The organism is Aeromonas sp. FDAARGOS 1402 (assembly GCF_019046925.1).
GTDB lineage: Bacteria > Pseudomonadota > Gammaproteobacteria > Enterobacterales > Aeromonadaceae > Aeromonas > Aeromonas caviae.
In genome coordinates this window covers 3005192-3062862 of sequence record NZ_CP077201.1, presented here as the reverse complement: position 1 = coordinate 3062862, position 57671 = coordinate 3005192, and the positions used below count along the sequence as shown (strand labels likewise).

Sequence of the window (57671 nt, the reverse complement as noted above, 5' to 3'; positions counted from 1 at the left end):
TGCCGACGAAGGCCTGCAACGCTGTCAGTGTCATCACGCCGTAGCGGCTGGAGAGCTTCTTGAATACCACGGAATAGGTGGCGGCGCAGAGCATGGCGCCCATCTCCAGGCTATTGCCGAGCAGGGCGTTGGGGGCGAACTCGTCGGCGCCCTCCCCCAACCCCAGCAGGGCGATGCCAACGATGGCGATGGCAAAGCCCAGCAGCTGGCGGCGACTCACCCGCTCTCCAAGCAGCACGAAGGCCACCAGAGCCACCATCAGGGGAAGCAGGGCACAGACCATACCGGCCTGGCCGGCACTGGTGTAACGCAGGGCGTTGACTTCAAGAAGAAAGTAGAGGCAGGGCTCAAGCGCCCCCATCAGGGCCAACCAGCGCCAATCCCCCTTCTGGTAAGTGACGCGGCCAAGCTGGCGGTAGCAGAGCAGCCAGCAACAGGACGCCACCCCCATCCGCATGAAGAGCACTTGACCGAAGGACCAGATTTCCAGCACATGTTTGAGGGCGATGAAGGAGCTGGACCAGAGCAGCATGGCCAGGGTCAGCGTCAGGACGGGTAAAGGGCGCACAATGCCTCCATGAATTGGGCATTCGAATAATAACCATACGGCCTTGCGGTTGTCTAAAGGCACCTAACATCAGATAATACGGCCGCCTTCATACCGGATAACCCATCTTCAATGACTGAGTACCTGCTTTTACTGGTCGGCACCGTGCTGATCAACAACTTCGTGCTGGTGAAGTTCCTCGGCCTTTGCCCCTTCATGGGTGTCTCCGGCAAGCTGGAAACCGCCATCGGCATGGGTCTGGCCACCACCTTCGTCATGACGCTGGCCAGCGCCTGCTCCTATCTGATGGAGCACTATATCCTGATCCCGCTGGAGATCGCCTACCTGCGCACCCTGGGCTTCATTCTGGTGATCGCCGTGGTGGTCCAGTTCACCGAGATGGTGATCCGCAAGAGCAGCCCGACCCTCTATCGCCTGCTCGGCATCTTCCTGCCGCTCATCACCACCAACTGTGCCGTGCTCGGCGTGGCGCTGCTCAGCATCAACGAGCGCCACAACTTCATCCAGAGCATCATCTACGGCTTCGGGGCCGCCGTCGGCTTCTCCCTGGTGCTGATCCTTTTTGCCGCCATGCGTGAGCGGCTGGTGGCCGCCGACGTGCCGGCACCGTTTCGTGGCGTCTCCATCGCCATGGTCACCGCTGGCCTGATGTCGCTGGCCTTCATGGGCTTTACCGGCCTCATCAAGATATAACGCTATGATTCACATACTCTTTGCCATTCTGGTGCTGGCCCTGCTTGCCCTGGCCTTCGGCATTATTCTCGGCTTTGCCGCCGTCAAGTTTCATGTGCAGGCCGATCCCATCGTCGATCAGCTCGATGCCCTGTTGCCCCAGACCCAGTGCGGCCAGTGCGGTTACCCGGGCTGCAAACCCTACGCCGAAGCCCTGGCCAATGGCGACAAGATCAACAAGTGCGTGCCCGGTGGCGACGCCACCATGCGCAAGATTGCCGACCTGATGGGGGTCGAGCCCCAATCTCTGGACGGCGGTGAAGACGCGGCAATCCCCGTCAAGAAGGTGGCCTTCATTCACGAAGACATGTGCATCGGTTGCACCAAGTGCATCCAGGCCTGTCCGGTCGACGCCATCCTGGGTGCCACCAAGGCGATGCACACCGTCATCGCAGCCGAGTGCACCGGGTGCGACCTCTGCGTCGACCCCTGCCCGACCGACTGTATCGAAATGATCCCGGTGCCGACCACGGTCGACAACTGGAAATGGGATCTGGCCAAGGTCGCCATTCCGGTCAAGATAGTGGAATAAACAGCGGAGTAACCATGCAGCATCTGCTCGAACGCATCAAAGCCGGCACTCTGTGGGATTTTCACGGCGGCATCCATCCCCCCGAGAACAAGCACCAGTCCAGCCTGACCCCCGTCGTTGACGCGGGCCTTCCCCCCCAGCTCATCATTCCGGTGCGCCAGCACGCGGGTCCGGCCGGCGAACTGCTGGTGCGGGTGGGGGACAAGGTCAAGAAGGGGCAACCCCTCACCCGTTTTGACAAGGGGCGCATCGTGCCGGTGCACGCTTCCACCTCGGGCACCATCACCGCCATCGAACAGCACACGGTGGCGCACCCCTCCGGTCTTGACGATCTCTGCATCCTCCTCACCCCGGACGGAGACGATGCCTGGGGCGAGCGCACACCCCAGCCTGACTACTGGAACCTGGAGCGGGGGGAGTTGCTCGAGCGCATCCAGCAGGCCGGCATCGCCGGGCTCGGCGGCGCTGTCTTCCCGACCCACAGCAAGCTCGACGGCCGTGGCCAGCTCACCGAGATCCTCATCGTCAACGGGCTGGAGTGCGAACCCTACATCACCACGGATGACAGGTTGATGCAGGAGTACGCCGACGAGATCATGGACGGCATCCGGGTACTCAAGCACCTGCTCAAGCCCAAGCTCACCCTGATCGGGGTGGAAGACAACAAACCGGCGGCCATCGAGGCCCTGACCCGCCATGCCAGCGACGCCGACGTGCTGGTCAAGTCGGTACCGACCAAGTACCCCTCCGGCGGCGCCAAACAGACCATAGAGCTGCTCACCGGACGCCAGGTGCCCAAAGGAGGCCGGGCGGTGGACATGGGCATCATGGTGCTCAACGTCGCCACCGTCTTTGCCATCAAGCGCGCCATCATCGATGGGGAGCCGCTCATCGAGCGCATCGTCACCCTCACCGGCGACGCCTTCAAGAAACCCGGCAATGCCTGGGTGCGTCTGGGCACGCCGGTACGCTGGCTGCTCCAGCGTTTCGAGCTGCAACCGGAGGCGGATCAGCGGGTCATCATGGGGGGCCCCATGATGGGCTTCACCCTGCCCCACGCCATGGTCCCTGTGGTCAAGGCCACCAACTGCCTGCTCTCCCCCACCCGCGCCGAGCTGCCGCCCCCCGGCCCGGAACAGGCCTGCATCCGTTGCAGTGCCTGCGCCGATGCCTGCCCCGCCACCCTGCTGCCCCAGGAGCTTTACTGGTACAGCCGCGTCAAGGAGTATGACAAGGCCGAGAAGCTCAACCTCTTTGACTGTATCGAGTGCGGCGCCTGTGCCTGGGTCTGCCCGAGCGAAATCCCCCTGGTGCAGTACTACAAGATCGCCAAGGATGACATCCGCGAGGCCCGTGCCGAGGCCGAGAAGGCCGAACGTGCCAAGCAGCGCTTCGAGGCCAAGCAGGCTCGCTTCGAGCGTGAGAAGGCGGCCCGCGAAGCCCGCCACGCCGAAGCCGCAGCCCAGCGTCGCCAGGCCATGACGACGGCCGGGGGCGAAGATCCGGTCGCCGCCGCCCTGGCCCGCATCAAGGCCAAACAGGAGACGGCCCAGGTGGCCGTGAGCGAACCCGCACCGGACAACGAGGCCATGATTGCCGCCCGTGAGGCGCGCAAGCAGGAGGCCATCGCCCGTCGTGCCGCCAAGGCCGCCAATGGCGAGGGCAATGAACTGACTGACACCCCGGCACCAGGGGAGCAACCTCCCAAGGCAGAGCTGGATCCCAAGAAGGCCGCCATCGCCGCTGCCCTGGCACGGGCCAAGGCCAAGAAAGCCGCCCAGGCGCAAGGTGACGGGCCGGTGGTCGCAGGTGAGACATCTGTGAACACAACCGAACACGCCATTGAGGCCCCGGCCGCCGCATCCGAGCCCGCCGCCGAGGTGGACCCCAAGAAGGCGGCCATTGCCGCCGCCATCGCCCGGGCCAAGGCCAAGAAGGCTGCTCAGGCGCAAGGTGATGGGCCTGTGGTCGCGGGTGAGACATCCGTGAACACAACCGAACACGCCGTTGAGGCCCCGGCTGCCGCATCCGGGCCCGCCGCCGAGGTGGACCCCAAGAAGGCGGCCATTGCCGCCGCCATCGCCCGGGCCAAGGCCAAGAAAGCCGCCCAGGCGCAAGGTGATGGGCCGGTGGTCGCGGGTGAGACATCCGTGAACACAACCGAACACGCCGTTGAGGCCCCGGCCGCCGCATCCGAGCCCGCCGCCGAAGTGGACCCCAAGAAGGCGGCCATTGCCGCCGCCATCGCCCGGGCCAAGGCCAAGAAAGCCGCCCAGGCGCAAGGTGACGGGCCGGTGGTCGCAGGTGAGACATCCGTGAACACAACCGATAACGCCATTGAGACCCCGGCTGCCGCATCCGAGCCCGCCGCCGAGGTGGATCCCAAGAAGGCGGCCATTGCCGCCGCCATCGCCCGGGCCAAGGCCAAGAAAGCCGCCCAGGCGCAAGGTGACGGGCCTGTGGTCGCGGGTGAGACATCCGTGAACACAAGCGATACCTCCACCGCCGAGGCCCCTGCCGCCGCATCCAGGCCCGCCGCCGAGGTGGACCCCAAGAAAGCGGCCATCGCCGCCGCCATCGCCCGGGCCAAAGCCAAGAAGCTGGCGGCCGAGGCTGCCTCCTCCCCTTCGACCGACAAGAGCCACTGATCCATGTTCAATATCGCGAGTGCGCCCTTTGCCCACAACCGCAAACAGACCCAGACCCTGATGGTGCTGGTGATCCTGGCCTGCCTGCCCGGCTTCCTAGCGCAGACCTGGTTCTTCGGCTGGGGGACCCTGATCCAGATCCTGCTGGCGCTGGTCACGGCCCTGGGTTCGGAGGCCCTGGTCCTTCGCCTGCGCGGCCGCCCCGTCAAACCGGCCCTGCTGGATGGCAGCGCGGCGCTCACCGCCGTGCTCATCGGTCTCTCCCTGCCCCCCCTGCTGCCCTGGTGGATGCTGGTGCTGGGCACGGCGTTCGCCATCATCATCGCCAAGCATCTCTATGGCGGGCTCGGTCAGAACCTGTTCAATCCTGCCATGGTGGCCTATGTGCTGCTGCTGGTCTCCTTCCCGGTCCAGATGACCAGCTGGCTGCCCCCTTCCAGCATCGCCGCCTACGACATCGGCTTCGCCGATGCGGCCTCGGTGATCTTCACCGGCTTCAGCCTCGACGGCTACAGCATGCTGCAGCTCAAGCAGGGGGTGGATGGCCTGACCATGGCCACGCCGCTGGATACCTTAAAGACCGGGCTGACCCAGGGGCTGACCGCCACCGAAGTGATGACCCACAAGGTCTTCGAGGGCTGGGGTGGCATCGGCTGGAGCTGGGTCAACCTCGGCTACCTGCTGGGAGGCCTCTTCCTGCTCCAGCAGAAAGTGATCAACTGGCGCATTCCGACTGCCGTGCTGGGCGCATTGCTGCTCGCTGCCACCCTGGGCTATCTGGCCACCCCGGATGCCACCGCCACCCCCATGCTGCACCTGTTCAGCGGTGCCACCATGCTCGGGGCCTTCTTCATCGCCACCGATCCGGTGAGTGCCAGCACCACCGCAAAGGGGCGCCTCGTCTACGGTGTGCTCATCGGCGTGCTGGTCTATGTCATCCGCCGTTTTGGCGGCTATCCGGATGCCTTCGCCTTCGCCGTGTTGCTGGCCAACCTGTGCGTTCCCCTGATTGACAGTCTGACCCGCCCCAAGGTCTATGGAGCCCGTCGCAAATGAACCCACATCTGAATTGCCGCAGACGCGAGACAGGGAGCCTCCCATGTTGAAAAGCATGCGCAAGAATGGCCTGACCCTGGCCCTCTTTGCCCTCGGCTGCACCGCCATGGTGGTGCTGACCAACGAACTGACCCGGGATCGCATCGCCCACCAGCAAGAGCTGGAGAAGCTGCGCACCCTGCAGGCCCTGCTGCCCGAGGGGAGTTATGACAACGATCTGGTGGCCAGCTGCAAGCTGGTCAGCAGCCGGGAATACCTGGGCAGCAATGAGCCCATGCCCCTCTATACCGCCACCCTCAAGGGGGTGCACACCGGCTACGCGCTGGAAACCGTGGCCCCCGATGGTTACAGTGGAGCCATTCGCATGGTGGTCGGCACCGATGCAAAAGGGGCCGTCAGTGCGGTCAGGGTGCTGGCCCACAAGGAAACCCCGGGACTTGGTGACAAGATAGAGCTGAAGAAATCCAGCTGGATCGACAGCTTCACCGGCAAGTCCCTCACGGCCGACAACGACGCCACCTGGGCGGTGAAGAAGGATGGCGGCGAATTCGACGCCTTCACCGGGGCCACCATCACCCCGCGGGCCGTGGTCAAGGCGGTGAAAAATTTGCTGAGGCTGCAACAGGAGCACCCCGAACTGCTGCACGATGCCCCCTCCTGCCATACCAACCCCTAACGCCGGAGCACACGCAATGGAACAAGTCGACGTGATTGACACGGCCAGCCAACCCGCCGGGGAAAGTGGCCGCCGCGAAGAGCTCAAGGAGCTGATGCTGCAGGGACTGTGGAAGAACAACCCCTCCCTGGTGCAGGTGCTGGGACTCTGCCCCACCCTGGCGGTCTCCTCCACCTTTACCAATGCGTTGGGGCTCGGCCTTGCCACCATGGTGGTACTGGTCTGCTCCAACCTCGCCGTCTCCCTGGTGCGCAACTGGGTGCCCAAGGATATCCGCATCCCGGTCTACGTGATGATCATCGCGGCCCTGGTGACCAGCGTGCAGCTGTTGATGAACGCCTACACCTACGGCCTCTATCAGGCGCTCGGCATCTTCATCGCTCTCATCGTCACCAACTGCGTCATCATCGGCCGCGCCGAAGCCTATGCCTCCAAGAACCCGCCCCTGCTTGCCGCTCTCGACGGCTTCATGATGGGGCTGGGCTTTACCCTGGTGCTGCTGGTACTGGGGGGCCTTCGCGAGATCATCGGCATGGGCACCCTGTTTGACGGTGCCGAGCTGCTGCTGGGTGACTGGGCCAAGTCATTGCGCGTCGAGCTGTTCCACGCCGACGCCAGCCTGCTGCTGGCGATCCTGCCCCCCGGCGGCTTCATCGGCCTCGGTTTGATGATCGCCGGCAAAAACGCCATCAACGACTGGATGGGCCGCAAGCAGAGTGCCGAGAAGGCCCACTGCACCGTGCCGGCGGTGGGCGCCCGCACTACCCAGCTCTGAGACAAGAGAGAGCCATGAACAACCAGAAACGCAGGCTGATCCTGGAGCGGTTGCGCGATGACAACCCCCATCCCACCACAGAGCTCAACTTCACCACGCCCTTCGAGCTGCTCATCGCCGTGCTGCTCTCGGCCCAGGCCACCGACGTGAGCGTCAACAAGGCCACCGACAAGCTCTATCCGGTGGCCAACACCCCCCAGGCCATGCTGGAACTGGGGGTGGACGGGGTCAAGGAGTACATCAAGACCATTGGCCTCTTCAACACCAAGGCCGAGAACGTCATCAAGACCTGCGCCATTCTGCTGGAGCGCCACGGCGGCGAGGTACCGGAGAATCGCGAGGCCCTCGAGGCCCTGCCCGGCGTCGGCCGCAAGACGGCCAACGTGGTGCTCAACACCGCCTTCGGCTGGCCCACCATCGCCGTCGACACCCATATCTTCCGGGTCTCCAACCGCACCGGCTTTGCCGTGGGCAAGAACGTCGATCAGGTGGAGGAGAAGCTGCTCAAGGTGGTCCCCGCCGAGTTCAAGCTGGACGTGCATCACTGGCTCATCCTGCACGGGCGCTACACCTGTCTCGCCCGCAAGCCCCGCTGCGGCTCCTGCATCATCGAAGATTTGTGCGAATACAAAGAGAAGGTCTATCCCGAGAGTTGATCTGCAGGCCTCTGCGGATCCGGTCTCGGGCCATGGATTCAAGGCAGTACCAATCCACCAACCCGGAGAATTGAGCAATGAGAATTCTGCATACCATGTTGCGCGTCGGCGATCTGCAACGTTCCATCGACTTCTACACCCGAGTGCTGGGCATGACACTGCTGCGCAAGAGCGAGAACAGCGAATACAAGTACACCCTGGCCTTCGTCGGCTACGGCGACGAGAAGGATGAAGCCGTCATCGAGCTCACCTACAACTGGGGGGTGAGCGAGTACGATCTCGGTTCCGCCTATGGCCACATCGCCCTGGAAGCGGACGACATCTATGCCACCTGCGAGGCACTGCGCGCCGCCGGCGCCAAGATCACCCGCGAGCCGGGCCCGGTGAAGGGCGGCACCACCGTCATCGCCTTCGTGGAAGACCCGGACGGTTACAAGATTGAGCTGATTGCCAAGAAAGACGCCGGTAACGGCCTGGGCGCCTGAGCCCACGCCGCCTGGCGGTGAGAAAAACAACGGGGCCCAGGGCCCCGTTTTTATTGGCTGCAACCACCGTCAGGCCAGGCGGAAGCGCCCCATGCTCTGGCGCAGACCCGCCGCCAGCTGGCTCAGCTCCAGACAGGCTTTGGCGGTGTGATCCGCGCCGGTCGCGACCTCGTTGGAGGAGTCGTTGATGCGCGCCACGTTGCGGCCCAGTTCATCGGAGACCGCATCCTGCTCGCCACAGGCACTGGCAATCTGGATCGCCATGTCGGCTATCTGGGCCACCGCCTCTTCAATCTGACGAATGCCCACGCTGGTGCGTTCGCTCTGGCTCACGCACTGGCGGATCATCTCGCAACTCTGGCCGGTCACCGACTTCGCCCGGTTGGCACGAGCCTGCAGGGTCTCGATGATGGCGACGATTTCGCCGGTGGAGGCCTGGGTACGCCCCGCCAGGGTGCGCACCTCGTCGGCCACCACCGCAAAGCCGCGCCCCTGCTCACCGGCACGGGCCGCCTCGATGGCGGCATTGAGTGCCAGCAGGTTGGTCTGGTCGGCAATGCCGCGAATGACATCCACCACCAGGTTGATCTGGGCGGACTCTTTCTCCAGTTCACTCACCAGGTTACCCGCCTGCTCCATCTCACCGGCCACCCGGGTGATGGCATCCAGGGCCCCCTGCACATCCTGACTGCCGCGACGAGCCAGGGCATTGGCGGAGCTTGCCGACTCCGAGGCCACCTCGGTGTTGCCCGCCACATCCGCTACCGTCGCCTTCATCTGGGCCATGGCGGTGGCAACCTGGGCTATCTCCTGCTGCTGGCTCTGGATCCCCTGGGATGATTGCTCGGAGACCGCGCTCACCTCCTCGATGGCGGCCCCCAGCTGGGTCACGGCGGCGGCCACCTCCTCGATGAGCCCACGCAGGTTGTCCTGCATCTTGAGGGAGGCGCTGGCCAGCATCCCCAGTTCGTCCTGCCCGATGTGCTGGCGATCCAGCCGATGGGTCAGATCCCCCAGGGCGATGGCATTGGCCTGGGCCACCACGGCTTGCAGGGGCAGACAGATCTGGCGGGTGAGGAACCAGGTCATGACCCCCATGAAGATCAGCAGGGTCGCGATGCTCACCACGGCAAAGGTCATCACCATGGTGACGCTGCCAAGCAGGCTGCCACGGTTCTCTTCCACAAAGCCAAGATTCACCTTCACCAGGGCACGCACCGCCAGCTCCAGCTCGGTGTAGAGCCCGTTCGAGCGAAACAGCGCCTCCCTGGCCTCATCCCTGCTGCCCTGGAACAACAGGGCATCCACCTGGTTGACGGCCCCCAGATATTGCAGCCACTGCTGCTTGACGCGGTTGAAGGCCTGGCGTTCATGCTCGGCCCCCACGGTTGCCTCGTAGGCATCCATGACCTGCTGCACCTTGCCCAGGCTCTCCTGGATGCGGGCGCGGCGAACCTGCCTGTCGACGGCATCTTCCACCATCAGCAGGGCAAACTGGGCACGGCGCACATAGGAGACGTCATAGAGCAGGTTGTCCACCGAGAGCACGCTTGGCAGGGTGGAGTCGGTGAAGTTCAATACCCGATCCCGAATGTCCCGCAGTTCGGTGGCGAGAAACAGGCCGAAGACGGCGTTGATGACGGCAATGACCGCAAAGACGGCGGCAATCTTCTTGCCGATGGAGAGATGCTTGTAAGACATGTTGGCTGGTGATCCTCGACTGCAGATGTGCAGTGACACAATGATCACATCCGTGTAAGCGGTGACCCGAGACTCCTGACGGGAAATGACGATGGGAGCGAAGAGAGGGGATCCCTTGCTTCCCGCTCGCCCCACGCCGGGCCTTGTGCCCGCCACGAGGCTGCCAGCACAGGAGCGACCAGCTCGACGCAAAACTTGAGCCGATTGCCACAATCGGTCCGCCGTCATGGACAAAGCAGGGGCCAGGTTATGTAATGACCGCTCGTCTCTCCCCATTCCTGTCTTCAGAGGCCCCATGGACAACGTATCGACCCTCTCCCCTTCCTGGTCTGTCCAACTGCGCGAGCAGATAGCAGATCGCCCCCTCATCGCCCTGGGGCTGCTGCTCGCCCTGGTCGCCGTGCTGCTGCTCCTGGTGCAGAGTCTCGTCATGCTGGCAGCAGGAGAGATCACGGCCGGGGTACGCTATGGCCTCATTGGCGGCGCTGCGGGTTTTGCCGCCACGGCGCTGGGCGCCCTGCCTGCCCTGTTCCTGCGCGCCGTTCCCCAACGGGTGGAAGATGCCATGCTGGGGTTCGCCGCCGGCATGATGCTGGCGGCGAGCGCCTTCTCCCTGCTGCTGCCGGGGCTCGAGGCCGCCGAGGGGATCACGGGTGACGGCTTCCTCGCCGCCGCCGTGGTGGTGGCCGGTATGACCCTCGGGGTGCTGCTGATGCTGGGACTGGATCAATTCACCCCTCACGAACACGACAAGACCGGCCCCTGTGGTCCCGGCCATGAGAGCTGCTCACGGGTCTGGCTGTTCGTCTTCGCCATCGCCCTGCACAACCTGCCCGAAGGCATGGCCATCGGGGTCAGCTTCTCCCAGGGGGACATGACGGTGGGACTGCCCCTCACGACCGCCATTGCCCTGCAGGACATTCCCGAAGGACTGGCTGTAGCGCTGGCCATGTGCGCAGCCGGTTTTCGCCCGCCGGTGGCCGTGCTGGTCGCCATCGGCAGCGGCCTGCTGGAACCGCTCGGCGCCCTGCTCGGGGTCGGACTCGCCAGCGGCATGGCCATCGCCTACCCCATCGGCCTCGGGCTCGCGGCTGGTGCCATGCTGTTTGTGGTCTCCCACGAGGTGATCCCGGAAACCCATCGTAACGGCCACCAGACCCACGCCACCCTGGGTCTCATGGCAGGCTTCGCCCTGATGATGACCCTCGACACCGCGCTCGGCTGATCACCCCCCTCAAGCCCCGTACGCCCGGTGACGACAGCGCGAACCCCTTGAAATAAGAGGGGGAAATCGCCTAATGTTGAGCCCCCGGCGCCCTTTGACTGGTTGATGTACGGCGCCTGAATCCCATCGGAAGCCTGCCCGGATGACCCTCAGGATAATCCTGCTGCTGTGTCTGCTTGTCCTCACCGCCAGGGCCATTGGCGCCACCGAGGTCTTTCATACGGCCGCGCAGCAGGCGTCGTCCCCCAAGTACGTGACGCTCCCCGACGGGCATGTCGGCGGGATCTGCGTCGATCTCTTCCGGCTCATGGAAGCAAGGGAGCCAGCCCTTCGCATTGAGGGAGATCAGCGCTTCCTGCCGCTGCGACGGCTGGAAAAGAAGGTGCAGCACGGCCAGCTGGACTTCATCTGCGGCGTGGGGGAGAGCCCGGCCAGGCGGGATCACTTCATCGTCCTGACTCCCGCCATCTTCACGGTGCGCTACCACCTGGCGGTGCGCCGTGACGATCCCGTCGAGATACGCAGCTGGCAGGATGTCAGGGCCCTCGGCCAGGCGGGCATCATCCTCATCAACCATGGCAGCGGCGCCATCGCCCGGCTCCAGGATATCGGCGGTCTCATCATCGACAGCGGCGGGATCAGCAACCAGGCCAACTACGAGAAGTTGTTGATGAAGCGCGGCCGTTTCGTCTACTACCGCTCCCCGGGGTTTGAGTCCGACTTGCGCGAACAGGGGCTGGCCGACAAGATCCGCATCCTCCCCACCGTGATGGAAGAGACTCCCTTCTACATCCTGTTCCATCGCCACAGTGCCCCCGAGCGCCTGACCCTGTTCGCCAACACCCTGCAACGGCTCGCAGACAGTGGTGAACTGGCCGCCCTGGCCAGACGCTACCCCTGACCCCCCATCCGCGCCATCGCAATGCTCGGCGCCACCGCCAAGTTTTGCTATCATCCACGCCAACTTTTTCGGCCCAGCGGCCATCGAGACGAGGTAGATGATGAAAGTAGGTATTATCGGCGCCATGGAGCAGGAAGTGGCCCTGCTGCGCAGCCAGCTGAGCGAGCCCACCACCCTGCAACTGGGCGGCTGCGAGTTCTATCAGGGCAAGCTGGCCGGTAAAGAGGTGATCCTGACCCGCTCCGGCATCGGCAAGGTCGCCGCCAGCGTCGCCACCAGCCTGCTGCTGGAGAAGTTCGCTCCCGATTGCGTCATCAACACCGGTTCCGCCGGCGGCTTCGCCCAGGATCTGCACATCGGTGACGTGGTCATCGCGAGCGAGATGCGCTTCCACGACGTGGACGTGACCGCCTTCGGTTACGAAATGGGCCAGATGGCCCAGCAGCCCGCCGCCTTCCCCTGCGACGAAAAACTCATCGCCCTGGCACAGGCCTGCATTGCCGAGCAAGGCAAGCACCAGACCAAGGTCGGGCTCATCTGCACCGGCGATCAGTTCATGTGCAAGCCGGACGCCATCGCGAAAGCCCGTGCCGACTTCCCGCAGATGCTGGCGGTGGAGATGGAAGGTGCCGCCATCGGCCAGGTGTGCCACATGTTCAAGGTGCCCTATCTGGTGGTACGGGCCATGTCGGACATCGCCGGCAAGGAGCAGGTGGAATCCTTCGATGCCTTCATCGAGGTGGCGGGTCAACACTCCGCCGAAGTGATCATCGCGCTGCTCGGCAAGCTGTGATCGACGCCCCCTCCTGGGATGCTCTGATGACCGCCCTCGCCTCCACGACGGCGGGCATCATGGTGGGGGCCGCCCTGCTGGAGGCCCTGCTGCCCTGGCCCGCACGCTTTCGACCCGGCGCAGCCGTGCCTCTGCTCACCCGCCTCGGCCAGAAGGTCTATCGCCCCGACGGCACGGCACGCCAGCAGAGCCAGGCCGGGCTCCTTGCCCTGCTGGTGGTCTGGGTGCCCTGCGCTGCCGGTCTCTGGGCGGTGCGCAATCTCTCCCTGTCCGAGCCCTTGTTCGACCTCCTGTTCCTGCTGCTGATGCTCGAATCCCGCCCCTTGCGGGAACTCGCCCGGGGGAGCCGCGCCCTGGCGACCCAGGAGACGCTGGTCGTGGCGAGGCTGCAGGTCGCCCCCTGGCTCAAGCGGGAGACCGGCAAGCTCTCGGTGATGGGGTTGAACAAGGCGGTGAGCGAGACCTGTGTACTGCGCCTCGTCGGTCAGTGGGGCGCCCCCCTGCTGGGCTTCGCCCTGGCCGGGGTACAGGGTGCCCTGCTGGTGCGACTCGCCCAGTTGACCCATCTGGCGTGGAACCCCAAGCAAAGCGCGTTCGTCCACTTCGGCCGCCCGGCTGCGGCGCTCTATCAGGGTTTCTGCGCCCCCGCCATCCTGTTGCTGGCGCTCCCCCTGTGCCTGACCCAGGTGCGCGGGCTGGGCAACAGAGTGCGACCTGCGCTGCATTGGCCCCATCCCGCCATGGGGGTCCTGCTCGCGCTGCTGGCCCGGGCCACGGGCAGCCGACTCGGCGGCCCCCGCTACTATCAGGGTCAGCTAGTGCGCTTTCCGGTATTTGATGAAGGGAGCGAACCCGATGCCAACCTGCCCCTGCGCCTGCTGCAGCGTCTGCAACTGACCGGCTGGGGCTGGCTCGGGCTCTCGCTGCTCCTGACATTGATGGCGCTCAATCATGGCTGATCGCGTTTCCCTTCGTGCCCTGGGCCTGTTTGTCTGCCTGCTGGGCACCTCACTGTGCGCCATGGCCACCCCGCCGCAGCGCATAGTGAGCCTCACTCCCCATCTGACGGAACTGCTGTTCGATATCGGCGCCGGGGATCGCGTGGTCGCCACCGACGATGCCTCCGATTACCCCGCCGAGGTGACCAACCTCCCCCGGGTGGCCAACTATCGCAGCATCAACCTCGAGGCGCTGCTGGCCCAGAAGCCGGATCTGGTAGTGGCCTGGCGCTCCGCCCAGGCCCGCATGCTGGGCCCGGTCGAGCGCCTCGGCATCCCCGTCTTCTACTCGGAGCCCACCGACTTTGCCTCCCTGGCTACCGAGATGCGCAGCCTGGGGCATCTGCTCGGGCTCACGCCCAGAGCCGACGAGCAAGCCCGCGCCTATCTGACCCGGCTCGACGCCCTGGCGGCGCGCTACGGCGAGCCCAAGCCCCTGTCTGTCTTCTATCAGCTCTGGTACCCGCCGCTCACCAGCGTCAATAATTCGACCTGGCCGGGGCAGGCCATCACCCTCTGCGGCGGACGCAACATCATGGCGACGACGGGAGCAGCCTACCCCCAGGTCGGGCTGGAGCAGGTGATCAAGGCCAATCCCGGGCTTATCCTGGCTGGCGGCCGGGATCCTTCCGTGCTGGATCACTGGCGGCAGTGGCCCATGCTGGACGCCGTCAAACACCAGCGGCTCGCCCTTATCAACGCCGATGAACTGCACCGTTTCACCCCCCGCGCCCTCAACGCGGTGGAGCAGATATGCGAGGCGATCGCCGGGACTAGCGCGCCAACTCCTTGATACCGCCTTCGTCACGGCGATGCTCTCTCCCATATCGCTGGTTATGGCATAAAATATGCTTTTGAATCTAACAGACACTCACTTCATAACGGGACCATGACATGTTCAACGGCAAAACGATCCTGATCACCGGGGGAACCGGCTCCTTTGGCAAGAAGTTCATCGAGGCTGTCCTCTCCCTCTACACGCCGAGCAGATTGATCGTCTACTCCCGTGATGAACTCAAGCAGTTCGAGATGCAGCAGCGTTTCAATCACCCCTGCATGCGCTATTTCATCGGTGACGTACGGGATGCCGAACGCCTGGACATGGCCATGCACGGCGTGGACTTCGTGGTGCATGCCGCCGCCCTCAAGCAAGTGCCTGCCGCCGAATACAACCCCATGGAGTGCATCAAGACCAACGTCGGGGGCGCCGAAAACGTCATCAAGGCGGCCCTCAACAACGGGGTCGAGAAGGTGATCGCCCTCTCCACCGACAAGGCGGCCAATCCGGTCAACCTGTATGGCGCCACCAAACTCTGCTCCGACAAGCTGTTCGTCGCCGCCAATAATATGGCGGGCAAGCACCCCACCATTTTCTCCGTGGTACGTTATGGCAACGTGGTCGGCTCCCGGGGCTCTGTGGTGCCCTTCTTCGATCGCCTGATCAAGGAAGGGGCCAGCAGCTTGCCCATTACCCATGCCGAGATGACCCGTTTCTGGCTCACCCTGCAACAGGGGGTCGAGTTCGTGCTGACCAACTTTGCCCGCATGAAAGGGGGGGAAGTGTTCGTTCCGAAGATCCCGTCGGTACGCATCACGGATCTCGCCAGCGCCATGGCGCCGGACTTGCCCCAGGAGATCATCGGCATCCGTCCGGGCGAGAAGTTGCACGAGGTGATGTGTCCGGCTGACGACTCCTACCACACCTATGAATTTGACGACTATTACGTCATCGCTCCCAGCATCACCTTCAATCACCGTAGCGATGACTTCTCTGTCAATGCCATAGGAGAACAAGGTTGCAGCGTGCCTATAGGATTTGAATACAACTCTCTCAATAATCCCGTCTTCATGTCCCAGAGTGAGTTGCAGCAGCTCAACAAGGAGGTATTGGCGGAATGATCCCCTATAGTAAACAGGACATTTCGACGGCAGATATTGCCGCAGTCAATGCAGTACTAAGCTCCGACTTCTTGACTCAAGGCCCGAAAGTCGCCGAATTCGAACAGGCACTCTGTGCCTACACAGGGGCCAGGTATTGTCTGGTGGTCGCAAGCGGTACAGCGGCCTTGCATCTGGCGGTCGCAGCAATGGAATTGCCCGAGGGTAGTGAAGGTATCACTACACCCATTACCTTTGCCGCCACGGCCAACAGCATGGTTTACTGTGGTATCAACCCGGTATTCGCAGATATAGACCCCATCAGCTATAACCTATCCCCCAGCTCAGTATCGGCCCGTATAACTTCAGCCACTCGGTTACTCAGCCCTGTTCATTTTGCAGGTCAACCTGCGGACATGCCGGCTCTTTCCCTCATCGCCAAACAACATGGTCTAAAAATCATCGAGGATGCGGCCCATGCGATTGGCTCCTGCTACGCCGATGGTAGTCCGGTTGGCAGTTGTCGCTATTCGGATGCCACCATCTTCTCATTTCACCCTGTAAAAACTCTTACTTGTGGTGAAGGGGGTGCAGTGATGACGAATGACCCTACCTTGTATCAGCGCATGTTGCTGCTACGCAGCCATGGCATTACCAAAGATCCTGCTCTAGTCAGCCAACAACCGGGGCCCTGGTATCACGAGATGCAGACCCTAGGCTGGCATTACCGCATGACTGACATGCAGGCGGCCCTGGGCTTAAGCCAGTTGCAACGCCTAGATCTGTTCAAGGCGCGCCGCCGTACCCTGGTAGCGCAATATAACCAGGTACTGGCAGAACTTTCCTGGCTTAAGACTCCCCAGGAAATGGAGGGGCTCTCCTCTTGTTTCCATCTCTATGTGGTAGAAATCGATTATGCAGCTATTGGTAAGAGTCGAAGCCAGGTCATGGATTCATTGATGGCTGACGGCATTGGCACTCAGGTTCACTATATTCCTGTGTATCATCATCCTTGGTATCGTGAGCAATATGGAGACAAAACAGGATCATGTCCGGTAGCAGAGCGTTATTATCAGCATTGTCTCTCTTTGCCTCTCTATTTCACTCTGAGTGACGAAGAGCAGAGCCATGTAATCCAAGCTATACAACGCTTGGCCCGCTAGTCAGAAAATACTGTGTATCACTCTCGACAGCCCGACCTCTATGACATGGAAACTCCTATGACCACAGCACAGACCCTGGCCATCATCCCTGCTCGGGGAGGAAGCAAACGCATTCCGGGTAAGAATATCCGTCCTTTTGCTGGTGTTCCTATGATTGTGCATTCAATTAGAGCTGCACAGGACGCGGGCTGTTTTGATCAAATCATCGTCTCAACCGATGATGAACTGATCGCAGAAGTTGCTCTTCAGTACGGTGCAAGCGTGCCATTTATCCGCCCTCCTGATTTAGCCGATGACCATGCGGGAACCCAAGAAGTGATCGCACACGCCATCAACTGGGCCATCTCACAAGGATGGCAACTCGGTTCAGTGTGCTGTCTATATGCAACGGCGCCTTTCGTCCGTGCGGATGACCTACGTACTGGCCAAAATATACTAGAAGAGAGCCATCAGCATTTTGTTTTTAGTGCCACTACTTTTGATTACTCTCCTTACAGAGGATTTATTCGATCTGGTGATGGTGTCGAAATGCTTTTTCCCGAACACTTTCCCACCCGCTCCCAGGACTTACCCGAGGTCTTACACGATGCGGGGCAATTTTATTGGGGTAAGCCCACAGCTTGGTTAACCGAGCAGCGGCTGTTCAGTGCCAATGCCAGCCCCCTGATGCTGCCAAGGCACCGGGTTCAAGACATAGACACCCTCGAGGATTGGCGCAGGGCCGAATTACTGTGGCAATTGCTCAAGCAGGAGGAAGTCACATCATGAGTGCCCACATTTTCTCTACGACATCAGAAAATGCCCTGTCCTTGAACATTTACACTAGAGGAAATGCCAGCTGCCTATTGAGTCATCTCAACTATTTCGCAGTCAATGCCGTGAGCAAGAAAATGCGTCGACTCGATACCTTGTCCCAACAGTTGAATGCCCCAAGCTGGCTGCTCAAGAGCTATTTCATCCAGGAGCTGTGCAAGCGGGGCATCCTCAGCCTCGGCAGTCACAACCTGAACCTTGCCCACGGTGAAGAAGATGTCCACACCCTGCTGGCCGTCTACGCCGAGATCCTGCCGGCGCTTATTCGCCTGGACGCGGACAAGGCCATTCATCAGGTCCTGGATGGCGAACCCATCCAGCCGGTGTTCAAGGTGCGTTGAGTGATGAAACTTTGGATTTTTACTGAAGGAGATCAATTGAGAGGTTTAGGGCATCTAAGTAGGTGCTCTTCATATGCAACTGCATGGGAAAAACTAGGTGGCGTAGTACAGTGGGTTATTGATGGAGATTCAACCGCAAGACGATTCATACATCAAAAGAATGTCATATGGAAACAATGGCAGTATGAGAACATCATAGTTCCCTTGAATACAGATGTTGCTATTGTCGATAGCTACACAGCATCCTTAGAACAGCTTGAACGTTTATCTTTGTCATTTAATATAACTTCATACCTTGATGATACCTTTCGCTTACCCTATCCCAAGGGAATTGTTATTCATCCAGCATCTAATTCAAATCCAATCTTAAAAGGTTCATGTTGCTGGTTGACAGGACCATCTTGGCAATCTATTAGACCTGCGTTTATCAACACAAGAAAAGAAAAAACAGTAGTACACACTATTAAAAACATTCTCATTATGATGGGAGGAACAGATATTAGAAATATTACCTCCCTCGTTATTAGCATTGTGAGAAAAGTATATCCTTCTGCTATGTTACATGTCATAACAAGTACTGCATTAGACAATACTAATAATTGCACTTATTACAGTAACCTTAGTGCTAATCAAGTAGCCGACTTAATGCATAAAAATGACATATCTATTTGCGCTGCAGGGCAGACAATTTTTGAGTTGATCGCATGTTTACTACCCTCAATTATTATAAAAACAGCTGAAAATCAATCTCTTCAATTAAATCAGGTTTCATGTGAAGATCTATTTCCTGTGATTGATGAATGGAACCAAGACAATCTAAAAGAGAAATTATCATTCCATCTTTCATCATTATGTAATCGTGATGAAAGGAATAAGTATATTTTTAAAATGAAGAGTTATGGTGTCTCCGATGGTGCAAGTAGATTTGCAAACCTGCTCTTTTATTACTCAAAAATATCAGATGTTATAGCTTACGATTGTCTGAAATTGGTTCCCTTCACGATCCTGAGCAAAGCTGAAAAGATAAAAATTTTGTCTATCAGGAACAGAATTAAAGTACGCTGTCAGATGATGAATAAAAAACGCATTTCAATATCCTCACATTTTAAATTCATAAGCACCCAGATTAATAACCCCTTAAATATAAACTATGCAGTATTTTATGGCGATGTAATTATAGGCTCTACGTCTTTACATAAAATAGACTGGATACATAAAGAGGCTTGGTTAGACATATATAGACACCCTAGCCACAACTGGTCTGGTTTTGGCAATAAAATTCTACTTGCAGCAAAGCACGTAGCTTTTGACGTTGCACATCTAGATAAACTCAATCTATGTGTTAAAAACAACAACAAAAGTGCACTAGATCTATACAGAAAGCACTGTTTTATTGAGGTGTGTTCGGAAGATAACATTGTAAAAATGACACTTTACAGAGAGACTTATCAACAAAATGACATATAATAAAAAATCTATCCTAGTTATTTCTGCACATCCTGATGACGAAACAATTGGCTGTGGAGGTACAATTGCAAAGCATATTAGCCAGGGTGACTCCGTATATGTAATGTCATTTACTGATGGTGTTAGTTCAAGAGGAAACCGTATAGATATCGCTGCCTCAAAAGACAGAATAAAGGCATCTGAAATGGCAGCTAAATTACTTGGTTTCTCTTGGATTAGCAGAGGCGAGCATCCAGATAACATGCTCGATACAATACCAATCCTGGATTTGGCAAAGAATATCGAAGCGGTGAAGGAAAAGTATTCTCCGGATATTATTTATACCCACTCCTATGCAGACCTTAACGTCGACCATAGAAAAGTTCATGAAGCAACATTGATCGCTTTTAGACCTCAACCAAAAGAGACGTGGCAGGAAATAAGGGCTTATGAAGTGGCATCATCAACTGAGTGGGGAATTCAAGCTTTTACCCCTAACTTATTTATTAATATTGACAACTTCATAGATATTAAAAAAGAAGCCCTAGCATGCTATTGGATGGAGTTGAGAGACACACCTCACCCCAGATCTATTTCATCGATAGAGTCCATTAATAGAGTCAGAGGTTCTCAAGCAGGGTTTAATTATTCTGAAGCCTTTGAGATCATTAAATCGAGAGGATTTTAAATGAAATTTGCCATTGCTTGTAAAAGTGATCATTTTTGGCATCAAATGAAAATTCAATCGCCAGAGCTAATTAATGAAGCTAGTGGTATTTATAAATGTCGAGATGATTTACGCTTATTGCTAGAAAGCAATGTGGATATAGTTTTCTTTCCACATTGGTCATGGGTTGTCCCTGATGAAATAACAAACAAGTTCACCTGTATTTGCTTCCATAGTACACCACTACCCTATGGGAGAGGGGGTAGCCCAATTCAAAACATGGTTTTAAATGGGCATAGAGACACTCAGGTTGTTGCACTTAAAATGACGAATCAACTAGATGCTGGCCCAATATATCTACGTCAAGATGTATCCCTTATTGGTGGAGGGGAGGAGGTATTTAGACGAATATACCAAACAACAATATCCATGATGAAGAGCTTATTGAATTTTCTTCCATCTCCTACAGAACAAGAAGGCGAGGTTACAATATTTACACGTAGACAAAGTGACGATAGCAAACTTGATATGGATGATAGCATTGATAATATTTTTGATAAAATAAGGATTTTGGATGTTGATAACTATCCTCCTGCATATATAGAAATAGGGGATTATATATTGACTTTCACACATCCATCAATGAGACTTTCTGGCGACATAGATGCTCATGTCAACATACATAAAATAAAAAGAGAGTTTTAATTTTTAACAATTAATTCAAGATGTTAGTTATGAATTACTTCCGTCTTAGTCATTGTCAAATAACAGAAATGGAGACATCCATGCCCCAAGTAATTCATCCTGAACGATGCTTTATCATTGCCGAGCTCTCTGCCAACCACGGCCACTCACTGGAGACGGCGCTGGCGACGGTACGCTCAGCCAAGGCGTGTGGTGCCGATGCCATCAAGATCCAGACCTATACGGCCGACACCATGACCCTTGATTGCAACAATGAGTATTTCCAGATCAATCAGGGCACTCTCTGGGATGGCACCACCCTGCACAAGCTCTATCAAGAGGCATACACCCCCTGGGAGTGGCATGCCGCCATCCAGGCAGAAGCACACAAGGAGGGGCTCATCTTCTTCTCCACCCCCTTCGACCCCAGTGCCGTCGATTTTCTGGAGGCTCTCGACGTCCCCCTCTACAAGATCGCCTCCTTCGAGATCACCGACATTCCCTTGATCGAGTACACCGCCAGCAAGGGCAAGCCGATGATCATCTCGACCGGCATCGCCACCCTGGCCGATATCGATGCCGCCGTGCAGGCCTGCCGCCGCATGGACAATCACGACATCACATTGCTCAAGTGCACCTCCTCCTACCCCGCCCCGGTGGAAGAAGCCAACCTGCTTACTATCCCCAATATGAGGCAGACGTTTGGTGTCCAGGTGGGATTATCCGACCACACTCTGGGAGAGGCGGTCGCCATGGCTGCCGCCGCCCTGGGCGCCCGCGTGATAGAGAAGCATTTCATCCTGGACCGCACCTTGGGTGGGCCGGATGCCTCCTTCTCCATGACACCGGATGAATTCGCTCATATGGTCGAGGGAGTACGACAAGTCGAGGTCGCCCTGGGAGAGGTTAGCTACCAACTCAACGACAAGACGCTGCGAAACCGGCAATTTGCCCGCTCCCTCTTCGTCTGCGAGGACATGAAAGCGGGGGATACCTTCACGTCCCGCAATGTTCGCTCCATCCGGCCAGCCCACGGGTTGCCCCCGGTTCATCTTCCCTCCCTACTGGGTCGCCGTGCCAGCCAGGATATCCAGGCCGGTACGCCGCTGACCTGGTCATTGGTTTCCTAACGGTCGTGGAACTCTGCATGGATCAGAAGAACGTCTTCATGTCCCGGGAAGGGAACGAGTGGTACGAACGCAACAAGGCCGCCATCCTAGGCAAGTCCCTGGCAAGCGACCCCATCTTCAAGGCGATAGTGTATGGAGATGGTATTCACCTGACAGTTGCCCACAAAAGGGAGTGGTCATACGGCTTCAAACCGGATAACAAAACGGTACCCCTACCGTGTTATCCGGAGTCACCGTATGACCACCAACGAGAAAGTAGCACGTCGCAAACTCAGCCTGCTAGAGCTCGCCAAAGAGCTCAATAATATCAGCAAAGCCTGCAAGCTCATCGGCTACAACCGTCAGCAGTTCTACGAAATTCGCCGTAACTACCAGACCTATGGCGCCGAGGGATTGCTCGACAAATTGCCCGGGTGTAAAGGGGCGCATCCCAATCGGGTCGCTCCTGAGATTGAACAGGCTATCCTCGATTACTCCCTCACCAGACCAACTCATGGCCCGCTGCGGGTCGCCCAAGAACTGGCTCTGCAAGGCATCAATGTCAGTGCGGGTGGTGTGCGTGGCGTGTGGCAACGTCACGACTTGCTCTCCAAACACGACCGCTTGCTGCGCCTTGAGAAAACTCACCGGGAGCAGACCATTGAGCTCAATGACGAGCAGATCCGCCTGCTCGAGCGCTTCAGCCCCGAGTTTCGCGAACGCCAGATTGAGGTCCACTACACCGGAGAACTGGTGGCGGTTGACACCTTCTTCGTCGGCGCGCTCAAGGGGGTTGGCAAGGTGTATCTGCAAACCGTACTGGACTGCTACAGCCGCCACGCCTGGGGACGGCTCTACACCAGCAAGCTGCCGGTGACCTCGGTTCATGTGCTCAATGAAACGGTATTGCCGTTCTTCGAAGCCCATGAGGCGCGGGTCTATACCATTCTGTCGGACAACGGGCGCGAGTTCTGTGGGCGCCCTGACCATCATCCCTACGAGCTGTTCCTGCAACTGGAGGGGATTGAGCACCGGACCACCAAGGTACGCAGGCCGCAGAGCAACGGCTTTATCGAGCGGCTACATCGCACCCTGCTGGATGAACACTTCCGTATCAAGGGGAGGACAACCTGGTATGAGTCGGTAGAGCAGATGCAGACAGACCTAAACAGCTATCTGGATCACTACAACACCCAGCGGCCACATCAAGGCAGGATGATGGAAGGGCAGACTCCCTACAGCATGTTCAAAAAGGGTCTGAAATTGATACCGAAGGAAGTGCGCACTAAAGTAGCGTAAACAAGACACCGGTTTGAGGCCGGTGTCAGGTGATAACTAGATCTGTACACTCAGATGACAAACATGATCTCATATCAGGGACTTGTTCGCACCTTCCCTAGATCTGTACAGCCAGTAGCACCATTGCACCGCGAATTCAACTTCGAAGTGCGACACTCGCCTATGCCGCCTGACGGTACTCTTCGAATACCTTGACAGGCTGCCTGAATCCGAGACATTTCCGAGGTCGTAGGTTGAGCCACTGCTCCGCTCTCCTGACACCCTCGTCCGTGACCTCTCTCAGGTCTGTTCCCTTTGGGATAAACTGCCTCAACAGCCCATTGCTGTTCTCGTTCAGACCGCGCTCCCACGAAGAGTAAGGGTGCGCAAAGTAAGTCTCGGCACCCAGCGCTTCCTCTATCGCCTTGTGTTCGGCAAACTCGCCGCCGTTGTCAAAGGTGATGGTATGCACCTGCTCGATGTAGGGCGTTAACATCTCGATTATCGCATCCCGCACCACCCCAGCCTGTTTGCTCGCGACCCGCTTGACCAGATAGAGCCGGCTCTTGCGCTCCACCAGGGTGACCAGTGCACCTGTGCCTTGCTTGCCCAGCACCGTGTCCGCCTCCCAATCACCGAGCCGCTCCCGGCTATCGACGATAGCCGGCCGTTCATCAATAGAGCGGGCTTCCTTGATGGGAGAACGCAGGCTGCTCGCCCCCTTGCGGTAGCGCTTGTGGCCCTGGCGCAGATGGCGGTACAACTGGCCACCCCGGGCTTTGTCGGCGGCCACATGGCGGTATATCCACTCGTGACTCGCCATGAGGCCTATCTGCTTGCCCACCGCGCTTATCTGCTCCGGGCTCCACCACCAGGCGAGTGTCAGCTCGACAAACTGGATGACATCGGCAGATAGCCGAGATTTGGCCGCACTGGCCCGTCGGTGGGTGGCGTGCTGATGCGCATTGTCTGGCTGGTAGCCCTGCGGCCCGGCGTTACGACGCAGCTCCCGGTAGAGGGTGGAGCGATGAACGCCAATGGCGCGTGCGGTGGCAAGGATGGACATCCCCTGTGCGCGAAGCACCGATAACTGGTATCGTTGCCCCTCGGTCAACTGCTGATAGCTCATGGTGATACTGCTTTTACTTTGGCGAGCAGAAGGGTACCACCAATCAGCAGTTGGCCACCTCTCGCCATTCATCCATGAGTGTCGCACTTATTATCTGAATTCCCGCACTTTTAAATATTAATGATCAAATAATCCATGTTCTTTTCTATCAACACTGCTTATTGCATAAGCATATTTCTTTTTTATAGCAGCAAAGTATTCTACCATGATTTTTATTATATCATTTATTGTTTCATATAAGTAGTCACAAGCTTCAAATCTATACAGGGTAGAAAGGATAACACTAAAGGAATAGTTTATTGATCCACTCAAGCATCTATATACATGCTCATAACCATGAACTCTCATTGCAAGGAGGTAATCACGAACCTGCATCATGTTCGATACAATATCTTCCCTAGTCGAAAAGCATTTATTCCAGTCTCGTGTGAACATGTCAATAAAGTCATTAAACAACTCTATATGAAAATTCCCATTCAATTGATCAATATCTATATCCATAGGTTTGTATATGTCGTTCATGATATGATTTAATAAGCTATTTTTATCACACTCAACATCGCCAACTGAGACATCATTTATTTTTTTTGGTACAGTCCCTTTTATTTTAGCACCATCTGAACAGTTATAGAATTTGACATCCACATGTGCTTTAATAAGATTTTCCATAACATTTTTTGACGTTATCATCATATTGGTAGTTTCAACTTCACCGCCAAAATTACCAGGTACAAGATGATTGCTTTTTTTATTTATTTGAACAGATAATTTTTCTTTTGGATTCCCTTTATCATCAAAATAAAAGCTGAGTTTAGAGTGGTGATGAGCATTGCTCTTATATCCATTATCAATACCAAATAAATATATATTTCTAAAGCCTAGACGACATGCAGTTGCCAAACCGGTGTTACCTACTAACGGATTGGCTGAACTAAGAATGTCTCTAGTACGTGCAACCGAAAAATGCATCTTAATAAGAGAGAGGCCAGGCTCAAATGATTTGAAAGCCAAACCAATTCTATCAAATTGTTTGGCACAATCAGGATGGATAACATCGACACTTAAAAAAACTATTCCTTTTAAGTATTGGTCATCTTTTAATAATAAATGTGAGTCAGGTACAATCTTAGTTCTTTCAACCTGCACATGAATATCAGGCTTTATACCTGCCTTATATAGTGAAGATAGTGCGCTACCACAACTTAGTAAAATCACTTGGTGTTGACAGGCTCTTAATTTATCTATAGCCAAATCAAGAGATGGTCCATTACCGATTATAAAAACTGGAGTATTTCTCCATTTATCATCCAACGACTTTCCTTTGACAAGAAAAGGAATATTTTTTCTGATATTCTCAACGCAATGTGACAAGGCAATAACATTGTCATCAAAAAAGCCCCACCCACTTGTCAAGAAGAAAAACTCCTTCTTTGTTCTAGCAATCAGGTCCATTATCTCATCACTTTTATAGTGCCAGAAACCAACACTTGCGGCTGAAAGATAGGAGCCTACTTTTGCCGAGGCAACAGTAATATCTTGTATTACTTCATCTTTTTTTTGCCCAAGAAAAATATGAATACTGAGCCCTACTTCATTGAGATGTTCAAGCAGTGTGTGCCAGTCAAATGTAAATAAAGATGCATAAAAAAGATCGAAATTCGGTTCAATAACAAAGAGAACTCTAGGACTGCATTGTTCATACAGGTAAGATAATTGATACCCTAGCCCAACTCCGAACATAAGCATCAGGGGGATATCTGTCCCGACCTTGCTGATTGGCATCAGTTTTTCAGACGCAACATCCCGAACTTTCATCATTTTATTCATGTAATCCACATGAATAAAATCGATTGGATTATCTTCTTTTGAAAACTCTATCGTCTGAATAGACCCTGGACTGTTTAAAACTCGTCCAATCTGATCTTTACATTCTTGATAAGGATCGTCACCATAAAATGGCATACTCGAATCATTCCAGCGCAAGTTAGGAATGCCATTTTCACCGCAAAAAAAACTGAACTCCCTCTCTGGATTATATGACTTGAATTGTTCATATATTGTTGGAACATAATTTCCGAATGCGGCCATATTCATTTCAAACCTAGTTGGAAGCACTTCCAGCATCGCTTGCTCTTGTTCTTTTTGAGCGCGCAGGCGTCCTAGTTCAGCTTCCAGAGAGTTTATCTTGCTTTCGAAGTCCATATTAAACCTGCTTACCTTGAGTTTGCCTTATATATGTTACTTACTTTTTCTGCGGACAGGAGATTTTTAATTTGTTGCTCAAGCTTATATTTTTCATTTTCGACTAATGACCGCAATTTATTTTCTCGTTCTAACTCTGTAGCCGCGACACTAACAATGTCCTCTGATATATTTCCGGCATCGATAATACTTTTCAATATGCAAAGGCGTTTATCTTCAATCTGATGAGCCAACTCAATATCCTGAGCCAAGATGGCCTGTTCAAGCTGATGACTCAATGCAGACAAGAGACTGTACTTGCTCATATAGTGGCCTTATTTTCCAAAGCCTGTTTGCGTTCTTTTTCTGGGATAGCATCCCAACCACTTTTAATTGTAATCATTAGTGTACTTACTTCATCTAACGGTACTACGTCCATATTACGACTAGAGTCCAATAGGCGTTGCTTCATATAATCGTAAAGTGAGAACAAATCCTCAGGTACTTTACCGTATGAAAGATCCAACGCGTCCTGCAAACCGTTAAGCAATGCCATACTTTTGGAAATTGCAATAGATTTATTTTCAAAATCCCTGCGCTCTATTGCCCCTTTCGCTTGAGCAACACGTTCAATACAGCCTTGCATCATCAACTGAATCACACGATAAGGATCAGCCACAGCCATCTCAGCTTGAAGACTTTGGGTTGTGTAAGCTTTGATATTTTTGCGATACATGATTTTTCCTCCTCACTCGGAAGCGCCAAAATACAACTCAGGATGATGAGTTAGAGGTATTAATAAGACTTAGATAGGATGCCGACTGATTCATTTTGGCAAGCAAAGTATCCAGACCACCATAACGAGCCCGTAAACTAGCCTCGTATTTCACTAGCTGTGCCGTGGCATCTGACTCTTTTTGCGCCAGCGTTCGCAAATCAGAATTGAGAGAGTCTTCTCGTTGAGCAAGTAACCCACCCGTTTTGGAGTAATCTTCCAAAGAGGTGGCCAGTTGGCCAGCAACCCCTTTCTCGCCACCAAAAATTGCAACTACCTGCTCGAAGTTTTTATCCAATGCTTCATCAAATTTTTCACTATCAAGAGAGAGCACTCCCTTGTTATCCATCTTTATCCCAAGCTGGAAGATGGTATCAAACACATTCGAGTTGTCAGATGGGGAGATGAGAATACTGCTCATCTGATTCACAACACTCCGAGTCACTGAGTCACCAGCCAAGGCCCCTCCATCATCCTGGCTCTGACCGGCAACAATGCTGTTACGCTTGCCTAACGCATCTGCCTTGCTGACCAAGGTGTTGTAACCATCGATGAAACTCTTGATCATTGACTTGATGCCATCTTTATCCGTGGTGACATCAACCTTGTTGGACTTTACATTCCCATCAGTGTCTTTATCCGATTCACGCAGCACTGTCACCTTCAACCCCATGATGGTGCCATCAAACGTATTGGTATCACTACTGAGAGGGCTGCCATCAACCGTGATTTCGGCGTTGCTGGCGCTCTGCGTTTTGGTTAGGGAAGAAGCAAAACTGGTCATGCCCGCGGTGCTGCCCGTAATTTGCAGATCTTTCCCGGTACCGCTCACACCTGAATCCATGACCAGCTTGGCCTTGCCATCCGCAGTATTAATGATGTTGGCAGTCAAACCAAAATTATCACCGTTATTATTGATTTTCTTACGAATTGTCTGCAGGGAATCGCCAGCCTTCACCTCTACATTGAATTTCTTGTCTCCAGCGGTAAAGGTGAGAATACCGTCCTCCGTTGCCAGCGAAGTGGTCGAACTGTCAAAGGTTCCTTCAAACTTGCTGGTCGTCGCCAACTTATTGACGGTTATGTTGTACTGACCATTCGAAGCACCAGCCTTGCTCTCCACCTTGAGGATGGGGTCATCCTTGTCCTGGGTAATATTAACGGCGCGCTTGTTGAATGCATCCGTCTTTGCCATCTCTTTGAGGGTCGTGACATAAGAAGCAATCGCAGACTTCAACTGGCCCACCCCGGAAAGAGTGATCTGGGCGTTGGTCTTTTTGGTTGTAATCGGTTGTTGGAGCTGTGCCTTTCTGGCGTTCAAGCTGGCAGAGATCACACTCTCCAAATCGATACCGGACCCTGCGCCAGCAGATGTTATCGTTGCCATTGTCTAGCTTCCTCATTCGTCGTAAACGGCTTATATTTCGCTGTCAAACAGCAAACCAACCCTTGGGTTGGCCCCAGCCTCCCCCTGTACCAAGGCCTGGATACGTTTGTTGATTGCGATGAGTTCTTCGCTGGGGATCTGACGGATCACCGACTTGGTATCGGCATCCACCACCTTGATAACTACCTGATCCAGCTGTTTTTCCATGCTGAAGTTCACGGTCCAGCCTTGCTCTCGAACAAAACTCTGCAAGTTTTGTACCTGTTTTTCGATGTCAGCGTTATTCTGCTGTACCGACGGGACCCGCTCTTGCTTTCCTTGCTGCTCGCCATTATGCGTTTCCTCCATCGCTCCAGAAAGTAATTGAGCGGCCACTTGGCCGCTCTTGTCACTTAGCTGTACGGAAGCACCATTGGCAGATGACAGGTTTCCAAGTTCAGTTGTCATCTTTTCTCTCCCATATCAATTGTGCTTGCTATGGCCCATTAACCGAGCAAGGACAGTGCAGACTGCGGCCGCTGGTTGGCTTGAGCCAGGATGCTGGAAGCCGCCTGTTGCAGGATATTTTGCTTGGTCATGTTGGCGGTTTCAGTCGCGAAGTCCGCATCGCGGATACGAGAGCGCGCTGCACTCAGGTTTTCAGAGATATTGGCCTGGTTGCGAATGGTTGAATCAAAGCGATTCTGTACCGCCCCCAATTCTGCTCGCTTGCTGTCGACTGCCTGGATCATGAAATCCAAATTAGCCATTGCCAGCTGTGCGCTGGAACCTGTAGAACCTGATATGTCATCAATATCAGCCCATGTCACTTTTGATGTACTATCTGTTGAAACAGCCACAACCCATGCATCTGCTCCCGTTGAATTTGTACTTGTAATCGCTGTGACGCTGGCTTTAGCCTTCGTCGCATCGGCAATACCAGTCATGGAAAAGGCTGTGGTCATCTTGAAGGAAATGGTCTGACCGGCATCAGCCCCCACTTGGAAAGACCCCTCGTACTTGCCGCTCAGTAACTTCTGCCCCCCAAAAGTGGTATCGCCTGCGATGCGATTGATTTCAGTGGTCAGTTGCTTGTATTCCGCTTGTAACGCATCCCGATCATCAGCATTGTTTGAACTATTTGCAGATTGCTGCGCTAGGGTTCGCATCCGTTGCAACATGGAGGTGACTTCATCCATAGCTCCCTCGGCAGTCTGGGCGACCGAGATACCGTCGTTGGCGTTACGGTTGCCTTGGTCCAGACCGTTTATCTGGGAAGTCAAACGGTTGGAGATTTGCAGACCCGCTGCATCATCCTTGGCACTGTTAATGCGCAGGCCGGATGCCAAACGGGTGTAGGAAGTGTCCAGTGATTTGTTGGTGTTCATCAAGTTACGCTGAGCGTTCAGTGATGAAGTGTTGGTATTGATATACATGGCCATAAAAATGATCTCCTGATGAACAAGGAACTGCGGGCCCTGCAGATGTCATAGACAACGCGGTTCCCACCGTTCAGATGGACAGATTGAACGGTCTGTCTCATCTGGCGGGTCCTCTGTTTGAACGGACATTGGACCCGCAGTTGCGCAAATGCTGGATTTCCGAACACCCCTCAATTTGCTTCATACTCTGTAACGGCATCTCTACCAGAAGCTTTAGGAAATTTATTGCCGCTTTCACCGGTAAAGAGGCAAGCGCTCTCCGCTTGCGATGAGAACGACAGAGCACAGCTCCTATCCCTCCGCTAACAACCATACCTATTGGCAGAGCATTTCAAGCACATTAAGTTGGCACATTTTGTGCTTCGTGTGATGTGACGTCGCTTTTCCGACGCCCATAAAAAAGGGTTCATCGCGGCTTTCCGGGGAAGGCCGCCTTGATTTTCAGAAAAAAGTATTCTGAGTCCCTAAATCCATATGCCATACGCTTTATCACTTTGATCTTGTTGTTCACCCCTTCCAGCACACTCGTGTGCATCGGGTAGTTTGCACTCGCCAGGATCCCCCGCATATATTTCGATAAATTTCGACCAAATCGTTGCAGCGGCGCTAGCCCGCTTTCCTTCACCTGCCGCATCCAGCTCCGCCATCGTCGCCATCCTTCCCACACGCTCGGCGCATACCAGATGCCCTTCAACGCCTCTTTCAGCACGTACACCATCGCCAGCGGTTGATTCGCCGCCAACAGCTCCTGCAACTTCACATCCTGTTTTTCACTCAGCTTCGCCCGATTACGTAGCAGCAACCAACGCGCACTTTTGACCACTTTTCGCGCCGGTTTATCGCTTTTCAGTGCATTCGCCTGCTCCACTCGCACCCGGTCCACCACCTCTCGGCCATAGCGAGCCACCACGTGGAACAGGTCGTAGACCACCTCCGCCTGCGGGCAGTGTTGCTTCACCTCCAGGTCGAACGCCGTGTTCATGTCCATCGCCACCGCCTCAATCTGCTGGCATCGCTCGCCGAGCTGCTCGAAGAAGGGACGGATAGCGGCCCGGCTGTTGCCGTGCCCCACCCACAGGACGCGGGTTCGCTCGGCATCCATGATCACGGTGGCATAGCGGTGTCCCTTGTGCAGGGCAAACTCATCCATCACCAGCCGCCGCACCTCCCCAAGTTCGATGGTGCCCACACTGGTCTGCAAACGGCGCTTGTCGATCTCCTTGATGGTGTGCCAACCGACCCCGGTGAGCTGGCTGACATGGCGGATGGGGAGGTACTGAACGAGCGCTTCAATCCAGCACTGCATGCGCCGGGTGAGGCGGGAGCCAGAGGGGAGCCAGTCGATATGTTCACTGACGCGACCACAGCGCAGACAGTCGACGCGGCGAACAGGCAGTTGTAACCAGACTTGTCGGTCAAATAGGTCTCGCTCACGCACCCGGCGGATACGTTGGTCGTGGATCAATGGCGTGGGTTGCAGGCATCGGCGACAACGGGGCAACAGGTCGGCGCGAGGCTCAAGGGTAAACAGGGTGTGATGGTTGGCAGAAAGCGCTTGGGCGATGACGGTATAACCTGGCCAGAAGGAGGCAATATCAATATGATGCACGGCGACAGCAGGGTGATGGTGGTGGTGTGTTTGGAGACAGCCAGTTTACCAGCACCCTGTCTGTCAACTTCCACTTCCCCAAGATCCCGCGAAGAACCTAAAAAAGGCCGACAAAGTCGGCCAAAGAAGAGCTTACGCTCAGGAGAACAACCTCGAGGGTGACAGAATGAACGATCTGCGCAACACTCGAGGGGTATACCAATAAGAGAACTTCTCTTTCGATAGGACAAGGCGTAAATCCGAACACCCCATTGTTCCATCTTGTTTACCAGGGCGGCCTGAACAACCGCCCTTTTCTTTTTCTTGCAATCAGTCAGATTAGCCTTGCAGCAGAGAGAGCGCAGACTGCGGGCGCTGGTTCGCTTGGGACAGGATGCTGGAAGCCGCCTGTTGCAGGATGTTTTGCTTGGTCATGTTGGCCGTTTCGGTGGCAAAGTCGGCATCGCGGATACGGGAGCGGGCCGCACTGACGTTTTCCGAAACATTGGCTTGGTTGCGGATGGTGGAGTCGAACCGGTTCTGTACAGCACCCAGCTCAGCACGTTTGCTGTCCACTGCCTGGATCATGAAATCCAAATTAGCCATTGCCAGCTGTGCGCTGGAACCTGTAGAACCTGATATGTCATCAATATTAGCCCATGTCACTTTTGATGTACTATCTGTTGAAACAGCCACAACCCATGCATCTGCTCCCGTTGAATTTGTACTTGTAATCGCTGTGACGCTGGCTTTAGCCTTCGTCGCATCGGCAATACCAGTCATGGAAAAGGCTGTGGTCATCTTGAAGGAAATGGTCTGACCGGCATCAGCCCCCACTTGGAAAGACCCCTCGTACTTGCCGCTCAGTAACTTCTGCCCCCCAAAAGTAGTGTCGTTGGCAACACGGTTTATTTCGGTAGAAAGCTGTTTGTATTCGGCCTGCAGAGCATCTCTGTCATCTTTGTTATTAGAGCCATTGGCTGACTGCTGAGCCAGTGTCCGCATACGTTGCAACATAGAAGTGATTTCATCCATGGCCCCTTCCGCAGTCTGAGCGACCGAGATGCCGTCGTTGGCGTTGCGGTTGCCCTGGTCCAAACCGTTGATCTGGGAGGTCAGACGGTTGGAGATCTGCAGACCTGCCGCATCGTCCTTGGCGCTGTTGATGCGCAGGCCGGAGGCCAGACGGGTGTAGGAGGTATCCAGGGATTTGGTGCTGTTCATCATGTTACGCTGAGCGTTGAGCGATGAAACGTTGGTATTGATATACAGACTCATGATTTTTCTCCTAAGCTATTAAAATTTAACTTTAATTCACTCAGGCTTTATTGTGTTTTGTGCCTGATATGTTTAGTTAACGGCGCCTTTTCACAAGACTTTAATTTCTTTTTTCTGCCTTTCTGGCAGTAATCGCCGCCTAACCTATATATCGGCCTCTATTCCCTTCCCTTGAGAAAAAAATCGGGATTTTTTGTCACTTGACTGCCTGCCCCCCGGGCCATAGTGGCCACAGCCCGCATCAGACAAGGCGGGAGCGTGATCTTCACCCAGCCTTCAGAAACCGGCGCTGGCTCCCACTTTTGCACGCCAGCATTGCTCATCCCCACACCTTGCCCCTAAAATCGCCGCCCCATCATCTATTGGACGTGAGTTGTTCTCCATGCAGACACTGGTTGAGCAGATTGTTTACATCAGCGACATGTTTGGTACTGCGGTATTCGCGTTTTCGGGCGTACTGGTGGCCGGCCGTCTCAGGATGGATGGTTTCGGTGTCATGGTGCTGGCGGCGGTTACCGCCATCGGGGGTGGCACCATCCGCGACATGATCCTGGGGGCAACCCCGGTCTTCTGGGTACGCGACCCCCTCTATATCTGGGTGGTCATTGCCACGGCGCTCATCGGCATGTGGATGGTCAAACTGCCCCGCCGCATGCCCTGGTACGTGCTGCCGGTGGCAGACGCCTTCGGGTTGGCGCTCTTTACCGTGATCGGTGCCCAGAAGGCCCTCAATTTCGGCACACCCGGGCTGATTGCGGTGATCATGGGCACCATGACGGGGGTTGCGGGCGGCATGATCCGTGACGTGCTGGCCCGGGAGGTGCCCATGGTGCTGCAAAAGGAGATCTACGCCACCGCCTGCATTCTGGGCGGCATCCTCTATACCTTGTCGCTGGAAATTGGGGTAGACAGGGTCAGCGCCATGCTCATCAGCATGCTCGGGGTATTCGGCCTGCGGGTGGCGGCCATCTACTGGCATCTCTCCCTGCCCACCTTCTCGCTGCAGCGCAACTGAGGAACGCCGGAGTGGGCGAGATCCCATCCCGACAGGGACAAGATTGAACCAAGCCGGCTTTTCTGTTGTCATACAGGGGTCGTTTCAAGCCGGAAAACCTCATGCAAAAACTTGGGCTCATTACCACGCTTGTTCTGATGATGGTGGCAGCGGCTCATGCGGGGGCACAGGCCCTGTTCGGGCGTCTGGCATCCACCCCGGTGCAGCAGTTCAACCAGCAGATCCGTCAGGCGAGCAGCAGTCAGCAAGGCTGGGTCAACGACTATCGCGAAGTGGCTCGCCGCTTCGTCGGCCATAAAGATGTACCCACCCGTATCCATGCTCAACAGCTGGACAACGATCTGGTGCTCTCGGTGGCCCTTGATGGCCAGCGTAGCGACATGCTCTACATCCTGACCCTGTTTCGCAGCAACAACCTGTGGCAGATGCGTCAGGCCGAGATGGGCTGGCGCTGTCAGGGTCAGGAAACCTTCACCCCGGTCCCCTGCCCCTGAGCATCTACCTTCATCCGAGTGAAATAAAAAATCCGGCGCCTTGGCCGGATTTTTTATACGCGTCTTGCCGTCACATCACGGACGGTAGACCTTGACGTTGGCAAAGCCCTTCTCTTTCAGGTAAAGCGCCTGCAGTTTGCTCATCACGCCGCGATCGCAATAGAGCAGGTAGGTCTTCTCTTTCGGCAGATCACCAAAGGCGGTGGCCAGCTTGAAGAAGGGGATATGCATGATCTCGCGCCCTTCCACCACCAGCGGCTTGTCGTCATGCTCCTCCATGGAGCGAATGTCCAGGATCACCTCGTCGTCACCGCTCTCGGCGGTGGTCTCCACCTCCTGCACCTCGGCGGCGGTCTCTTCACCGATGCGACGAATGTCGAGGTAACGGGCCTCGGCCACCACCTTGTCCAGAATGGCAAAGTCGAAGTTCTCCTCTTCCGCCTCGATGCGGGAGAGCTCGGCCTTCACGGTCGGCTTCTTGGAGATCACGCCGCAGTACTCCGGCATGGTCTCGGCGAACTCCAGGGTGCCGATGCGACGGGCTTCGCTGATGATGTCCGGCTTGTCCCAGGTGATGAGCGGGCGCAGGATCACCTTGTCGGTCACCCGGTCGATGACGTTCAGGTTGGTGAGGGTCTGGCTGGAAACCTGGCCAACGCACTCGCCGGTCACCAGGGCCGGGATCTGGAACTCGTCGGCCACCTTGGCAGCGGCACGCATCATCATCCGCTTGAGCACCACCCCCATCTGGCCGTTGTCGATCTTCTCGAGGATCTCGGCCACCACGGGCTCGAAGTCCACCGCGGTGAAGCGCACCCGGTGGGAGGAGCCGAAACGGTTCCACAGGTGATAGGCCACCTGCTTGACGCCAATCTCGTGAGCCGCCCCACCCAGATTGAAGAAGCAGTAGTGCACCCGGCAGCCGCGCTTGATGAACTGGAAGGAGGCGACACCCGAGTCAAACCCGCCGGAGAGCAAGCTCAGCACATCTTCCTGGGTGGCGATGGGCATGCCGCTCAGCCCCTGGTGGATGGCGCTGACGATGAAAAGCTCCTCGCCATCGATCTCGAGGTTGATCTTCACATCCGGGTTCTTGAGGCGCACGCCGTTGCTCACGCAGTGCTGGTTCAAACCACCGCCCACGTAGCGCTCCACTTCGAGGGAGGAGAACTCGTGCTTGCCGTGGCGCTTGGCACGCACGCAGAAGGTCTTGCCCTCGAGCTGATCACCCCAGACGGCTTTCACCTGCTCGAAGATGTCGTGCAGGTCGGTAAACTTGCTGGCCTGCACCTCGAGGAAGGCCTGAATGCCGGGGATGCAGGCCAGGGCTTCGATGGCTTGCTCGCGGAACTGGTCATTGCGGGAGCTCACGATCAGCTTGTCCCAATCCATCCGCACCCGGGCATCGTCGTCAAAGCGGCGCAGGACATTGCGGATATTGCCCTGCAGGATCTTGATAAAGCGCTGGCGAACCGACTTGCTCTTGATGGTGATTTCAGGGAACAGCTTGATAATGAACTTCATGGTAATGACTCGGGTGGCCTTGATTTAAGGGCGCGAATTATATCAGAACTTTGTGAGCAGCGCCTACTGCATGAGCGGCCGCTCACATTCCCCCACGCAAAGTTTGCCGCATCCGGGCAATCATGCGTATATTCCCACCCCTGCATCCTGGCAACACAGCATCCATGAAAACCCATATCTACTACCCCGGCATGGAGGTACGCGACGAGCTCTGGCTCAAGTTTGCCCTGCTCTATCTGGAGCGGCTCGCCTTCGTCTTCACCGTCAGTGAGAAGAGCGGTCTCACCGCCCTGCTGGAGACCCTGCGCCAGCAAACCGACCTGCTGGCCGAGCCGCCACAACCCGCCTTCTTCGCCCATATCACGCCCCAGGTCGAGAGCCAGATTGCCGGCCTGGTCGCCCCCGACTTCGTGCGTCACAAGGTGTTTGGCAACAAGGAGCTGATCGGTCGCTGGCGCCAGCCTGCCAACCACGACTGCTTCTGCCCGGCTCAGGCGGGACTGGAGCGGCTGCACGGATTTTGTCTGACCCACGGCTTTGCGACGCAGGATGAAGGGGGGATCAGAATGGCGCGCCGCTTTGCCAACCTGCTCTCCATGCGCCTCGCCCGTGAGTGGGCACTCGCCAATGACGGGGCGCTTATTACCGATCACGACTATCTCGACCGCCTGCTTCACCTGCTCGAATCCCGCTACCACAATCGCGGCGGTCAGGATTGCTTCCACCTCGAGATCCCGCTGCAAGTGCCCACTCACCTGGCCGACATCCCGTTTGCAGAGCTCATTGCCCTGCGGGGGCGAAGCGGCTTTCGTCAGCAGCTCGCCGAGCTCCATCAGGCCCTCGATGCCCTGCTCGCCATGCTGGGCAGCGGCTACGCCGAACCCGCCGTGTTGACCCGCTTCGAGCAGGCCCAGCAGGGGTTCACCTCCTTGCTGGGACCCGAGACCGTCACCCTGCCGCTCACCACGCTCGTCAGTACTGGCTTACCGGCCATGGCGATGATCCACCACCTCAAGGGGAGTCACCCACAGAGCGACCTGGTATTTCATCCCATCAAGAAGAGCCACTTCCACCAGCGCAAGAGCCGGCATTTCTTCACCCGGCTGGGGCAGGTCAAGCCCTGACCCCCCGCCTCTGCCGGGGAATCGACAATCAACTGACGGCATCGGGACCATCCCCGATGCCGTCAATATTTTGGCGCTTACCACGCCCTCAGGAGGGGTTTTCCAGCCGAAACTCGATGCGATCGCTGTTTCCCGCCTCATCCACCACCACCAGCTGATAGCGGCCCGCCTTGCTCACTACTTGATCCCCGTCCCAGCGCAGCCGCTGGCCGTTGAGAAACCAGGCCGGCTTGCCGACACCGCCCAGCACCCTGGGCTGCAACCGATAGCGCTGACTGCGGATAAGGTTGCCCTCCCCCAGTGCCAGAATGCGGATGGGGGCCTGCAGCTCGGTGCTCTGCCCCTCCCCTGCACAACCGCTGGCCAGCAGCGCCTGACGCCGCTCGCCAGGGGACCGCCACGGCTCCAGCGACAGCGGCCAAAGGGCCCGAAAGCCGGATTGCGCCGCATCGTGGCAGCGGGCCAAGGTCGGCTTGCCCGCGGCGGTCAGTGCGACCTGGCGCAGCGGCGAGGGCCAGTCCATGGGGTCCGGCAAGGTGGGAGGATCGCGCCCTTCCAGCAACCAGGCGCTCTGGCGCTGCAAACACGTCTGCGGCAGGGTCGCGCTGGCCTTGCGCCCCAGCGGCCAGCAGATCTCGGCTTCGCTCACCGTGTTGGGTTGTGCCGGCAGGGGGCTATTGTCAGCCAACCGCGAGTAAACAGAGAGCAGCAGCGGCACAGCTGCACTCTGGCCGTAAAAACCGGGCATGGGGGTACCGTCGGGGCGCCCCAACCAGACGCCTATGGTCCAGCGACCGGAGACCCCCATGGCCCAACTGTCGCGATAGCCATAGCTGGTGCCGGTCTTCCAAGCCAGTCGATTGACCCGGCCGGTCGCCTCGCTGGCGAAAGGCTGATCCGCCCGCCCCTGCGCGCTCAATACTTGCCAGATGATCCAGGCCGCGCCCGGGCTCAGCAAGGGGCGTGACACCGCCTGCTGCCCCGCCAGCCAGACCGGCATCGCCACCTGCCCCTGCCGGGTCAGCGAGCTGTAGAGTGCCACCAGCTGTTCGAGCCGAATGCCCGCCGCCCCGAGCGCAATGGCCGGATTGGGCTTGTCGGAAAGAGCCAGCCTCACCCCGGCATTGTCGAGACGGCTGACCAGCTTGTCCGGCCCAAGCGCTTCCAGCACCTGCACCGCCGGTACGTTGAGGGATTGCTGCAGTGCTTGGGCCAGCGTCACCGGCCCCTGAAAGGCACCGGAGAAGTTGGCGGGGCGATAGTCAGATCCCAGCCTCGGCGCATCGGAGAGCAGAGAAGCCGAGTGCACCAGCCCCTCGTCCATGGCCAAACCGTAGATGAAGGGCTTAAGGGTGGAGCCGGGAGAGCGGATCGCCTGCACCATGTCGAGGTAACCGTGGCGGCGCAAATTGCCATACTCGGCGCTGCCTACATAGGCGCGCACCGCCATGGCTTTGTTATCTACCAACAGCAACGCCGCTGAGGTCTGCTCGGGAAAGCGACGGATATAGCTCGCCACCCGCCCCTCCAACCAACGCTGCAGATCGCCGTCTATGGTGGTGTGCACCAGCGCCCCGGCCTGATTATCGGCGGCAAGGCGGGCAAACAGCGGCGCCTCCATCGGCGTGAAGTGACCGCGAGCCAGCACCGGCTCGATGCGCCCCTCCAGCCACACCTGTTCGGGCCAGACACCTTGCGCTACCAGCCGCTGCATCACCTTGTCGCGGGCGGTGCGGGCCCGCTCGGGATGCCGGTCCGGCCGGTTGCGGCTGGGAGCCTGCGGCAGTACCGCCAACAGCGCAGCCTCGGCATAGGTCAGCTTGGCGGCGCTCTTGCCAAGGTAGGCAAAACTTGCCGCCTGCACCCCCTCCAGATTGCCGCCAAACGGCGCCCGGTTGAGGTAGACGGTGAGCAGAGTGCGCTTGTCATAGTGCCACTCCAGCTGCAGCGCACGGGCCATCTGGCGCAACTTGCCGGGCACGCTCCGGTGGTAAGGCTCGATGAGGCGGGCAACCTGCATGGTAAGAGTCGAGCCCCCCGACACGGCGCGCCCGTAACGCAGCCACTGCCAGACCCCGCGCACCATGGCCACCGGATTGACCCCGGGATGACGCCAGAAGTAGCGATCCTCGTAACCCAGCAGCGCCTCGATATAGCGGGGGGAGACCTGCTCCAGGATCACGGGGTAACGCCACACGCCGCTGGTATCGGCAAAGGCGCGCAGCGGTCGCCCCTTCATGTCGAGCACCACCCGTGCGTAGGCAGGGTCTAGCGGCGGCGGCGGGAAGAGTCGATCCAGCGCCAGCAATGACAGGAGCAGTGCTACAACCCCCAGCACCGAGTAGCGCAGCCAGCGTGGCAGACGGCCAAGCCGGTGGCGGCAAATGCGGCCACCGTGACACAGTCGCAGCCAGCCGCGCCGCCAGAAAGTGAGCGGGCGAACCCGCTCAAGGGAGGGTTTGTTACTCAGAGATACGCACCTCGTGGATATCCTCACCCACAGCCCGCAGCTCGGGGCGGTACATATCCTCCACCTGGGTCGGCGGCACCAGATAGCGACCCGGCGTCACCGCCCGCATCAGGTAGACCAGTTGCTGGTTGCTCCCGGCACTCAGATCCAGCGCCGCCGTGTAGCGGTCATCGCGAAACTCCTGATGCTTGAGATAGTCGTTCCACTCGCTCTGCCACGCCGGTTTCCCCTCGATGGAGAGCTCTTCCAGCTTGATGCTGTTGCCAAGGGCCGGGTTCTCCAGCTCGAAGCCAGCGGGCACCATCTCCACCAGCAGGGCATCGGGCACCGCCGATTCGCTGCTGACGTTGAGCCGCACCACCACCAGATCGCCCACCTTCACCTTGGCGGGATCAAACGGCTGACCGTCGCTATTGAACCAGCTGCGGGTCACACTCATCCCCTTGCTGATCCGTGCCGGTGCCTGTTCGGGGTAACCGACCAGAGTGCGCTGCACATAGAGCGAGCCCCTGCCCTCGTTGGTGACGGTGCTCGCCGCCAGTGCCTCGAGGGCGCCCTGCTGCAGCGGAGCCGAACCGCTCAGGGATCCACTGCCAAGAGAGGAAGTTACCTTGGCCTGCCAATCGACGGCCGGATCGAAGCTGGCGAGTCGCAGCAGGGCGAGCCGCTCCTGAGTGCTGAGCCACTGCCGATGAGCCAAGGTATCTGCCACCTTGGCACTGAGGGCCGGCCAGCGCTCCGCAGCCAGCTTGTGCTGGCGCAGCAGGGAAAGCTCAAGGGCCTGATCGCGCAGCGGTGAACCGTAATCCCCGAGATAATCGTCACCGCGCTCGGTCGCCAATGCCCGACTGAGGGCCTTGGCGGCGTTCTGCTCATCCCCCATGGCCGAGAGCGCCAGCGAGAGGTGCAAGAGTGGCAAACCGGAGCGAGCGTGATCGGCCTGCTGCTCCCAGACAAGCCGCAGGGTAGCAAGTGGGGCCTTGCCCACCCGGGCCAGCACATAGGCGCTGTAAGCCTGATAGGCCAGCCGGCTGTGCTCGGGGGCACTGCTCCAGCGCTCACCATACTGACTGTCGGTGAGATAGCTTTGCAGCCGGTTCAAAGCCTGATTGAGCATCGCTTCAGGCACTGCGTCGCCCGCCTCCTTGCGCGCCAGCAGGTAGTCGGCGGCATAGGCGGTGAGCCACTGCTCCTCGTCGGAGCGACTATCCCAGAGGCCAAAACCACCGCTTGGCAGTTGCAACCGCTGCAGCCGTTGCAGCAGGGCGCGCTGCACATCCGCCTCGCTCGCCGCTTTCTTGCCCTCTGCGGGTTTGTGCCAGGCGGCCCGCTCATCGGCCGTGGTCAGCAAGTAAGGCCAGGCTCGGGACAAGGTCTGCTCCAGACAGGCGTAGGGGTAGTCGGCCAGCGCCTGCCACTGGGCTGCCGGATCCCAGGGGGGAGTGCCGGAGAGGCTGAGCAGCCCCTGCAGGTTGGCACGATCCAGCCCGGCCAGCTCAGCTGGCGCAAAGCTCATCTCTTGGCCGGGAGCCAGCATCTGGTAGCGCTGGCGAGTCTCGGCCGGCCAGGGGGAGCGCAGCGGCAAAGTCCAGTCGCGGCTGATGGCAAAATCCTTGCCGCTGGCAGCCAACTGCAGGCTTGCCACACCGCTCGCCCCGGTCACGGTGAGCGGCAGGGTCAGCCACTGCTCTTCGCCGTTCTTGAGGGACAGCGTCTCGGGCAGCTCGCCGTTTGCCTTGAGCCCGCCGTTGAGGGTCCAGGCAAGGGAGAGGGTCTGATCCTCACCGCTCATGTTGCGCAGCTGCATCAGCGCCCGGGTCTCATCCCCTCTGGCGCCAAAGCGCGGCCAGCCGATCTCTGCCACCAGCGGCGCCACCACCTTGACGGCGCGCTCGGCCTCACCGACCTGCTGTTCGTTCCAGGCCAGCGCCATCAGCGCCAGCTCGCCGTTGAAGTTGGGCAGCTCGAGCGGGATCACCGCCTTGCCCTGCTCGTCAAAACTCACCTCGCCGCTCCAGAGCGCGGCGATCTCGACCCGGCTCTCCAGCGCGCCGCCCTTTTTCAGCGGCGCCCGGTCACCCCCGTAGTTGAGGCGAGCCAGCTTGCCATCTTGCGGCGGGATCACTTGGCCGTAGTTGTCGAACAAATCCTGGGCGAAGCGCTTGCGACCAAAGAAGATCTCGAACGGGTCGAGGGGTTGATAATCGCTGATGTTGAGCACGCCCCGATCCACCGCCGCCAGCACCACGCGGCCCTGACTGTTGGGGGTGGAGGTCGCGGTCACTTCCAGTCGAGTGAGCGGCACCGCTTTGTCCGGCGCGCTCAGGGTAAGCGGCAGACGGCGCGCTTCCCGATCCAGGGTGAACGGCACCAGCCCGACCGAGCGCAGGCTCTGCACACTCTTTTGGCTCACCGGCTTTGAGTCACTGTCTGGCGCGGCGATCTGGGCCGAGATATGCAGATCATGGCGCTGCCACTCGGGGCTGACCGGGATCTCGAACTCGCCGCGGGCATCCTTGGCATCGCCACCGGCCCCCTTGAGCTCGATGCGCTGCCACCAGCGCAGGCCGTCGCCATCTTCCACCATCAGCAAGCCCTTGCCAGGGCGCGGGGCAACCAAAGTCACGTTGGCCTTGTCACCCGCCTGATAGGCGCGCTTGTCGAGGGTAATGACAATCTTGTCAGGCCGCGCCTGCTCGCCACCGCCGCCCCAGGCGTAACTGCCGATCTCCACCCGCAGGCTCGATTGATGGCCCTGACTGTTCTCCACCTCCAACCGATACCAGCCCGCCGCCAGTTGCAGCGTGAGCGGGGTCGGCCCCTTGCCATCCAGCTGCAGGGTCTGCTCCTGCTCCAGATAGGGCTGGCTGTTGAATTCGTACTTCCACCCCTCCCCATCGGCGTAGTGCCAGTAGTAGTCGCGGTACTCGTTGATGAGGCGCACCTTCACCGCCCCCGCCACCGGCTGGCCTTGCTCATCGAGGTTGAGGATCTGGAAGGGGAGCGGCTTGCCCCCCTCTACCCGCTCCGCCACGAAATCGGCCTTGAGTGCCGGCCACTGGCTGCCTGCGGGCCAGCCATACTGGGTGCGGCTGCGATTGACGGCGCGGCCACCGGGCTCGGCGAGCGACACCCGATAGGCCACCTCCAGCGGCCCGAGGGCGCGCACCCCATCGAGTTCATCAGCCAGCGAAAACGTCCCCTGCCCCTGCGCATCCAGGATGAGATTCAGCGGCTCGAGATCCTTGGCCTGCTCGGCGAGCAGCACGTCACCCAGGGTGAACTCCTGCCACTGGGTAAAGGGCATGGTGGCGCGGCTGATTTTCACCTCCGCCTTCGCCTTGGTGGCACTGGCTGGTGCGCCGTAGAGATAGTCCCCTTGCAGTGGCAGAGTGAGGGCGGCGACCAGACTCGTCACTTCCCCATCCTGCCCCTTGCCAAGCTGCAGTTTCAGCCGCTCCGGCAGAAACTCCTCCACCAGGAAAGGCCACTCGAAACGGCTGCCGGCGGCAGTCTTGAGGTTGATGGTCCAGCGCCCGAGCGGCGCATCCTCCGGCAGACGCAGGCCGTAGTGGGCCGCGCCAAGATTGTCCGGCAGCAGGCGCTTTTGTTCGAGCAGTTGGCCGTCCGGCTGTTTCACCTCCAGCTCCACCGCCATGCCAGGAAGCAGCTGGCCATCCTGCCCTTTTAGCAGGATCTCGCTGTCGAGCCGCTCGCCGGGGCGATAGAGGTCGCGTCCGCTGAACAGATAGAGCTGCTGGGCCTGCCAGGGCTGGGTGCCGAGCTCGAAGGTGGAGAGATCGAGGGCCGCGCCATCGAGGCGCAGCACCGCCAGATGGCTGCCCTGCTCGGCCAGCAGCAGGCGAGCCCCCTGCACCTGATCGAAGCGGCGATGACCTTGGGGGTCGGTGGTTTGCACCTGCAGCCGGTTGCCCTTCTGGTCGAGCAGGGAGAGCTGCACATCCTTGAGGGGGTCGGCGCTGGCCAGGGAGCTGACGAACACCTCCAGCTCATCGCGGTAACGGCGGGCACTGAGCCCCATGTCGCTCACCGCAAAGTAGGTGGTCTCCTTGCGCCAGTCGTAGTTGCCAAGGGGGGACATTACCGCAAAGTAGACGCCAGCCTCCGCCAGCTGCGGCTCCTTCACATTGATGAGGCGGGTCTCGCGCCGGTTGGCATCGAGCTCCAGCGCGTAACGGCCGCTGAACACCCGCTTGGCCCGCTGGGTGATCTGTTCAAGCTCCCAGTTGCCCATGCCGGAACCGGGGCGATACTCGGCCAGGAAACGGGGCAGATACTCCGCATCGACCCGGAAGAAGTCGATATTGACCTCGTCCACGTTGACCGCGCTGATGGGCAGGCGCAGCTCGTCGCGCAGCGGCAACACCATGCCGCTCGCGGTAAACGACGCCCCTGCCTCCAGCGGCCGGGTCTTGAGGGTCCAGCGCTGGGGGGATGGGCCCAGCCCCGCCTTGAGGCTCACCTCGTAGCGTTTGTCGGGTTGCACGTTCGGGAAATAGAGGGTGCGGCCATCGTCGGCGAGGATCCACTCCCCCTGCACCTGCTTGCCCCCTTCACTTACAGAAAGCCAGCTCTGCCAGTTTGCCTTGGGCACCAAGGGGCCGGAGAAGACCAGGGCCAGCGCCGGGGCATCGCGGTATTGGCGTGCATTGGCCTGCACCACGGATGCGGGCGCTCCCGCCTCCTGCCGGGCCATCGGTTCTGTCGTCGGCACCTGGCTGGCAGGCTTGTCGGGGCCGCAACCAGCCAGCAGCGCCGCCAGCCAGGCCACACGGGGAAGACGAGTCACGGGGCAGGAGAGAGAGAGGTGCATGGTGTTCATCCCGGGTTGGATCGCCGCAGCGCAGGAGCCAATAGAATAAAGCGTCACTCCCGGGAACACCAACTGCCATGTCGGGCGGCATCGGCCAACAGAAATGGGCGCATCGCCTCGGACGGGAGCGCGACGCCCAGTGAACCGAGAGGTTTATTCGAGGCCCCGTATGCGATCTCCTGTTCCATGAAAGAGGATTGTCGTGATTTTCTGAACCCAGGCTAAACCGGGCACCACTGTTCACTTGTGCGTGATCGGGCCATTCATTATTCTCGGCCCTGCTCAACACAGGCCTTCCAATCAACGACATATCAAGCAGATAAATATTTTTTACGCCTTGAACACCTGTGCCATACATAACGTGCAGGTGCGCTCGATGTATGCCTCAACCATTGAAAACAAACTTATTAATTGTCCATCGACCAGAATGCCGACCTTGAGTTCACACAGGGTCAGCGGGGTCATGCATCCATCCCTCTCTGGAGTCATATCAGCATGGAAAATAACGATCTGTCCCTCGTCGAAAAAAGATTGGTTGCCCGATTCCTGGACATGTTCATCAAATTTGGTCTTATTCTGGCGCTGGGGTCGTTCTGCTTCACCGTGTTCTCCCCTTTCATGAACATGATGCTGTGGGCCCTGATCCTGGCGGTCACCCTTTACCCCCTCCATCAGCGCTTTGCCGCCAGACTCGGGGGAAAACAGGGTCAGTCGTCCACCCTGCTGGTCCTGCTGGGCATCCTGCTCATCGTGGCCCCCACCGTGGCCATGCTCGGCTCCCTGGGTGACAGCGTCAGCGCCCTGATAGACAAGGTGAACAACAACACTCTGGTGATTCCGGCACCTTCCGCCGACATCGCCAGCATCCCGCTGATCGGTGCCAAACTGCACGCCTTATGGACCAAGGCATCCGTGGATCTGCCGAGCCTCCTCATCAGCTACAAGCCGCAGCTCGGCGACATGGCCAAGCAGACTGTCACCATGCTCGCCAGCATGGGGGGCGGCCTGCTGGGCTTCGTCGCCTCTTTCATCGTGGCTGGCATCATCATGGCCTGGGGGGCACCGGGTGCCATCAGCGCCGAGCGCATCGCCATGCGCATCACCGATGAGCGCAAGGGCCTCGCCCTGACCAAGCTGTGCACCAGCACCATCCGGGCCGTGGCCATGGGGGTCATCGGGGTCGCCTTCATCCAGGCCCTGCTGGCTGGCGTCATCATGTCCCTCGCCGGGATCCCGGCGGTCGGCATCTTCTTCGTCCTGGCGCTGATCCTGGGTATCGCCCAGGTCCCCGTCATCCTGGTCACGGGACCGGCCATCGCCTTCATGTGGATGGCGGGGGATCACGGCACCCTGCTCAACGTCATCTACTCAGTGCTGCTGGTCGTGGCCGGCATGGCCGACAACGTGCTCAAGCCGCTGCTGCTGGGGCGTGGCGTCGATGCGCCCATGCCGGTAGTGCTGCTGGGGGCCCTCGGCGGCATGGCCACCAATGGCATCCTCGGCATGTTCATCGGTGCCACCCTGCTCTCCATCGGCTATCGCATCTTCATGGCCTGGGTCAACGACGGTCTGGCCAACGCGGAAAAATAACCCCATGGCCGACGCACTTTCTCTCCTTCGCCCCCTGTTTGCAGGGGGCACCTGCCTGCTGCTCGGTGCCTGTACTCTGCTCGGGCCCGATTATCAGGCCCCCGGTGTCGAGGAGATGGCCAACTGGCACAGCGCCAGCGAGGGTCAGCAGGCGGTGACGGTGACCGACTACCGACGATGGTGGGACAACTTGCACGATCCCGTGCTGAGCGCCCTGGTGGAGGAGGCCTTCCTCAAGAATCCGGACGTGCGGATCGCCGGCCTGCGGATCCTCGAGGCCCAGGCCCAGCTTGGCATCGCCGAGAGCCTGCTCGGCCCCCAGGCGACGGTGGGAACGGCAGAATTCCTCCAGGCAGGTCAGACCCGGGGCGGCCACAGCAGCGCGGGCAACAGCTACGGCGCCGGCTTCAACCTCGGCTGGGAACTCGACTTCTGGGGCAAGTTCCAGCGCGGAGTCGAGGCGGCGGATGCCAGCTATTTCGCGACCCTGGCCCAGTATGACGACATCCAGGTGTTGATGGCCGCCCAGGTGGCCCAGCTCTATGTGAGCATCCGTACCCTGGAGGCCAGGCTCCAGATCGCCCGGGAGAATGCCCGCATCCAGCGGCGCAGCCTGGAGATCACCGAGCGACTGTTCAAGAGCGGCAACAGCGCCGAGCTGGACGTGCAGCAAGCCAGGACCCAGTACCTGGGCACCCTGTCCGGCATTCCCCAGCTCGAGACCAGCCTGCGCCAAAGCCAGAACGCCCTCTCCACCCTGCTCGCCAGCGCCCCGGGGCCCCTGCCCGAGATGACCACCAACACCGGCAAGATCCCCCAGGGCGAGCTGGCCCTGGTCACCGAGATGCCCGCGGATCTGCTGCGCCGCCGTCCCGACGTGCGGGTGGCGGAGCGTCAGCTGGCCGCCCAGTCGGCCCTCATCGGGGTGGCCGAGAGCGAGCTCTACCCCTCCATCACCCTGCTCGGCACCCTGGGAGTCAATGCCAGCGGCGGGGAAAGTGGCACCTTCTCCTGGGCCGTCGGGCCGTCGCTGACCTGGAACCTGCTGGATCAGGGGCGGCTCGGCAACCAGATCCTGGTGCAGGACGCCCGCTTCCAGCAGCTTCACGAACGCTATCGCGACAGCGTGTTCAAGGCGGCCCGCGAGGTGGATGACGCGGCCGTTGCCTATGCCAACGGCCAGGAGGAGATCGCCCTGCTGACCCAGACCGGCGAAGCCGCCCGCCGCTCCCTCGAAATCGCCAACACCCAGTACCGCGAGGGGATGGCGGACTTCCAGCGGGTACTCGACTCCCAGCGTGCCCTGTTCAACCAGCAGGAGCGCCTGGTCAACAGCCGTGGTGCCCGGATGCGCGACCTCATCACCCTCTACAAGGCACTGGGTGGCGGTTGGGAACAGGGGCGCGAACGTCCCCTGGTGACCCCCAAGGTGGAGGCTCAACTGCGCACGCGCGCCGACTGGGCCCCCCTGCTCGACGCAGCCCACTCCCCCATGACACAGAAGGCAAACGCCCATGACTGACACAGCCTCTCCCGGTCAGGCCAGCCGCCGCGCCACCCTCGGGCTGCTGGCCGCGATCCTCCTCCTGCTCACCTGGTATCTGCTGGCGGACAGGTTGACCCCCTACAGCTCCCAGGCCCGGGTGCAGGCCTTCGTGGTTCCCGTCGCCGCCGAGGTGGCAGGCCAGATCAAGCGGGTCTATGTCCACGACAATCAGGACGTGGAAGCTGGCGCCCCCCTGTTCGAGATCGATCCCGAGCCTTATGACATCGCCCTGGCCAAGGCCAGATCCGACTACCAGACGGTGCTGAGCGGCGTCAAGGCGAATACCGAAGGGGTCAAGGCGGCCGAGGCTTCCCTGATGGCCATGCGCGCTGCCTACGACAACGCGGCCAAGGATGCCGAGCGCCAGGAGCGGCTCTATCGGGAAGATCCGGGGGCCATTTCGGTGCGTCGCCTGGAGGTGGCCCAGGCCAGCCGCGAGACCGCCAAGAGCCAGGTGGCGGCGGCCGAAGCCGACGTTCGCCGCGCCATCGAGGCCGCCGGGGCGAGCGGCGATGACAACTCCCAGCTGCTCAGTGCCCGCTCGGCGGTGCACAAGGCCGAGCTGGATCGCCAGAACACCCGCGTGGTGGCGCCGGGTCGGGGGCTCATCACCGACCTCAGCACGGATGCGGGCCAGTTTATCGGGGCCGGCGCCCCGGCCATGACCCTGATCGCCATCCACGACGTCTGGGTATCGGCGGATCTGACGGAGAACAACCTCGGCAACATTCGACCGGGGGACAGGGTCACCATCCTGCTCGACAGCCTGCCCGGACAGCTGTTCAAGGGGGAGATCCGCAGCGTCGGCTACGGGGTGGGCGATGGCAAGAGCCAGCCCGCCGGCACCCTGCCCACGGTGGACAACAACCGCGACTGGCTGCGCCAGGCCCAGCGTTTCCCGGTCAAGGTAGCCTTCCAGAATGATGACTTTCCGCCGGTCGAGGCGCTGCGGGTCGGTGGCCAGGCCGATGTGCTGGTCTACACCGGCGAGAGCGGGGTGATGCACTTCCTGGGAGCGCTCTATATCCGGCTGATGAGCCTCTTCTCCTTCCTCTATTGAGGCGCCAGATGCATAACGCCGACAGGGCTGTACTGCGCATTGGCACTGGCATCGGGCTCGCGACGGGGATCTGTTACGGCCTGGCGCTGCCCATGCCCCACCTCGGGGTCATCATGGCCTGGGTGGTGCTGTGCCGACCCGGAGAGGCCCTCGGCCTGAAGAAGGGGCTGGCAGGGGGGTTGCTGCTGCTGGGAATCATGACAGCCGGGGTGCTGCTGGTCCCCCTGCTGACCCACTATGCCCTGGCGGCCGTGCTGCTCGTCGCCCTGCTGCTCTACCTGCTGATGCAGCAAGCGATGGCCGGCAAGGGCGCCGCCGCCATGCTGCTCATCATGGCCATTACTGTGATCCCGGTGGCCGGTCTCATCGAGCAGTCCCTTGCCATCGCCCTTGCCCAGATGATGGCGCTGGGGATCCTTATAGGCACCTTGGTCAACCGCCTGGCCCACGCGCTCTTCCCTCCCCTGCCGGTGGCCGGGGCGGCGGCAAGGCCCGTGCCATTGCCCCCCGAACACCCCGAGCGGCTGGCGCTGCGCGCCGTCGCCATGGTGCTGCCGGTGTGGCTGCTGGCCCTCAGCAATCCGGCGTTCTACATTCCGGCGGTGATGAAGACGGTGACCCTGGCCCAGCAGAGTACCTCTCTCAACGCCAGACAGGCGGGCCAGGAGCTGGTGCTCTCGACCCTGATGGGCGCCCTGCTGGCGTTCGCACTCTGGCTGGGGCTCAGCCTCTGGCCCTCGCTCCTGATGCTGGTGCTGATGCTGGCCCTGATGACCCTCTGGCTGGCGCGGCGCCTGGTGCGGCTGGTGGCGGGGCGTTTCCCACCGTCATTCTGGAGCAACGCCTGGATCACGGCGCTCATCCTGTTTGGCCCGGCCATCGAGGACAGCGCCACCGGCAAGGATGTGTGGTTGGCGGCCGCCATGCGCTGCGGCCTCTATCTGGTGGTGGCCGGCTATGGCTGGCTCTGTATCTTGCTGCTCGAACCGTGGTGGCCAGTCGGCCGCCCACTGGCAGAAGCCAAGCTAGGAGATTGATATGTTAACGATTTTTTTGGTCGGCATCCCGGTGATCCTGGTCAACATGCTGCTGCAATCCCTGGTATCCGTCTGGTGCATCCGCTTCTACGTCAAGCGATTCAATGAACGCGAGGGGGCCCTGGCCGGCATGCTGGCTTTGTTTGGCATAATCACCCTGGTGATGCTGGGCAACCTGGCCCAGATCGGCGTCTGGGGAGTGCTCTTCCTGTGGCTCCGGGAGTTCGATACCCTGCAGGAGGCCGTCTATCACTCCGGGGTCAACTTCGCCACTCTGGGCTATGGCGACATCGTCATGAGCCCGCAGTGGAAGCTGCTCGGCCCCCTGGAGGCGGTCAACGGTGCCCTGATGATAGGCCTCTCCGGCGCCTCCATGCTCGCGGTCTTGCAGCACCACATTCGCAATCAGTTCGATGACGTGACCCCCTGACAGCGAGGGGCCACCTGCGGCAAACCCCTGCGGCAACAAAACGGGCCACTCACTGGAGTGGCCCGTTTGCATACAGAGTGATCAATCGGGCCATTTCAGCCACAGGATCTACTCGGCGATCACCATCTGCCAGGTTTTGAAGCCGCCGGAGAGGTTCTTCACTTTGAAGCCGTGCTGGCTCAGCAGGCGGCAGGCCACGTGACCCCGCAGTCCCACCTGGCAGCTGATGAGCAGCTCTTTATCCTTGGGCAACTCATCAAGGCGGCCACGCAGCTCGTCCAGAGGAATGTGCATCGCCCCCGGAATGCGTCCCAGCTTGTCGAGTTCGGGGCCGTTTCGCACATCCACCACCTGCTGATGGGGGTGGCGAGCCTGCACCTCGGCTGCGTGGCAGAGCAGGGTGTCCCCCTTCAAATGGTTGCTCGCCACGAAGCCCGCCATGTTGATCACATCCTTGGCCGAGCCAAAGGGCGGCGCATAGGTGAGCTCCAGATCCTGCAGATCGAACACGGTGAGCCCGGCACGCTGGGCCACCGCCAGCACGTCGATGCGCTTGTCGATGCCAGCCTTGCCGATGGCCTGGGCGCCGTAAATCTTGCCATCGGGGGCAAACAGCAGCTTGAGGCTGACCGGGTGGGCACCGGGGTAGTAGCCGGCGTGGCTGCCCGGGTGGACATAGACCTTCTCGAACGGCAGCCCCAGCTGCACCAGCCGCTTCTCGTTCAGCCCCGTGCTCGCCACCGCCAGATCGAACAGCTTGCAGATGGCGGTCCCTTGCGTCTTCTTGTAGGTTTCGCTTCGCCCCAGCATGTTGTCGGCGGCGATGCGCCCCTGCCGGTTGGCCGGGCCCGCCAGGGGAATGAGCACGGATTCGCCGGTGACAAAATCGGTCTCCTCCACCGCGTCCCCCACCGCGAAGATGCAGGGATCCGAGGTACGCATCCCGGCATCCACTTTGATGCCGCCCCGCGGTCCCAGCACCAGCCCCGCCTTGGCGGCGAGCAGGGTCTCGGGCTTGACGCCGATGGCGAGGATCAACAGGCCGGTGTCGAGATGAGAGCCGTCGCTCAGGGTCAGGCGCAGTCCACCCCGCTGGGCGGTCGCCACGGCGGCAGTCTTCTCGGCAGTCTTCTCGGCAGGCACCTCCAGGCTCTCGATGGCAGCGAGGCCGGTGCGCAGGCGCAGATCGATGCCCTCCTCCCGGATACGGGCATGGAGCAGGTTGGCCATCTCCTTGTCCACCGGCGCCATCACCTGCTCGGAAAGCTCCAGCAGGGTGACATCCAGCTTGCGCTGGTGCAGCGCCTCCATCATCTCCAGCCCGATGAAACCGCCCCCCACCACGGTGACGTGGCGGGGCTTGTCGTGCGCCAGCGCCGCCAGGATGCGATCCATGTCGGGAATATTGCGCAAGGTGTGCACACCCGGGCTGTCGATGCCGGGGAAGGGAGGCCGGATGGGCGCCGCCCCCGGGCTCAGCAGCAGCACGTCGTAGGCTTCGCGCCGCTCTTCGCCGGTCAGCAGGTTGCGCACCAGCAGGCTCTTGCCGGCCCTGTCTATCTCGATGACGTCGTGAAACACCCGCACATCCACGTTGAAGCGGCGCTTGAAGCTTTGCGGTGTCTGCAGCAGCAGGGCATCCCGATCCGGGATATCCCCCCCGATGTGATAAGGCAGACCGCAGTTGGCGAAGCTCACGAACTCGCCCCGCTCGAACATCACGATCTCCGCCTCTTCGCTCAAACGGCGGGCACGGGCGGCGGCGGACGCCCCCCCGGCCACACCACCCACAATCAGGATCCGTTTCATCTGCAAGACTCCACTCAACAGGAAATGACCAATAAATTAGACTTATCTAATTTAGAATTCAATGAAATTTTGTTTGCCACGGATTTGCAGTATTCTTGCCCTCCGACAATTGCTCAACAGGATAGTGTCAGTTCATGTCGTCTACCGCGCTCAGCCATCTTCCGACCGCCAGCCAGGCGCCCCTGTTTTTCCGCCTGGATACCCGTAGTCAACGGCTGGTCGCCCTGACCGATGTGATGCAGACGCCGCTCCACTGGCTCGACGAGCCCCGCAGTGCCTGGCCAGCCCAATTGCCGGACGCCCTGCGCCAGCCCATCGAGCAGCGGCTGGCCAGCGGCAAGGGGGGCAAGCTGGTGCTGCGCTTTGACGCTCTCCTCTGGCACATTTCCCTCTCCCACGAGCAGGACGCCTTCTGGCTCATCTGCCTGCAGACCCAGTCCCAGGAGAGCGCCGCCAGCCTGTCCCTGCAACTGCCGCGCCTGAGCCAGATGGCCAGCCAGCAGCAGTATGACGCCATGCTGGAGAGCCTCAAGGAGTGCCTGGGGGCCGATCGCCTGATCCTCTGGCACTACCAGGCCCATGGCGCCCTTGGCGGCGAGCAGCTGACCCCGGTGTTCACCCTGGGGGTGGACGCGCTCGGTGCCATTCGCGGAGACAGCCGCTACATCCGAGCCCTGCGCGCCCGGGGCGCCCTGAGCTTCTCGGAGGCGGCCCACCAGCCCATGTTGAGCCAGCACTACTACCTGGCCGATGCCAATGTCTGCTCCCGCCTGGACGGCGCCTTGCTGGAACAGGAGAAGCTCATCGGCGTGCTCAGCCTGGAGTATGCCGAGAGCACCCTCATCAGCGATGACACCCTGCAACTGGTGCGTCATTGCGCCCGCTTGCTCGGCCACTGGCAGCCGGACCCCGTGGCGACCGACGCCCCGGACCTCGCGCCCCCACCCGGGCTTGCCAACCTGACCGGCAACGATTACTGCCGCGCCCTGCTGCGCTGGGCCATGGGCCTGAGCGGTGCCCACTGGGGCTGGATCGGCGAGTTTCAGCCTCGCGGCCAGGATCTCTGGCTCATTCCCCGCTGCGTGGTGGAGGGGGAGACCTTCGCCGTCGTCAAACCCATGCCCATGGACATCGGCCCTGGCCGGGAGATCTTCCAGCACGGGCAGAGTCTCTACGTGGAAGATCTGGCCCTGCGCTATCCCCAGTCCAGCCAGCTGCTGGCCCTCGACGCCAAGGCCTATGTCGGTATCCCCTTCCCGGGGCCAAACGGTCTCCCCCTGGGGCAGCTCACCCTGCTGCTCGCCACCCCTCTGGCCGATCCCGCGCCCCTGCTGGACGTCCTCTACGAACAGCGCGAGCGGGCCGCCAGCGAGTTGCAGCGCCTGGCCAATGACGATGCCCTGCGCCTGGCAGAAGTGGCCTTCAACACCCACGACGGCCTGCTGGTGATGGATCACGGGGGCATCATACTCAAGGTCAATGCCTCCTTCAGCCGCATCACCGGCTTTGCCAGCGAGGAGATGCTGGGCCTGCACATCGACGCCCTGAGGCCCACCTACTATGGCGACACCCTCAAGGAGGAGGTGATCGCGGCGGTCAACCGGCAGGGATACTGGCTCGGGGAGGAACAATGCCTGCACAGGGAAGGACACCTCTTCCCGGTGCGGCTCATGGTGAGCGGGGTCAAGGACGAGGAGGAGGAGATCAGCCACTTCGTCTGCAGCTTCCACGACATCACCCAAGAGAAAGAGACCGCCCGCCACATCGAGCGCCTCGCCTACTACGACGACCTGTGCGATCTCTACAACAGGCGCAGCCTGACCGACATCATGCAGCGCACCCTGCAGACCCCGAGTGGCCAGTGGGGGGCCCTGCTGCTGCTGGATCTGGACAACTTCAAATCCATCAACGACTCCCTCGGTCACGCCTGCGGCGATCTGCTGCTCCAGGCCGTGGTGGTGCGACTCAAGTCCCTGCCCCAGGAGAACCTGGTGCTCGCCCGCACCTCGGGTGACGAATTTGCCCTGCTCTTCACGGCACTGGGCCAGGGCTATATCACCGCCAAGATCCTGGCGGAGCACTTTGCCCGGGAGCTGATGGGGATCTTCCGCGCCCCCTTCGACATCGGCGATCACAAGCTGCACTGCAGCGCCTCCGTGGGGATCAGCCTGTTCAGCGATGACGACAAGGATCACCTTGTCCTGATGCAGCAGGCCGATACCGCCGTCCACATGGCCAAGCGCGCGGGCCAGGGCAACCATATCTTCTTCAGTGAAGCCATGGCGGAAAAAGAGAAGAGCAAGCTTTCTCTCAACAACCAGCTGCGCGATGCCCTGCGCAACAACGAGCTGGTGCTGCACTACCAGCCCCAATACCGGGTCGACAACGGCACGCTCTCGGGCATAGAGGCGCTGCTGCGCTGGCAGAAGGCCGACGGCACCATGGTGCCACCCGGGGAGTTCATCCCCATCGCCGAGGAGACCACCCTGATCCAGGAGATAGGCTACTGGGTGATGAAGACCGCCTGCGCCCAGTACAGCTTCTGGCTCAACAACGGTCTCGCCATCCCCCATCTGTCGGTCAACGTCAGCGCCCGCCAGTTCCACACCGCCGGTTTCGTGCAGCAGGTGGAGTACATTCTGCGGGACACCGGGGTGCCCCCGTCGCGCCTGCTGCTGGAGATCACCGAGTCCGTGGTGCTGGAAAATCGGCTGGAGAGTATCGCCAGGATCCGCCAGCTCAAGGCCCTCGGCCTGCTCATCTCCATCGACGACTTCGGCACGGGCTACTCCTCCCTGGCCTATCTGCGGGATCTGCCCGCCGACGAAGTGAAGCTCGACAGAAGCTTCATCCAGACCCTGGTCCACAGCGAACAGGACAAGGCCATCGTCAAGGCCATCCTGGATCTCGCCCGGGTGTTTCGTTTCACCGTCACCGCCGAAGGAGTGGAGGAAGAGGAGCAGCTCGCCGTGCTCAAGGCCTTGGGATGCCAGCATTATCAAGGCTTCCTCACCAGTCGGCCGCTCCCCGTCAAGGCACTGGAGAGCCTGCTGGGTGCCACCCCTGCGGGCTAAACTGGTAGGATTTATAGGGCTTTCTGTCATAAAATAACGACCGCTCGAACCTTGTCCGCACCATTGGAGTCGTCTATGTCAGTCATTAACCGGATCCCCGCCGTTGAATCCAAGGGACCTGCCACCCCCGGCACGCAGCGGATCCCGACCGTTGAAGCCAGCGACACCGGCACTACCGACATCATTGGCCGGATCCACTCCGTCGAGACCTGCGGGACCGTCGACGGCCCCGGCATCCGCTTCATCGTGTTCATGCAGGGCTGCCTGATGCGCTGCAAGTATTGTCACAACCGGGACACCTGGGACACCCAGGGCGGCCGCGAGGTCACCGTGCCCGAGCTGATGAAGGATCTCACCAGCTATCGCCACTTCATGAATGCCTCCGGCGGTGGCGTGACCGCCTCCGGCGGCGAGGCCATGCTGCAGCAGGAGTTCATCGCCGAACTGTTCACCGCCTGCAAGGCACAGGGGATCCACACCTGCCTGGATACCAACGGTTTCGTGCGTCACTACGACGAGTTGCTCGACCGGGTGCTGGACAACACCGATCTGGTGCTGCTCGACATCAAGCAGATCAACGACGACAAGCACATTCCCCTCACCCACGTCAGCAACAAGTACACCCTGGAGTTCGCCCGCTACCTGGCCTCCCGCGGCCAGACCATGTGGATCCGCTACGTGGTGGTACCCACCTGGTCCGACGATGACGAGAGCGCAGAAGGACTCGGCCAGTTCATCGCCGAGCTGGGGGACTGCGTCGAGAAGGTGGAGCTGCTGCCCTACCACGAACTTGGCAAGCACAAGTGGGACGTGCTGGGAGATACCTACGATCTGGTCGGCATCAAGCCCCCCAGCAAGGAGACCATGGACAGGGTCCAGGGCATCCTTGGCAAGTATCACCCCAACGTGAAGTATTGAGACAAGAGGCCGCCCGGCAGAGGGCGGCCTCTTTTCATTGCGCCGGCATTCGCCACGGCGCCATCACCGACAGCCGCATCCGGGGGAACAGCTCATGAGTGAAGGACAAGTCGCCACCCTCCTGCTCTGGCTGGTGCTGCTCGCCTTCAGTCTGAACGCCTCCCTGCTGCGCACCCTTGGCGCCCACCCGCTCTATCAGCATCTTTGCCTCGGCGGCGCCATCGTGCTGGTACCGCTGTGGACCTTGCGGGCCGGGTTGCACGAGGGGCTCGAAATCCACTTTCTCGGCCTCACCAGCCTGACCCTGTTGCTGGGCTGGCGCCTCGCCCTGCTCGCCCCCTGCCTCACTCTGCTGCTCCTCGCTTACTTCGGGGTCATCCCCCTGGCCGACATCGGCTGGCAGGCCCTCATCGGCGTTGCCCTGCCGGTGGCCACCAGCTGGCTGCTGTTTCTGGGGAGCTGGGCCTGGCTGCCTCGCCACCTCTTCGTCTACCTGTTCGTGGCGGCATTTCTCGGGGGGGCGCTGAGCATCTCGGCCAAGGTGCTCGCCAGCGCCCTGCTGATGGGGGTGAGCGGCACCTACTCCTGGCACACCATCAGCGCCGACTACCTCTCCATCTGGCCGCTGCTGCTCTTCCCCGAGGCGCTCCTCAACGGCATGACCATGACCCTGCTCGCCGTCTATCGCCCCCACTGGGTCAACACCTTCTTCGACAGGGAGTACCTGGGGCGCTGAACCTGCCCGTAGTCCATAAAAAAAGCCCGCAGTTGCGGGCTTTTTCTCTGCTGGCAGTCAGACGCTGCGCGGGCGCAGGTGGGCATGCCAGCGGGCTTCCCACTTCTTGAACAACCAGACGATGACGAAGGTGAGCAGCATGTAGAGCAGACCTGCGGTCAGGAACGCCTCGAACGGGCTGTAGTAGCGGGAGTTGATGATCCGCGCGGCCCCCGTCAGATCGACGATGGTGATGATGCCCGCCACCGCCGACCCCTGCAGCATGAAGATCACCTCGTTGCTGTAGGCCGGCAGCGCACGGCGAAACGAGTTGGGCAGGATGATGCGGGTGAGGGTCTGCCAGCGGGTCATGCCAAAGGCGCTTGCCGCTTCTATCTGCCCCTTGGGCATGTTCATCACGGCGCCGCGCACTATCTCGGCGGTGTAGGCGCCGGTGTTCAGAGTGAACGCCAGCAGGGCACAGAACCAGGCTTCCGAGAAGAGGGTCCAGGCCGCACTGTTCTTGAGCCACTCCCACTGGGCGGCACCGTAGTAGATGATGAAGAGCTGCACCAGGAGCGGGGTGCCGCGAAAGAAGTAGATATAGGCCCAGATTGGCCCCTTGATCAACCAGTTGCGGCTGTTGCGCAGTATGCCCATGGGCACCGCCAGCATGAGCCCCAGCATGAGCGAGGCGGCCACCAGCCAGATGGTGGTATAGAGACCCTCCCAGTAGGTGGGCCACTCCTTGAGAATGATCGAGAAATCCATGGCTTACCTCGTCTTGATGGCGTAGTGACGCTCGGCCCACTTGAGCGCCGAGGTAGAGACTGCGGTGAAGACCAGGAAGATCAGCGCCACCGCCATGTAGAAGGTGAAAGGCTGCTGGGTCGAGCCCGCCGCGAGCGACGCCTTTCGCACCATGTCATCGAGCCCGATGATGGAGACCAGGGCCGTGGTTTTCAGCAGCACCAGCCAGTTGTTGCCAAACCCGGGCAGGGCGTGGCGCATCATCTGGGGAAAGAGGATCCGCACAAAGACCTGGCTTGCCCGCATGCCGAAGGCACGGGCCGCCTCGAGCTCCCCCTTGTCCACCGCCAGGATGGCGCCGCGGAAGGTCTCGGTCATGTAGGCACCGAAGATGAAG

General features: G+C 59.3%; 51 protein-coding genes (2 of these 51 running past the window's edge). 33 read left to right on the top strand and 18 right to left on the bottom strand.

Annotated elements, in window-relative coordinates; all coding sequences use genetic code 11:
* Positions 1-568 carry the 5' portion of a DMT family transporter gene (locus I6L32_RS14670; RefSeq protein WP_128272883.1) on the bottom strand. The gene continues 329 nt to the left of window position 1, outside the view, so only the first 568 of its 897 coding nucleotides appear in the window; it begins with the start codon at positions 566-568; the stop codon falls past the left edge of the window.
* 111 nt (positions 569-679) lie between these two features.
* Here I6L32_RS14670 and rsxA point away from each other — a divergent pair, with 111 nt between their 5' ends.
* The 8 genes from rsxA to gloA all read left to right on the top strand — a co-directional run bounded on the left by rsxA (position 680) and on the right by gloA (position 8128).
* Positions 680-1261, top strand: a complete 582-nt coding sequence (gene rsxA / locus I6L32_RS14665) for an electron transport complex subunit RsxA (RefSeq protein ID WP_039038677.1) — start codon at positions 680-682, stop codon at positions 1259-1261.
* A 4-nt stretch (positions 1262-1265) separates the two neighbouring features.
* Positions 1266-1832: an electron transport complex subunit RsxB gene (gene rsxB / locus I6L32_RS14660; protein ID WP_042017194.1), complete on the top strand. Its 567-nt coding sequence runs from the start codon at positions 1266-1268 to the stop codon at positions 1830-1832.
* Between the two features lie 14 nt (positions 1833-1846).
* Positions 1847-4480, top strand: a complete 2634-nt coding sequence (rsxC, locus tag I6L32_RS14655; RefSeq protein ID WP_216944060.1) for an electron transport complex subunit RsxC — start codon at positions 1847-1849, stop codon at positions 4478-4480.
* A 3-nt stretch (positions 4481-4483) separates the two neighbouring features.
* Positions 4484-5536 carry an electron transport complex subunit RsxD gene (rsxD, locus tag I6L32_RS14650; RefSeq protein ID WP_010674314.1) on the top strand — a complete coding sequence of 351 codons (1053 nt, stop codon included), beginning with the start codon at positions 4484-4486 and terminating at the stop codon, positions 5534-5536.
* A 43-nt stretch (positions 5537-5579) separates the two neighbouring features.
* Positions 5580-6212, top strand: coding sequence for an electron transport complex subunit RsxG (gene rsxG / locus I6L32_RS14645; protein ID WP_042015982.1), 633 nt, complete (start codon positions 5580-5582; stop codon positions 6210-6212).
* 16 nt (positions 6213-6228) lie between these two features.
* Positions 6229-6987, top strand: a complete 759-nt coding sequence (locus tag I6L32_RS14640; protein ID WP_216944059.1) for an electron transport complex subunit E — start codon at positions 6229-6231, stop codon at positions 6985-6987.
* Between the two features lie 14 nt (positions 6988-7001).
* On the top strand, positions 7002-7643 hold the full coding sequence (nth, locus tag I6L32_RS14635; RefSeq protein ID WP_042863644.1) for an endonuclease III: 642 nt from the start codon (positions 7002-7004) through the stop codon (positions 7641-7643).
* A gap of 77 nt (positions 7644-7720) precedes the next feature.
* Entirely contained in the window at positions 7721-8128 is a 408-nt protein-coding gene (gene gloA, locus I6L32_RS14630; RefSeq protein ID WP_216944058.1) for a lactoylglutathione lyase, read from the top strand.
* A 69-nt stretch (positions 8129-8197) separates the two neighbouring features.
* On the opposite strand, the gene I6L32_RS14625 is transcribed toward gloA, so the two are convergent.
* A complete protein-coding gene (locus I6L32_RS14625; RefSeq protein ID WP_042863643.1) occupies positions 8198-9829 on the bottom strand; it encodes a methyl-accepting chemotaxis protein in 1632 nt (543 codons plus the stop codon).
* Between the two features lie 295 nt (positions 9830-10124).
* Here I6L32_RS14625 and I6L32_RS14620 point away from each other — a divergent pair, with 295 nt between their 5' ends.
* From I6L32_RS14620 to I6L32_RS14555, 14 genes are all read left to right on the top strand, one after another.
* Positions 10125-11054 carry a ZIP family metal transporter gene (locus I6L32_RS14620; protein WP_041212823.1) on the top strand — a complete coding sequence of 310 codons (930 nt, stop codon included), beginning with the start codon at positions 10125-10127 and terminating at the stop codon, positions 11052-11054.
* 142 nt (positions 11055-11196) lie between these two features.
* Positions 11197-11955, top strand: coding sequence for an ABC transporter substrate-binding protein (locus I6L32_RS14615; protein ID WP_010674307.1), 759 nt, complete (start codon positions 11197-11199; stop codon positions 11953-11955).
* 100 nt (positions 11956-12055) lie between these two features.
* Positions 12056-12748 carry a 5'-methylthioadenosine/S-adenosylhomocysteine nucleosidase gene (mtnN, locus tag I6L32_RS14610; protein WP_010674306.1) on the top strand — a complete coding sequence of 231 codons (693 nt, stop codon included), beginning with the start codon at positions 12056-12058 and terminating at the stop codon, positions 12746-12748.
* A 26-nt stretch (positions 12749-12774) separates the two neighbouring features.
* Positions 12775-13707 carry a cobalamin biosynthesis protein gene (locus I6L32_RS14605; RefSeq protein ID WP_216944057.1) on the top strand — a complete coding sequence of 311 codons (933 nt, stop codon included), beginning with the start codon at positions 12775-12777 and terminating at the stop codon, positions 13705-13707.
* 61 nt (positions 13708-13768) lie between these two features.
* Positions 13769-14539 (top strand): cobalamin-binding protein, encoded by a 771-nt coding sequence (locus I6L32_RS14600; protein ID WP_254203903.1) that lies wholly within the window; start codon positions 13769-13771, stop codon positions 14537-14539.
* Between the two features lie 101 nt (positions 14540-14640).
* Positions 14641-15645, top strand: coding sequence for a UDP-N-acetylglucosamine 4,6-dehydratase (inverting) (gene pseB / locus I6L32_RS14595; protein ID WP_216944055.1), 1005 nt, complete (start codon positions 14641-14643; stop codon positions 15643-15645).
* A complete protein-coding gene (gene pseC, locus I6L32_RS14590) occupies positions 15642-16787 on the top strand; it encodes a UDP-4-amino-4,6-dideoxy-N-acetyl-beta-L-altrosamine transaminase (protein ID WP_216944054.1) in 1146 nt (381 codons plus the stop codon). The genes pseB and pseC overlap by 4 nt, the downstream gene beginning before the upstream one ends.
* A 57-nt stretch (positions 16788-16844) precedes the next feature.
* Positions 16845-17555, top strand: a complete 711-nt coding sequence (gene pseF, locus I6L32_RS14585; protein WP_216944053.1) for a pseudaminic acid cytidylyltransferase — start codon at positions 16845-16847, stop codon at positions 17553-17555.
* A gap of 122 nt (positions 17556-17677) precedes the next feature.
* Positions 17678-17941, top strand: coding sequence for a hypothetical protein (locus I6L32_RS14580; RefSeq protein WP_216944052.1), 264 nt, complete (start codon positions 17678-17680; stop codon positions 17939-17941).
* A gap of 3 nt (positions 17942-17944) precedes the next feature.
* Positions 17945-19408 carry a bifunctional UDP-2,4-diacetamido-2,4,6-trideoxy-beta-L-altropyranose hydrolase/GNAT family N-acetyltransferase gene (locus I6L32_RS14575; protein ID WP_139700952.1) on the top strand — a complete coding sequence of 488 codons (1464 nt, stop codon included), beginning with the start codon at positions 17945-17947 and terminating at the stop codon, positions 19406-19408.
* Positions 19398-20075: a PIG-L deacetylase family protein gene (locus I6L32_RS14570; RefSeq protein WP_216944051.1), complete on the top strand. Its 678-nt coding sequence runs from the start codon at positions 19398-19400 to the stop codon at positions 20073-20075. Before I6L32_RS14575 ends, I6L32_RS14570 begins: the two co-directional genes overlap by 11 nt.
* A complete protein-coding gene (locus I6L32_RS14565; RefSeq protein ID WP_010674297.1) occupies positions 20076-20759 on the top strand; it encodes a formyltransferase family protein in 684 nt (227 codons plus the stop codon).
* Between the two features lie 80 nt (positions 20760-20839).
* Positions 20840-21868, top strand: coding sequence for a pseudaminic acid synthase (pseI, locus tag I6L32_RS14560; protein ID WP_216944050.1), 1029 nt, complete (start codon positions 20840-20842; stop codon positions 21866-21868).
* A 237-nt stretch (positions 21869-22105) separates the two neighbouring features.
* Positions 22106-23146, top strand: a complete 1041-nt coding sequence (locus tag I6L32_RS14555) for an IS481-like element ISAs19 family transposase (RefSeq protein ID WP_216944049.1) — start codon at positions 22106-22108, stop codon at positions 23144-23146.
* 160 nt (positions 23147-23306) lie between these two features.
* Here I6L32_RS14555 and I6L32_RS14550 read toward each other — a convergent pair whose 3' ends face one another.
* The 9 genes from I6L32_RS14550 to I6L32_RS14510 form a co-directional block, all read right to left on the bottom strand.
* Complete coding sequence (locus I6L32_RS14550) at positions 23307-24254, bottom strand: IS30-like element ISAs2 family transposase (RefSeq protein WP_216944048.1); 948 nt, start codon at positions 24252-24254, stop codon at positions 23307-23309.
* Positions 24255-24371: 117 nt separating this feature from the next.
* The gene (locus I6L32_RS14545; RefSeq protein WP_216944047.1) at positions 24372-26456 is read right to left on the bottom strand and encodes a 6-hydroxymethylpterin diphosphokinase MptE-like protein; all 2085 of its coding nucleotides are present in this window, start codon (positions 26454-26456) and stop codon (positions 24372-24374) included.
* 11 nt (positions 26457-26467) lie between these two features.
* Positions 26468-26761, bottom strand: coding sequence for a hypothetical protein (locus I6L32_RS14540; protein WP_128343409.1), 294 nt, complete (start codon positions 26759-26761; stop codon positions 26468-26470).
* Positions 26758-27171, bottom strand: coding sequence for a flagellar export chaperone FliS (gene fliS / locus I6L32_RS14535; RefSeq protein WP_128343407.1), 414 nt, complete (start codon positions 27169-27171; stop codon positions 26758-26760). Before fliS ends, I6L32_RS14540 begins: the two co-directional genes overlap by 4 nt.
* Positions 27172-27208: 37 nt before the next feature.
* Positions 27209-28597 carry a flagellar filament capping protein FliD gene (gene fliD, locus I6L32_RS14530; RefSeq protein WP_216944046.1) on the bottom strand — a complete coding sequence of 463 codons (1389 nt, stop codon included), beginning with the start codon at positions 28595-28597 and terminating at the stop codon, positions 27209-27211.
* A gap of 30 nt (positions 28598-28627) precedes the next feature.
* Positions 28628-29044, bottom strand: coding sequence for a flagellar protein FlaG (locus tag I6L32_RS14525; protein ID WP_216944045.1), 417 nt, complete (start codon positions 29042-29044; stop codon positions 28628-28630).
* 38 nt (positions 29045-29082) lie between these two features.
* Complete coding sequence (gene flaB, locus I6L32_RS14520; protein ID WP_216944044.1) at positions 29083-30018, bottom strand: flagellin; 936 nt, start codon at positions 30016-30018, stop codon at positions 29083-29085.
* A gap of 406 nt (positions 30019-30424) precedes the next feature.
* Entirely contained in the window at positions 30425-31627 is a 1203-nt protein-coding gene (locus tag I6L32_RS14515) for an ISL3-like element ISAeme19 family transposase (protein WP_084865641.1), read from the bottom strand.
* A 318-nt stretch (positions 31628-31945) separates the two neighbouring features.
* Positions 31946-32884 (bottom strand): flagellin, encoded by a 939-nt coding sequence (locus tag I6L32_RS14510; protein WP_216944043.1) that lies wholly within the window; start codon positions 32882-32884, stop codon positions 31946-31948.
* A gap of 382 nt (positions 32885-33266) precedes the next feature.
* Here I6L32_RS14510 and I6L32_RS14505 point away from each other — a divergent pair, with 382 nt between their 5' ends.
* Positions 33267-33899, top strand: coding sequence for a trimeric intracellular cation channel family protein (locus I6L32_RS14505; protein ID WP_045525413.1), 633 nt, complete (start codon positions 33267-33269; stop codon positions 33897-33899).
* Between the two features lie 101 nt (positions 33900-34000).
* Positions 34001-34393 carry a hypothetical protein gene (locus tag I6L32_RS14500; protein WP_039038657.1) on the top strand — a complete coding sequence of 131 codons (393 nt, stop codon included), beginning with the start codon at positions 34001-34003 and terminating at the stop codon, positions 34391-34393.
* A gap of 75 nt (positions 34394-34468) precedes the next feature.
* On the opposite strand, the gene thiI is transcribed toward I6L32_RS14500, so the two are convergent.
* Complete coding sequence (gene thiI / locus I6L32_RS14495) at positions 34469-35917, bottom strand: tRNA uracil 4-sulfurtransferase ThiI (protein WP_010674285.1); 1449 nt, start codon at positions 35915-35917, stop codon at positions 34469-34471.
* Positions 35918-36081: 164 nt separating this feature from the next.
* Here thiI and I6L32_RS14490 point away from each other — a divergent pair, with 164 nt between their 5' ends.
* Positions 36082-37041, top strand: a complete 960-nt coding sequence (locus tag I6L32_RS14490) for a hypothetical protein (RefSeq protein ID WP_216944042.1) — start codon at positions 36082-36084, stop codon at positions 37039-37041.
* 88 nt (positions 37042-37129) lie between these two features.
* On the opposite strand, the gene pbpC is transcribed toward I6L32_RS14490, so the two are convergent.
* From pbpC to I6L32_RS23535, 3 genes are all read right to left on the bottom strand, one after another.
* Entirely contained in the window at positions 37130-39538 is a 2409-nt protein-coding gene (gene pbpC / locus I6L32_RS14485) for a penicillin-binding protein 1C (protein WP_216944041.1), read from the bottom strand.
* Positions 39504-44345, bottom strand: coding sequence for an alpha-2-macroglobulin (locus I6L32_RS14480; RefSeq protein WP_254203827.1), 4842 nt, complete (start codon positions 44343-44345; stop codon positions 39504-39506). Before I6L32_RS14480 ends, pbpC begins: the two co-directional genes overlap by 35 nt.
* 330 nt (positions 44346-44675) lie before the next feature.
* On the bottom strand, positions 44676-44810 hold the full coding sequence (locus I6L32_RS23535; protein ID WP_010674281.1) for a hypothetical protein: 135 nt from the start codon (positions 44808-44810) through the stop codon (positions 44676-44678).
* A gap of 87 nt (positions 44811-44897) precedes the next feature.
* On the opposite strand from I6L32_RS23535, the gene I6L32_RS14475 reads away from it, so the two are divergent.
* The 5 genes from I6L32_RS14475 to I6L32_RS14455 are packed head-to-tail and all read left to right on the top strand — an operon-like array spanning position 44898 to position 50008.
* Complete coding sequence (locus I6L32_RS14475; RefSeq protein WP_223955555.1) at positions 44898-45935, top strand: AI-2E family transporter; 1038 nt, start codon at positions 44898-44900, stop codon at positions 45933-45935.
* Between the two features lie 4 nt (positions 45936-45939).
* Positions 45940-47457 carry an efflux transporter outer membrane subunit gene (locus tag I6L32_RS14470; RefSeq protein ID WP_216944039.1) on the top strand — a complete coding sequence of 506 codons (1518 nt, stop codon included), beginning with the start codon at positions 45940-45942 and terminating at the stop codon, positions 47455-47457.
* On the top strand, positions 47450-48541 hold the full coding sequence (locus tag I6L32_RS14465) for an HlyD family secretion protein (RefSeq protein WP_216944038.1): 1092 nt from the start codon (positions 47450-47452) through the stop codon (positions 48539-48541). Before I6L32_RS14470 ends, I6L32_RS14465 begins: the two co-directional genes overlap by 8 nt.
* A gap of 8 nt (positions 48542-48549) precedes the next feature.
* Positions 48550-49578: a DUF2955 domain-containing protein gene (locus I6L32_RS14460; RefSeq protein WP_216944037.1), complete on the top strand. Its 1029-nt coding sequence runs from the start codon at positions 48550-48552 to the stop codon at positions 49576-49578.
* Between the two features lies 1 nt (position 49579).
* Complete coding sequence (locus I6L32_RS14455; protein ID WP_216944036.1) at positions 49580-50008, top strand: ion channel; 429 nt, start codon at positions 49580-49582, stop codon at positions 50006-50008.
* A gap of 108 nt (positions 50009-50116) precedes the next feature.
* Here I6L32_RS14455 and I6L32_RS14450 read toward each other — a convergent pair whose 3' ends face one another.
* Positions 50117-51817, bottom strand: coding sequence for an FAD-dependent oxidoreductase (locus I6L32_RS14450; protein ID WP_216944035.1), 1701 nt, complete (start codon positions 51815-51817; stop codon positions 50117-50119).
* Positions 51818-51951: 134 nt separating this feature from the next.
* On the opposite strand from I6L32_RS14450, the gene I6L32_RS14445 reads away from it, so the two are divergent.
* The 3 genes from I6L32_RS14445 (at position 51952) to I6L32_RS14435 (ending at position 56545) form a co-directional block, all read left to right on the top strand.
* Positions 51952-54891 carry a GGDEF and EAL domain-containing protein gene (locus I6L32_RS14445; RefSeq protein WP_216944034.1) on the top strand — a complete coding sequence of 980 codons (2940 nt, stop codon included), beginning with the start codon at positions 51952-51954 and terminating at the stop codon, positions 54889-54891.
* 75 nt (positions 54892-54966) lie between these two features.
* Positions 54967-55809 (top strand): pyruvate formate lyase 1-activating protein, encoded by an 843-nt coding sequence (gene pflA, locus I6L32_RS14440; protein ID WP_216944033.1) that lies wholly within the window; start codon positions 54967-54969, stop codon positions 55807-55809.
* Positions 55810-55903: 94 nt separating this feature from the next.
* Positions 55904-56545, top strand: coding sequence for an energy-coupling factor ABC transporter permease (locus tag I6L32_RS14435; RefSeq protein WP_216944032.1), 642 nt, complete (start codon positions 55904-55906; stop codon positions 56543-56545).
* A 57-nt stretch (positions 56546-56602) separates the two neighbouring features.
* On the opposite strand, the gene I6L32_RS14430 is transcribed toward I6L32_RS14435, so the two are convergent.
* Positions 56603-57295: an ABC transporter permease gene (locus I6L32_RS14430; protein ID WP_043156313.1), complete on the bottom strand. Its 693-nt coding sequence runs from the start codon at positions 57293-57295 to the stop codon at positions 56603-56605.
* Between the two features lie 3 nt (positions 57296-57298).
* Positions 57299-57671, bottom strand: the 3' portion of a protein-coding gene (locus tag I6L32_RS14425) for an ABC transporter permease (protein WP_010674269.1). It continues 368 nt past the right edge of the window; the window shows 373 of its 741 coding nt (coding positions 369-741); the start codon falls outside the window, past its right edge — the gene reads right to left on this strand; it ends in the stop codon at positions 57299-57301.

Coding starts and splice junctions, on each gene's coding strand:
- rsxA (WP_039038677.1), top strand. CDS start 680: ATGACTGAGTACCTGCTTTTACTGGTCGGCACCGTGCTGATCAACAAC.
- rsxB (WP_042017194.1), top strand. CDS start 1,266: ATGATTCACATACTCTTTGCCATTCTGGTGCTGGCCCTGCTTGCCCTG.
- rsxC (WP_216944060.1), top strand. CDS start 1,847: ATGCAGCATCTGCTCGAACGCATCAAAGCCGGCACTCTGTGGGATTTT.
- rsxD (WP_010674314.1), top strand. CDS start 4,484: ATGTTCAATATCGCGAGTGCGCCCTTTGCCCACAACCGCAAACAGACC.
- rsxG (WP_042015982.1), top strand. CDS start 5,580: ATGTTGAAAAGCATGCGCAAGAATGGCCTGACCCTGGCCCTCTTTGCC.
- I6L32_RS14640 (WP_216944059.1), top strand. CDS start 6,229: ATGGAACAAGTCGACGTGATTGACACGGCCAGCCAACCCGCCGGGGAA.
- nth (WP_042863644.1), top strand. CDS start 7,002: ATGAACAACCAGAAACGCAGGCTGATCCTGGAGCGGTTGCGCGATGAC.
- gloA (WP_216944058.1), top strand. CDS start 7,721: ATGAGAATTCTGCATACCATGTTGCGCGTCGGCGATCTGCAACGTTCC.
- I6L32_RS14625 (WP_042863643.1), bottom strand. CDS start 9,829: ATGTCTTACAAGCATCTCTCCATCGGCAAGAAGATTGCCGCCGTCTTT.
- I6L32_RS14620 (WP_041212823.1), top strand. CDS start 10,125: ATGGACAACGTATCGACCCTCTCCCCTTCCTGGTCTGTCCAACTGCGC.
- I6L32_RS14615 (WP_010674307.1), top strand. CDS start 11,197: ATGACCCTCAGGATAATCCTGCTGCTGTGTCTGCTTGTCCTCACCGCC.
- mtnN (WP_010674306.1), top strand. CDS start 12,056: ATGAAAGTAGGTATTATCGGCGCCATGGAGCAGGAAGTGGCCCTGCTG.
- I6L32_RS14605 (WP_216944057.1), top strand. CDS start 12,775: ATGACCGCCCTCGCCTCCACGACGGCGGGCATCATGGTGGGGGCCGCC.
- I6L32_RS14600 (WP_254203903.1), top strand. CDS start 13,769: ATGGCCACCCCGCCGCAGCGCATAGTGAGCCTCACTCCCCATCTGACG.
- pseB (WP_216944055.1), top strand. CDS start 14,641: ATGTTCAACGGCAAAACGATCCTGATCACCGGGGGAACCGGCTCCTTT.
- pseC (WP_216944054.1), top strand. CDS start 15,642: ATGATCCCCTATAGTAAACAGGACATTTCGACGGCAGATATTGCCGCA.
- pseF (WP_216944053.1), top strand. CDS start 16,845: ATGACCACAGCACAGACCCTGGCCATCATCCCTGCTCGGGGAGGAAGC.
- I6L32_RS14580 (WP_216944052.1), top strand. CDS start 17,678: ATGCGTCGACTCGATACCTTGTCCCAACAGTTGAATGCCCCAAGCTGG.
- I6L32_RS14575 (WP_139700952.1), top strand. CDS start 17,945: ATGAAACTTTGGATTTTTACTGAAGGAGATCAATTGAGAGGTTTAGGG.
- I6L32_RS14570 (WP_216944051.1), top strand. CDS start 19,398: ATGACATATAATAAAAAATCTATCCTAGTTATTTCTGCACATCCTGAT.
- I6L32_RS14565 (WP_010674297.1), top strand. CDS start 20,076: ATGAAATTTGCCATTGCTTGTAAAAGTGATCATTTTTGGCATCAAATG.
- pseI (WP_216944050.1), top strand. CDS start 20,840: ATGCCCCAAGTAATTCATCCTGAACGATGCTTTATCATTGCCGAGCTC.
- I6L32_RS14555 (WP_216944049.1), top strand. CDS start 22,106: ATGACCACCAACGAGAAAGTAGCACGTCGCAAACTCAGCCTGCTAGAG.
- I6L32_RS14550 (WP_216944048.1), bottom strand. CDS start 24,254: ATGAGCTATCAGCAGTTGACCGAGGGGCAACGATACCAGTTATCGGTG.
- I6L32_RS14545 (WP_216944047.1), bottom strand. CDS start 26,456: ATGGACTTCGAAAGCAAGATAAACTCTCTGGAAGCTGAACTAGGACGC.
- I6L32_RS14540 (WP_128343409.1), bottom strand. CDS start 26,761: ATGAGCAAGTACAGTCTCTTGTCTGCATTGAGTCATCAGCTTGAACAG.
- fliS (WP_128343407.1), bottom strand. CDS start 27,171: ATGTATCGCAAAAATATCAAAGCTTACACAACCCAAAGTCTTCAAGCT.
- fliD (WP_216944046.1), bottom strand. CDS start 28,597: ATGGCAACGATAACATCTGCTGGCGCAGGGTCCGGTATCGATTTGGAG.
- I6L32_RS14525 (WP_216944045.1), bottom strand. CDS start 29,044: ATGACAACTGAACTTGGAAACCTGTCATCTGCCAATGGTGCTTCCGTA.
- flaB (WP_216944044.1), bottom strand. CDS start 30,018: ATGGCCATGTATATCAATACCAACACTTCATCACTGAACGCTCAGCGT.
- I6L32_RS14510 (WP_216944043.1), bottom strand. CDS start 32,884: ATGAGTCTGTATATCAATACCAACGTTTCATCGCTCAACGCTCAGCGT.
- I6L32_RS14505 (WP_045525413.1), top strand. CDS start 33,267: ATGCAGACACTGGTTGAGCAGATTGTTTACATCAGCGACATGTTTGGT.
- I6L32_RS14500 (WP_039038657.1), top strand. CDS start 34,001: ATGCAAAAACTTGGGCTCATTACCACGCTTGTTCTGATGATGGTGGCA.
- thiI (WP_010674285.1), bottom strand. CDS start 35,917: ATGAAGTTCATTATCAAGCTGTTCCCTGAAATCACCATCAAGAGCAAG.
- I6L32_RS14490 (WP_216944042.1), top strand. CDS start 36,082: ATGAAAACCCATATCTACTACCCCGGCATGGAGGTACGCGACGAGCTC.
- I6L32_RS14480 (WP_254203827.1), bottom strand. CDS start 44,345: ATGCACCTCTCTCTCTCCTGCCCCGTGACTCGTCTTCCCCGTGTGGCC.
- I6L32_RS23535 (WP_010674281.1), bottom strand. CDS start 44,810: ATGACCCCGCTGACCCTGTGTGAACTCAAGGTCGGCATTCTGGTCGAT.
- I6L32_RS14475 (WP_223955555.1), top strand. CDS start 44,898: ATGTTCATCAAATTTGGTCTTATTCTGGCGCTGGGGTCGTTCTGCTTC.
- I6L32_RS14470 (WP_216944039.1), top strand. CDS start 45,940: ATGGCCGACGCACTTTCTCTCCTTCGCCCCCTGTTTGCAGGGGGCACC.
- I6L32_RS14465 (WP_216944038.1), top strand. CDS start 47,450: ATGACTGACACAGCCTCTCCCGGTCAGGCCAGCCGCCGCGCCACCCTC.
- I6L32_RS14460 (WP_216944037.1), top strand. CDS start 48,550: ATGCATAACGCCGACAGGGCTGTACTGCGCATTGGCACTGGCATCGGG.
- I6L32_RS14455 (WP_216944036.1), top strand. CDS start 49,580: ATGTTAACGATTTTTTTGGTCGGCATCCCGGTGATCCTGGTCAACATG.
- I6L32_RS14450 (WP_216944035.1), bottom strand. CDS start 51,817: ATGAAACGGATCCTGATTGTGGGTGGTGTGGCCGGGGGGGCGTCCGCC.
- I6L32_RS14445 (WP_216944034.1), top strand. CDS start 51,952: ATGTCGTCTACCGCGCTCAGCCATCTTCCGACCGCCAGCCAGGCGCCC.
- pflA (WP_216944033.1), top strand. CDS start 54,967: ATGTCAGTCATTAACCGGATCCCCGCCGTTGAATCCAAGGGACCTGCC.
- I6L32_RS14435 (WP_216944032.1), top strand. CDS start 55,904: ATGAGTGAAGGACAAGTCGCCACCCTCCTGCTCTGGCTGGTGCTGCTC.
- I6L32_RS14430 (WP_043156313.1), bottom strand. CDS start 57,295: ATGGATTTCTCGATCATTCTCAAGGAGTGGCCCACCTACTGGGAGGGT.